This is a genomic window from Candidatus Methylomirabilota bacterium (assembly GCA_028870115.1).
GTDB lineage: Bacteria > Methylomirabilota > Methylomirabilia > Methylomirabilales > Methylomirabilaceae > Methylomirabilis.
Map to the genome: position 1 here is coordinate 1 of JAGWQH010000078.1, position 57024 is coordinate 57024.

Below are 57024 nucleotides of genomic sequence, written 5' to 3' on the forward strand. Positions count from 1 at the left end.
CAAACATCCCTCGGGCGGCGTTGGCGAACAGCTCCTCCAGGGTCTTACCCCACGCCAGGATCCCGACGTCTGCCGTCGTTTCGAACAGCTCGAACCCCGAATCGCTCATGTTCAGCGTTCAGCCGTCAGCAGTTAACGTGAAGTTGAAAGCTGGTGGCTGCCCATTCATTCGTATCGGAGCGCCTCAATCGGGTCGAGGAAGGCGGCCTTGCGGGCCGGGTAGTAGCCGAAACAAATCCCCACCAACGCCGAGAAAGCAAAGGCCATGAGGACCGCGACGACGCTGACTTGTGTAGACCACCCGGCCAGGGACGAGATCAGGATCGAGACCGAGAGACCTAGCGCAATCCCGACCAGGCCACCGATCAGCGACAGCGTGACCGCCTCAACGAGGAACTGCGTCAGGATGTCGCGCGCCTTGGCGCCGACCGCCTGACGCAACCCGATCTCCCGCGTTCGCTCCGTCACCGAGACCAGCATGATGTTCATGATGCCGATCCCCCCAACGACCAGGGAGACCGAGGCGATGGCGCCCAGCAGAATCGACATCACCATGGCCGACTGCTCCTGAGCGGCAAAGACTTCCGTGAGGTTCCGCACGGTGAAGTCGTTGTCCTGCTCCGGCTGCAGACGATGTCGCTGCCGGAGGAGGGCCACAACCTGTTCTTCCGCCTCTTTCATCATCGTCGGGCCGCGAGCCTGCACCAAGATCGCCCCCACGGACCGGGCATTGGCTTGGCTCACTCCAAGCACCTTCTTCTTAGCTGTAGAGATGGGAAGCATGATGATATCGTCCTGATCCTGGCCCGAGGCTGACTGACCCTTGGGAGCAAGGGTCCCGAGCACAGTAAACGGCACGTTCTTGATCCGGATGATCTGTCCGAGTGGGTCGGTCCCACCGAACAGATTCTCCGCTACTGTCTGGCCGACGAGCGCTACCTTCGTCGCGCCGTCCACGTCCTGCCAGGTGAACGGGCTCCCGGACTGCACGGTGAAGTCCCGGATCTGGAGGTATTCCGGCGTCGTCCCTTGTACGACGGTGGACCAGTTGCTGTTGCCGAAGACAACCTGAGCGGTGCCGCGGCTGCTCGGGGCGACGAACGCTACCGCCGGGCACTCGCCGGCAATCGCCTTGGCGTCATCTTCCGACAACGTCAGGACTGACCCGGCCCCGACGTGGATCCCGCCGCTGGTCATACTGCCCGATAATACGACAATAATGTTGCTGCCGATGCTTCGGATTTGCTCCTGGATTTGGGCGGTGGCCCCCGAACCCACGGCCACCATGGCGATCACGGCAGCCACCCCAATGATGATCCCGAGCATGGTGAGAGCCGATCGAAGTCGATTGACCCTGAGCGCCCTCAAGGCGATCCTGACATTGACCAGGAGATTCATAGACCGGCTACCCCGCTTCGTCTGCCGGATGTTGCCGCAACTCATCGAGCGCCGTTCTTGGCCGCTCAATCACCTCATCCCGCAGCAGCCGGCCGTCCTTAAAGTGGAGCACACGCCGGGCGTAAGTCGCGATGTCCGGCTCATGGGTGACCAGGATGATAGTGATTCCTGACTCCGTGTTGAGCCGTTGGAAGATTGCCATAACCTCGACACTGGTCCTCGAATCGAGATTGCCGGTGGGCTCATCAGCCAGGATGATCTGCGGCTCGTTGATAAGGGCCCGCGCAATCGCCACTCGCTGCTGCTGACCGCCCGAAAGCTGGCTCGGGTGATGTTCTTCCCGGCCTGCGAGGCCGACCGCCTGAAGGGCCTTAAGCGCCCTGGCTCGGCGGTCGCGGACCGCGGTGCCATTATACAGAAGGGGAAGTTCCACGTTCGCTACGGCGCTGGTCCTGGCCAGGAGATTGAAGGTCTGAAAGACGAAGCCGATCTTCTTATTTCGGATTTCGGCAAGCTCATCCCGATTGAGATCGCCCACGCTGACGCCGTCAAGCCGGTAGCTTCCGGATGTCGGCTTGTCCAAGCATCCCAGGACATTCATCAAGGTGGACTTTCCGGACCCGGAAGCACCCATGATCGCCACAAACTCGCCTCGTTCAATTCTGAAGGAGACCCCTCTCAGCGCCTGAACGATCACATCGCCCAGCCGGTAGTTCTTCATCAGGCTGTCGATCTCGATGAGAGCTGCCATGAGCCTATCTTAGAGCCTCGGCCCACGCTGGCCAAACGGCTGGGCCGGCCCGCCCGTGGTCTGGCCTTCCTTAGACACGATCCCGACGATCACTTCTTGTCCCATATTGAGATTACCTTCGGTGACCTCGTTGAAACTCCCATCGGTGATCCCCAGCTTCACCGTGACCGGTCGCGGCTTCCTATCCTCCCCCAGGACCCAGATGGTCTGGTCCCCTCCAGCTCTTCGGGTGCCGCGCACACCCGGCGTCCCCTGTGCAGTCCGGACGGATGCGTCTCCTCCTCGCTTTAGCTGGTCCTTCAAATCGGGAGGCCGAAACCGCAGGGCAGCATTGGGAATCTTGAGGACATTCTCCTGCCTATCCACCAGGATCTTGACATTTGCCGTCATCCCTGGGAAGAGTTTGAAATCAGGATTGGCAACCCCAATCACAGCATCATAGGTGATCACGTTCTGGACGTTCATAGGGGCCTGCCGGATCTGGACTACTTTTCCCTTGAAGATCTCACTCGGGAAGGCATCTACGGTGAAGGCGGCGGCCTGTCCCACTCGGACCCGCCCGATATCGGCCTCATCCACGTTCGTATCCACCTGCATCTTGGTCAGATCCTGTGCGATCAGAAAAAGGGTCGGAGCGGAGAGGCTCGCTGCGACCGTCTGTCCGACATCCACACTCCGTGAAACCACGGTTCCGTCCACCGGCGCCCGGATATAGGTATGATCGAGATCGATCTGCGCCTGCCTCAGGGCGGCCTCGCCCTGCTTCACCTGCGCTTCGGCTGAAGCGAGTTGGGCTACAGCGACTTCGTGCTGGGCCTGGGCGGCGCGAAGGGTATACCCCGCAGCCTGATCCTGGGCCTTCGCGGCCTCGAGGGCCGCGACGTTGGAATCAAAGGTTGCCTGCGCCGAATCGCGCTCCTCTGCCGAGATGCCGCCTTCTTTGAAGAGGTTGATCCGGCTCTTGAGCTTGATCTGGGCGTCCAGAACGGCGACCTTGGCCTTGGCCGCGTTCGCCTTCGCGGCTTCGAGTGAAGCCTTGGCATTGGCGATGTCAGCCTCGGTTTTCTGGAGCATCGCCCGGGCATTGAGGACGGCAGCCCGGACATTTTCCAGGTTGCCCTTAGCCTGGTTCACCTTGGCTTCAAAGATCTCCGGATCGATCCTGGCCACGAGTTGCCCTTTCTTAACCTTGGTATTAAAGTCGGCATAGAGTTCCTTGATGTTCCCAGAGACTTGACTGCCGACCTGAACGGTGACGACGGCGTTGGGGTTTCCGGTAGCCGAAATGGTGGCTTCGATGTCGCCCCGCTCCACCTTAGCCGTCCGGTACTCGACCCGGTTCTGCCCTCGCAGGTACGCCCAGCCACCCAAGGTAGAAAGTGCGATCAGGCCCATGATAACCAACAGCATCTTCGTTTTTGGCGTCTTCATGGGTCTCATAGTTCGAGGTGATTGTTTTCCAGGATTGTGCCTTTCTGCAGCTCGAGATTGGCCAAGTCCTGATTATAGGTCGTAATCGCCTGGATCTCGCTGGCCTGGGCTGCGGCCAGGTCGCGCTGGAACGAGAGGACGTTGAAGGTCGTCGTGACACCGGCTTCGAGCCGTTTCTGCTCGACCCGGAGCTGCTCCTCTGCCAGCACCCGCGCCGCCCGGGTGGCCTCTACGCGGCGGACATCGGCCTCGATCCGACGGACCGCTTCCCGGACCTGAGAGATAATCTGACGCTTGAGATTCAGCAGGCTCACCCTTGCTTGATCGTCGGTGAGCTTCGCCTGAATGAATGCCGATCTGGCAGAGCGGTTGCCTAACGGATACGTCAGAACCAGAGCTGCCGACCATTGAGTAAAGTCGCCCGAGGTCAACCGATCCAGATCGCCGCCGGCGCTGCCGTTCAGGCCGTTGAGGCCGACATTACCCTGCAATTGGAGGCTGGGCAATAGCTGGTTCCTGGCAACCCTGAGGTTCAGGTCGCTGTTCTGAATGGTCAACTTTTGCGCAGCATACTCAGGCCGCTTCTCCAGAGCCTCCTGAATACTCGCTTCGGCATTCACCGGCACCACCTCAAACGGTGGCTGGTTGGTCGGAAGAATGGTTCTGGCCCAGATGCGCTCGCCGTCGGGGAAGTTGATGATAAGCTTGAGCTGATCTTCGGCATCCTTGATGGCCTTCTCGGCCAGAATTACGTTCTGCACCTGGGCTGCAGCTTGGGCCTCCGCTTGTGTCACCTCGACCGGCGCCGCAACACCGGCCCGCACCCGGGCCTTGTTGAGATCCTCTAATTCCCTGGCCAGGCGCAGCGAGCGCTTCTGAACCTCAAGATTCTCGATGGCGAAGACCAGATTCCAGTAGGCGTTGTGCACATTGGTGATCACCTGATTGGCCTGCTGACGGAACTGCGTTACGGAAATCGCCTGATTATTCCTGGCGATCTTAATCGGCGCGGTATTCACATCGACGCCGAAGTTCTTGAGGAGATTCTGGGTGATGCTGAGCGTGAGGAACGACTTGTAGGAGGGGTTGATCCCGTTAGGCGGCTGAGCAAAAAAGGAGTTGGTGTTAAATCGGTTATTGGTCATGCCCAACGTGTAGCTGGCGCCAAACGGCAACTGCTGGGTCAGCGAACTGTTCACATCTCGGTTTTCGATGGCGTTGACCTTAGCCCCCGCCAGTTGTGTCGCTGTAGGTGAGATGGTCCGATTCGCATCGAGTGTAAGGGAGAAGGTCGGGTCAAAGATCGCCTTCGCGATAATGATGCCTTCCGCGGTGATCTTTGGGTTGTAGTCGGCAATGGCAATATCAAGGTTGTTCTTCAGAGCCAGCAGGACGGCCTCACGGAGGGAAAGGCGAAGTTCGTTTACCTCCGTCGGCTCGGTCTGGCCGAATTCCGCTTGAGGCATTGCCTGAACGACCAGGCGCCTCAAATCATCAGACAATTCTACGCGAATGGGCCTACGAGGGGGGAAAAGACTGTCCGCCGCCCCCGCCGTCACAGCAGGCGGAACAGCCAGACACATCACCGACATCGTCCACAAACAGATCTTGCGCTGTAGCGCCGTCATGCTACCTCCTTTTCCTCTGTACCCTGTCCTACGGCTTGCCCTCCGACGCCTTCGATTGAGAGGCGGCCGCTTCCTCCATCCGTCGCTCCTCGTCCCACCGTTTGACAAACGCCTCAAAGCGGGGGTGCTGATCGGGATTCAGGATCGAACGAATCCGCTGACGCGCCCGGTGTTTTATCTCTTCGAACTGCGGTTGAAGACGCCTGCGCAGAGCGAGAAACTCCTCGCGCGTCTCATCCAGCACCGCATTCAACGCGCCCATCTGTTCCGGTTGGAGTTGCACCGCCTCCGTCAGCTCTCTGACGTAGCGGTCCCGATTGAACTTCCCAGTCCACACAGCCTGGCGCGCCGGATCGACCCGGTGCAGGTAGGCCGATAAACTCAGGGCGCCGGCCGCTAACCCCAACAGAAAGACGATGAGAAAGGCGAGTCCAACCTTAGCGCGTGTCTCGATCATATGATTCATCCTGTACTTCGCCCTCACCCCTTCCCTCTCCCATCGGGAGGGGGAGCGAGGGTGACGGCCCTCGTACGTCATCCTGCCTCAACACGAACGCCAGCATCTGGTCCCGAGTGGGCTCCCCGACCACTCCCGGCAGGTTCACCTCCTCCAGGGAAAAGGCGTTCACGTCCGTTCCGCCCCGCACCTGAACCGGGAGCGACGAGCGCGACCCGCCTATGGGGAGCGTCACCCCGGCGAGCAGTAGAACCCCCACGGCCAGCGCCGGGATCAATCGCTTCGCCAATCCCAAGGCATGGAGCAGGCCCATGTCTGGCCGGCTGAGCTCCGTATCCGCCAATCGCGCTCGTAAGCGGGGGTAGAAGGTGGGACCGGGTCCGGTCTCTTCGCGCAAGGTCTGCAGCAAAGCTGAAGACAGCGCGACGACCTTCAGTGCTTCACTGCACCGGCGGCAACCCTTCAGGTGAAGCGCGAGGGCGCCATAGTCTGTGCAGGGAGCGCCTTCTCTTCCTTCCCGCTTTAGCAATTGCGTGACGTCCTGACAAGTCATCCGCCCCTCCCTCCACGATGCGCCGTCTCCTCTTCCTCACGGATCAAGCGCTGAAGCCCAGTCTGCATTGCCCGGCGTGCCCGCCATAGACGGACCTTCGCGGCCGCTCGAGAGCAGCCGATGGCGCTGGCAATCTCCGCGATCTCAAGCCCGTGAACTTCCCGCAATGTGATGACCAGTCGATCCTTCGGCGCAAGGCCGGCCAGTATCCGCTCCGCGAGATCCCTGGCCGCAACCTGGTCCAACCTCTGGTTTCCAAGAGACGGATACCCTTTCTCGACCAGGATGTGCATAAAATCGCGCTCGGGCTCCCCGAGGTCGGTAAAGGTGACCTCGGGATGTCGTCGGATTTTCCGGAGGTGATCGTAACAGGTGTTGACGGTGATCCGGCGAAGCCATGGCGCAAACGGGGCCCCCGGTCGAAACCGCCGGATAGCCAGGTAAGCTTTTAGAAAGACGTCCTGAGCCAGGTCTTCCACGTCCTGCTTGCGCCTGAGAAAGCTGCCGATGATGGCACACACATGCCGATCGTGCAACCTGAGCAGGGCCTCGAAGGCTTCCTGGTCGCCTTCCTGCGCCCGCCGGATGAGATGGGCTTCTCGTTCTGAAGCCTCTCGCCATTTCTCAGCAGGCTCCTGATCTTTCCTCCTGTCGTTCATAAGTACGTATGATGAGCCCGTCCGGTTACCTGCACACTCCTATCAACGGATGAGAAAGAGGGTCCGATGCGCGCCCTTCGCTACTCGAACAGATCGGCTGAAGCTGAACAAAAGGTCAGCAAGGAACAAGATTGGAGACAGCCGGAAGGAGGTCAGTAGCGCTGGGCGAGGCCCTCTCGTTCAATACGGTGTGGCCGATAGGTTGCATTGGTCTCACCACAGGACCTGGTGGTGGGAAAGAGTTTACCCGGGTTACACCGTAAAGAGCTGTCGAAGGCCGCCCGGACCATCCGCATCGCCTCGAGGTCCTCGGGACTGTACATGAGAGGGATGAAGTCGATCTTCTCCAGCCCGATCCCATGCTCCCCCGTAATGCTCCCGCCCACAGAAAGACAGAGCCTCATAATCTCCGCGCCGGCTGCAAGGGCCCGCTGCAACTCGCCCTCCCTGCGGGAGTCGAAGCAGATCAGGGGGTGGAGGTTCCCGTCACCTGCGTGGAAAACGTTCGCAATCACAAACGCGTTGCGCTCCGCGATCGTCTCGACCTCCCTGAGTACCTGGGGGAGTTTGGTTCGAGGGACCACGCCATCCTGCAAGTAAAATTCGTGGGTGATCCGGCCCACGGCCGCGACCGCCCCCTTCCGTCCTCTCCAGAGCAGGGCCCGCTCCTGCTCATCCCTGGCAATCCGAAGATCCAGGGCACCGTACCGGACACAAATCTGCTCAATCCGTTTGGCCTGGGCCTCGATCTCTGCGGCCGGCCCATCCAGCTCAATCAGCAGCACCGCGCCGGCGCCTTCAGGGTAGCCGATATGTAACCACTCCTCGAGCGCCCTGATGATGTGTCGATCCATCATCTCCATGGCCGAGGGGATAATGCCTGTGGCGATGATCTCCGACACCACCTTGCTGGCCTCGTCGATAGCGCGAAAGGAGGCCAGTAGCGTCTTTACGGCCTCAGGCTGGCGGAGGAGGCGAACGGCTACCTTCGTCACAATCCCCAAGGTCCCTTCAGAGCCGGTAAAGAGACCGGTGAGGTCATAGCCTGGCCAGTCCAGCGTCTTACCGCCAAGCTGGACAATCTCTCCCGATGCCAGGACCAGCTCGAGTCCGAGGACATGCATCGTCGTGGTCCCGTACTTCAGGCAGTGGGGGCCGCCGGCGTTCTCCGCTACGTTGCCGCCGATGCTGGAGGCGGCCTGGCTTGCCGGATCCGGAGCAAAATAGTGATCGCGATCCTGAACCGCCTGGGTCAGGGCAATATTCACCAAGCCCGGCTCTACCACGGCGCGCTGATTCGCAAGATCGATCTCCAGTATCCGATTCATGCGATTCAGCCCGATGATCACCCCGCCGGCAACAGCAATGGCGCCACCCGACAGCCCGGTCCCCGCCCCACGCGGCACGAAGGGAAGCTGCTCTCTGTCGCAGAGCCTCACCACCTCGACGACCTGCTCTGTGCTATCCGGAAGGACCACGACATCCGGCATGGCCTTCTCCAGATAGGTCATCCCATCGCACTCGTACACGGTCAACTCGCCCGAGTCGGCGATCACCCAGTCGCGGCCTACGATGGCCGCCAACTCTCGGATGATTCGCCGTTTATCCATGTCCTTCCAGCTCGTCACGCTAAATGCCTCCCACGAAACGACCGGGATTGAGGAGGCCTTGAGCGTCGAACTGTTGCTTTAATTTCTGCATCAGGAACAGCGCATTCCCAACCGGACCCCATACATCGACGCCGGCCTTGATCGCCGGCGGAGCCGAAAGGATTACCAGGCTTCCACCCCGGCGCGCGATCCAGTTTCGAAGATCTTCGACCCCCGTCGCGATGGAGATCGGATCCGGCTCCGCCGAACCCGGTGTGTCCATCCAATATAGCCGCACGATCCCGCAGCCAGCCTCAGAGATGGCGACCGGCTCAAGGCCGAGATTCCGGGCAAGCGTTTCAGCGTGGTGGATCATGCCAACAACTTGTGTCGGCAGGACACTTGCCTTCAACATCACCCAGGTCCGACCATTGCCGCTCGCTGACGGAAAATCGCAGATGGCTTTCCAGAGGCCGTCTTGCGCGCTTCCCTCCACGAGGAATCCTGCCACGGCCCCCTCCCCGTGGCAGAGCTTCCTGATAGCTGTGATCTGACTATCCACCGCCTCAGGCACACTCCCCACTGACAAAGCCACCGCGACGGTCCCCGCCGGAACAACACAGCCGGATTGTCCGCCGACGGACTGTGCTGCAACGGACGAGAGAAACTCGACCCTGGTGCAGACGATGGTGGAGTGGAGGATCTGAGCCAGTGCGCAGGCAGCCGCTTCGCCCGTCAGGAACAATGCAATCCATGTTCGCTCCACGGTCGGCAGTGGATAGAGCCTCAAGGTAGCCTCGAAAATAATGCCGAGCGTCCCCAGCGAGCCGACGTAGAGTTTGTTCATGTCGTACCCGCTGACGCTCTTGACCACCTTCGCGCCGCCCTTCGTGAGAGTGCCATCGGCATGGACGACGCGAATCCCGATGACCAGGTCGCGAGCGCTCCCATACCGGTGCCGCCACGGGCCGCTCGAATTGGTGGCCAGAATCCCCCCGATCGTTGCCCGCTCGTAGCCGGGTGGATCGAAGGGAAGAAACTGGCCGCTAGTGTGGAGAGACGCCTGAACCTCACGAAGCAGCATCCCGGCCTGAAAGGTCGCCGTGAGATCGCCCGGTTCGTGGTCGATGATCCGTTTGAGCCGCGTGAGCCCGACAACCAGATCGACCCTCGCCGGGATACCTCCGAAGCCGATCTTCGTTCCGCTCCCCCACGGTACAACCGAAAGCCGCTCGGACGACGCAAGCTTCATGATCTCGGAGAGTTCCTGCGCGTCCCCGGGAAAGATGACCGCCTCTGGAACCCGATCATCTACAGCGTATGGGGCGCAGGATTCCGCCGCCAAGACATGGTCTGCTCCGACGATCCCAGCCAGCCGCCCTTCCAATCGTTCAGAATTCATGGTCCACAAATCCCCCCACAACTCCCCTTTGCTAAAGGGGAGTTGTGGGGGGATTTCGGGGAATGCGTAGGAATTTCGTGAACTATCAACCCTTATAGGGCGCCTTCGTCACACATCAGGCGGAGTGCGGCCTCGAACGCCCGGATCGTCTTCTGGATATCCTCATCAGTGTGGGCTGCCGAGACCCACCCGTGGAAGAGGGGAAAATCGACACCGTGCAGGATCAGTGCGCACCGCAGCCGGTGATAGGCCTCTGTGTTCGGGTGATCCATGAGGAGGTGGTGGTCGAACTTGGAGTCGGATCGGTCGATGACAAGGCCATGACGATGAGGTCCAAGGAAGAGGTTGACAATTGAAGATTCACCGTAGACAGCGGCATCCACTCCGAGTATCGTGATAACCTCGATAAGCCCGTTGCGCAAGGTCTCTCCGGCACGATCGGCTCCGATCTGGACTTGACCGTCAGCCAGAATCGGGAGCGTCGCCAGGCCGGCCGCCGCTGAGAGCGGATTCGCGTTAAAGGTTCCGGCATGACCCACCCGCTCTTCCCGGTTCCAGGCTTGATCCTCCCTAAAAGCCAGCTGGTCCATCAGGGGCGCGCTGCCCACTACGGCCCCACCCGGCAACCCCCCGGCCAGGATCTTGGCCAACGTCGTCAGATCTGCGTAAATCCCATACCGCTGCTGCGCGCCACCAGGGGCCAAACGGAATCCGCTAATCACCTCGTCAAAGATAAGTACGATGCCTTGGGAACGAGTAAATTCTCTGAGTCGTTTCAGGAAGTCGTGGTCGGTCGGAATCGTGCCGCAACTGCCACCCGCCGGCTCCAGGATCACACCGGCGATATCGTTCCTGCCCGAGGCCAGGGCCATGAACGCGTCCCAGTCGTTCGGTGGGCAAATAAGGATCTCGTCAAGGACGCCTTGCGGTACGCCAGCGGAAACAGGCCGGCCAAAAGGCGGACGGACCGCGACCGCCGCATAGTCGTGCCATCCGTGAAAGTGGCCCTCGAACTTTATGATCTTGCCTCTGCCTGTCGCGGCTCGGGCGAGCCGGATTGCCAGAAGCGTCGCCTCAGTCCCCGAGCCGACGAAGCGGACTCGATCGGTCCAGGGGGTGAGCTTCAGCACCTGCTCGGCCCACCGAATCTCCAGTTCGTGGCAGGCGCCATAGTGAGTCCCGCGGTCAAGCTGCTCGGCGATGGCTTTTCGAACAGTCGGGTGCCCATGGCCAAGGATGAGCGCGCCGTGACCGACCCAGTAGTCAATTAACTCATGGCCATCGACGTCCCACTTTCTGGATCCTCGGGTCCGATCCACATAGATTGGGAAAGGATGGAGGTGCCGGATGTCGTGGGTCAGGCCGCCGGCAATACTCGCCTTGGCTTGACGGAACAGGCTCTCCGAACGAGGATGGGTTCGGCGAAACTGCTCGTAGATTGATGCCCCGCTCTTCTTCAATCCCTTACCCCCTTCATCACAACAGCAGCGGTTAGTGGCCATGGGTCAGTGGCCAGTAGGTAGGAACCAGCCGCTATCCACTGACTACCGGCCACTGCATGGCACGTTACCATGCCCTCCGTTCACTGTCAATGCAGCCCGAGGTGCCCCGATAGCTCGCGCTGGACTGCCTGTGATTTTACGGGCCGACGGCTGCCGCAAGTAAAGGTAGCCAATGTAACTTATTGTAAATACGGTAATTATCAACGCCTAAATGATTATTTTCTCAAGCTCAAAAATGACTTGACAGTCGTGATGGGGTGGGCTAAAAGAGACATCTCTTCAGCAACTTAATGCCGATAATTGCTCATGCGATATGGTTTTCCACAGCTACCCTTTCTTTCGAACCCGTCAAGCGTCGGGGATGAGCGTCCCCTTTGTAAGCCGGGACAGCCACTTACGCCTTATCCACACCTGTGGATAAATCTGTGGATAATGGGAACCGCGTCCAGCAAGGATTCTCTGGGAATCGCAAAGGGTTTTCCTAATACATTCAACACGTTAGATAAGGAGGCCTCCTGTGGATAACAACGGTCAAGGCGCGAAGGCGAATCCGACCAATTCTCCTACTAAGGCAGATGAGATCTGGAAAGAAGCCCTCGCAACCATCCAGGGTAAGGTCACACGCCAAAGCTTCGACAATTGGTTTCGCCCCTTGGCCCTGGAGTCACTGGAAGACTCATGCGTCACGGTTCGGCTCCCAAATCAATTCTTTAAGGAGTGGTTCGAAGATCACTATCTTGGCGTTCTTAAATCGGTATTCACGGATCTGATGTTTACCAGCGTTGAAGTAATCCTCCGCGTCGCCGAGCCGGTGGGGCAGAGCGAGCCCGATGTGAGGCCCGAGCCTGCTGCCAGGCGACCGGTCAAGCGATACCGGAACGAAGCCGCAATCCTTAATCCGAAGTACACATTCGAAAACTTCGTCGTTGGTAGCTCAAGCCAGTTCGCTCACGCCGGCTGTCTCGCCGTGGCAGAGCAACTTTCAAAAGCGTACAACCCACTCTTCATCTATGGAGGCGTCGGCTTGGGGAAGACCCATCTGCTCCACGCCATCGGCCACCTGGTCCTGAAGCGAAACGGCAGACTCAGGCTGTCCTATGTCTCATCCGAGAAGTTTACGAACGACCTGATTAATGCCATCCGTTTCGATTCCACTGGTGAGTTCCGTAACCGCTACCGCAGCCTGGACCTGCTGCTCATCGACGACATCCAGTTTATCGCCGGTAAAGAGCGAACCCAGGAGGAGTTCTTCCATACCTTCAATGAGTTGTACGACTCATCGAAACAGATTGTGATCTCCTCCGACAGCCTCCCGCGCGAAATCCCCACGCTGGAGGAGCGGCTACGCTCCAGGTTCGAGTGGGGTCTGATCGCCGACATCCAGCCGCCAGACCTCGAGACCAAGGCCGCCATCCTTCGGAAAAAAGCGCAGGCGGAGGGCGTGCGACTCCCTGATGATGTCTCACTCTTTATCGCCAAGAACGCGCAGTCAAATATTCGGGAACTGGAAGGTTCGTTGGTCCGCCTCATCGCCTACGCCTCAATGACGGGCCGCGACATCACCTTGGAACTGGCTCAGGAGACACTGAAGGAACTGAACGCCGAACGGGCCAAGGTCATCACACTTGCCGCCATTCAGCAGGCGGTGGCTGACTTCTATCGCGTCAAGATCGAGGACCTCAAATCCAAGGATAGAAACCAGGGTGTTGTCTTGCCGCGCCAGGTCGCTATGTACCTCGGTCGAACGCTGACCGCCTCCTCGCTGCCGGTTATCGGCGAGGCGTTCGGCGGAAAGGACCATACGACGGTGATCCACTCCTGCGAAAAGATCAAGCGGAGACTGACTGCTGATGAGGCGTTCCGACGGCAAATCGAATCCCTCTCCCAATCGATCACCGCCTAGCGCCCTTAGAGCAGCCACAGGAAACTGCCCCTGCCTTACCTCGACGGGCGCAGCAAGCAACGCCCCTACACACCCCGGACATGTACGTCGCACCTCGATGTAGGGGCGACCCGTCGGGTCGCCCCTACCGCATGACATCTTCCTCGTTGCTTAAACGGGATCGTTTGCGTATCATCCAGCCATGCTGACCCTTGTTACGGGCGGGACCGGCTTCGTCGGCACTGCTGTGGTCCGGTTGTTGCTTTCGGAAGGGTATGCCGTCCGAGCCTTGGTTCGGCGCGGAAGCGACATCCAAAACCTTAACGGCCTCGACGTTGAGCTGGCCTTTGGGGATCTCCTCAATAAGGAATCGCTACGACAAGCTTTTAAAGGGTGCCGGCGGCTCTACCATGTCGGGGCTCATTACTCGCTCTGGGAGCCCTCATCGGAGGTCTTTTACCGGGTCAACGTAGACGGCACCAAAAAGCTGTTGGAAGCCGCCATGGAGGAAGGGGTTGAGCGGGTCGTCTACACCAGCACCGTCGGTACGCTCGGCTACCGGGAAGATGGCAGCCCAGCCGACGAGGAGACACCAGCCAGCCTTGAGCAGATGACCGGCCACTACAAGCGGTCAAAGTTTCTGGCCGAAGAAGAGGTGCGAGGAGCCGCGCTTCGTGGACTGCCCGTAGTGATTGTTAACCCGAGCACGCCGATCGGACCCCGCGACATTAAACCTACTCCAACTGGTCAGATCATCGTCGATTTCTTAAACCATCGAATGCCGGCCTATATCGATACCGGTCTGAATTTCATCGACGTAGCAGATGTAGCCAGAGGCCACCTGCTCGCCGCCGAACGTGGCCGCGTCGGAGAGCGGTACATCCTCGGCCGGAGCAACCTGACGCTGCACGAGTTCTTTGCCATCCTGGGACAGATCGCAAAGCTCCCGCCACCAAGGCTCCGCGTGCCATACCGACTGATTCTACCGCTAGCCTATGGGAACCACTGGCTGTCCTCCCTTATCACCAAGAAGCCGCCGAGAATCCCGTTAGAGGGGGTGAAGATGGCCAAACGGCGGATGTTCTTCGACGCCTCCAAGGCCGTACGAGAGTTGGGGCTGCCGCAATCGCCGATCGAACAGGCGCTTGAGGCGGCGGTCCGCTGGTTCACCGATAATGGGTATGTGACGAGATAACCTACGAAGTATGATGTGCAGGGGCAGCCCTCGTGGCTGCTCGATGTGCGAAGATCAGAGCCTCTGCCACAGCCATTGCGGCGTCAGGCGAAGCGCGTACGCCGAGAGGAGCGTGAAATAGTTAGTGAGTAGCAGGCCACCGACAAATACCAGGAAGATCCCGCCGACAGCGCTCACAATCGGTATCAGCCGCTTGAACTGGTTTACGTAGTCGAGAAAGCGATTGAGAGCGAGGGCGCTCAAAAAGAACGGGATAGCGAGGCCGAGCGAGTAGGCGCCGAGCATCAGGATCCCGGTGTTGGCAGTCTTGGCCGTACTCGCGTACAGCAGGATGGAGCCCAGGATCGGGCCGACACACGGGGTCCAGCCGGCAGCAAAGGTCACCCCCACGATAAACGCACCCAGATATCCGGCCGGCCGATCCTGCAGTTCGAGTCGGAAGGTCCGCATGAGAAAAGGAAGCTTGAGCAAACCGGCAATGTACAGGCCGAACAGGATGACCAGCGCACCCCCGACCTTCCGGAGAATCTGCTGGTAGTCGAACAGGAGCTGGCCCAGCAGGCTGAAGGAAGCGCCTAACGACATGAAGACGACGGAAAAGCCGAGGATGAAGCAGATAGCGTTCAGGATGATCGCCCGGCGTGTTCTGACATTATCCACCGAACCTGACAGTTCGCCGAACGAGAGGCCGGTCACGAAGGAAAGGTAGGACGGAAAGATCGGAAGTACGCAGGGTGAGAGGAAAGAGAAGACGCCGGCCCCCAGGGCCATCCAGATGGTCAATGCTTCGCCAGTCCCCAACATCAACTGCCTCTCGTCTTAGCGCTTATCCGACTCCGAGAACGCTGCCTTCACCTGGTCGGCTACAACGACCAGAACGTAACCCTCCGGCCTGAGATAGATACGCGCAACCCGCAGGATGTCGTCTTTCCTGACGTTCTCGATCAGCGTCTGGTAGCGGTCCGCATAATCCAACCCTAGTTTATAATACTCCACCGCCGAAATCAATCCGGCGAGCTTGGCATTGGTATCGAGCCGAAGGGGAAAGCTTCCGGTGAGGTAGGCCTTCGCATCGACCAGTTCCTGATCGGTCACCCCTTGTTCCCGAATCCGCCGGAGCTCCCGCACCACCTCCTGTATCGCCGGGCCGGCGGTCTCATTCTTCGTCTGCAGCACCACCTGGAACGATCCCGGCTCCAGGCCGGGAGAGAATTGGGAGCTGACATCATAGGCCCAACCGTTCCGCTCGCGTATGCGCTCCACCAGACGAGAGGAAAATCCGCCCCCGCCCAGGATGTAGTTCATGACCGTCAACGCGTAGAAATCCGGGTTATCTCGCCGGATGCCTTGATGCCCAAGGATGATATTCGCTTGCGTCACACGCCGATCTACCTTTTTAACAACGATCTTCTCCTGAAGCGGCGCAGGCTCCATCGCTCGCTTCACGCTGCCCTTGCCCTTCGGCCACGATCCGAGTACTGTGCGGATCCGGCTGACGATCTCGCGTTGATCGACGTCGCCCACAATCGTGATAAAGGTTCGTTCCGGGGTGTAGTGATCGCGATAGAACCCCACAATCTCGTTCCTGGTGATCGCAGTGAGGGAGGTCTCGTTTCCCTCCAGCGGACGGCCGTACGGATGAGTTCCAAAGACCAGTTGGTTGAATACCTCTTCCGCGACCTCACCGGGGTCCTCCTGCCGCTTCCGTAGCGCCGCCTTCAGTTCTCGTACCTTCCTGGCGATCTCCCCTTGCTCAAAGATCGGGTGCAGCAGGACATCCGCCAGCAACTCCAGCCCTTTTGGTATGTCCTTCTTCAGCAGAGTCAGATCCACTTCACTAAAGTCCCGACCAGCGGATGACGAGAGGGAGGCGCCGATAAAATCCACCGACTCATCGATCTGAGCAGCCGTCCGAGTCGTCGTACCCCTTGTCAGCAGCAGGGCCGTCAGATCGGCCAGCCCCGCACGTTCCGCCGGCTCCCAAAGGGAGCCCGCCTGCACTGTCACCTTGATAGTTACAATCGGTAACGCCCGACTGCTCCTGACCAGCAGCGTGAGCCCGTTCTCCAGTATCTGCCGTTCGGCCAACGGGGCCGCAGCTACGACTACCGGCAGCAGCAGGAGCAGGCTGAGGCTGAACGATAAAGTCCATCCATATCGTCGCATCGTCCTACTTATCGCCTTTCGCCCATCGTACTGTCTTCATCGCACCTCAAGGCGCAGGTAAAAAGGTCCACCCCTACTTCTTCATTTTCTCCGGGATCAGCACCGCAACGGTCCGGTTATCCGGCGTCAGGTAGGTTTTTGCGACCCGTTGCAGATCCGCTGCTGTAACGGCACGGATACCGGGGAGGTAAGCCTCCCAGGTGCGCCAGTCAGCCACAATCTCATACTCAGCCAGTTGCCTGGCCAGATTGAACACCGAATCCTGTCCGAACAGAAAGCCGGCTTCAATCTGATTCTTCGCCTTCTGCAGTTCCCGGTCCGAGATAAGTTCGTTCTTCACCCGCTCGATCTCTGCCGTCAGAGCCTGTTCAACCTCTTCAGCCGTTTTGCCTGGCATCACACTGGCGTAAAGGGGAAAGAGGTTCGGGTCAATGCTCTCCCGTTCGTACCCCCCGCCGGCGAATAGGGCAAGCTGTTTCTCGTAGACCAGGCTCTTGTAAATTCTGCCGCTTTTGCCGCCAGACAGGATATAAGCCAGCACCTCAAGCGCAAAGTTATCGGGTTGTTTCAGATTCGGGACATGGTACCCCATAAATACAAACGGCAGTTCCGCTTCCTTCTTCAGGAGAACTCGCCGCTCCCCCCGTTGCTCCGGCTCTACGGCGCGGACGGCGGGTGGGTCAGCGGCACGCGGAATCGAACCGAAGTAATGTCGAATCTTTGGAAGCAGCTCTTCACCCTTGAAATCACCGACCACGATCAGCACGGCGTTATTCGGCACGTAGTACATGTTGTAGTAGCGTACCAGATCCCCCCGCCTCAGCCCCTCGATGTCGGTCATCCAGCCAATGACAGGCTGCCGGTACGGGTGCGATTCAAAAGCCACGGCCTCCATCGCCTCCCTCAAGGCAGACACGGGATCGTCGTCTGTCCGCAGACGACGCTCCTCCATGACCACTTTCTTCTCCGATTCCACCTCTTTCGGATCGAGCAGCAGGCCCCGCATCCGATCAGCCTCGAGCTTCAGGGCCAGTTCGACCCGATCCGAGGCGAACGTCTCGAAATAGCCGGTGTAATCCTCGCTGGTGAAGGCGTTGTCGCGGCCGCCATTCTTTTTGATGATTCTGGAAAACTGTCCAGGCCCCACCATCGAGGTCCCCTTAAACATCATATGCTCCAACAGATGGGACAGACCGGTAATTCCCGGTTGCTCGTTGCGCGCGCCAACCCGATACCAGATGTGGACGGTTACCACAGGCGCCTTGTGTTCTTCAAGCAGCAGGACTTTCAATCCGTTCTCAAGCGTCGACTCCGCCACTCTGGCCGTGACCTGCGCGTCCGCAAGGTTCTGGACCATAAGGACGCAGAGAACCATCCAGATCGCCACTGTACCCCGCCTTCGCAGGTACCGTATCCGCTGCCGCATCGCTGCTGTCATGACGCGCTAACGACTCGATCCTTCATATTTGACACGAACTGTCTGACCGACACTGATACCCATCTCTTGGGCGAAGCCTGCAGGAACCTCCAAGACAAGATCGGCCACACGACTGACAATGACAGGCGTCTCATGTGAGCGGGGCGGAGGAACATTGGCATCAATGGCCACGATCTTGCTCTCCCGGATCCAGAGCATATCGAGCGGGATCAGCATCCCCTTCATCCAGAATGTCCGGCGTTCTGCCGCGTCAAAGGGAAAGAGCATGCCTCCACCTTTTGGAAGCGATGATCGACCCCCGAGCCCCCTGGCCTGTTCCCGCGCGGTTCGCGCCACCTCAACGGCAATCGTCACCCGGCCGTCGATGACCACATCGCCCCTTTGCAGGGCCAAGACATCAGAGACCCGAAGCACGCAGAGCGTCAGGGGGAGGAGCAGCAAGAATCCTAACACCGCACGAGTTCGAGCCACCCTCATGCCTCAGGCAGCTCTCCCAGTCGAACCGTGACGGTAAGTGGCCGACCATTCCTGAGAAGTTCCATCTTGACTTGATCTCCAACCTTCCGCTCTCCATCCAGAAAGGCCGTCAGATCGTCTATCGATGCCACCTTTCGGCCATCGACCGCAACGATGATGTCCCCTCCTACGCCGACCAGCGTGTTGCCGACCCGCGCCTTTCTCGTACTTCCTCTGATACCTGCGCGGTCCACCGGGCCTTTGGGAGAGACTTGCATCACCACGATCCCTTCGCGAACCGGAAGCTTCAGGGCACCGGCTACCTCCGGTGTAATGTCCAGTCCGGCGATACCCAGCCAGGGATGACTGACCCGCCCCTTGGCGATTAACTGGGGAAGCAATCGCTTCGCCGTGTTCACCGGGATGGCAAAACCGATCCCGACCGACCCGCCGCTCGGTGTGTAGATAGCGCTGTTGATTCCGATCACCTCGCCCCGGGAGTTCAGCAGCGGGCCGCCTGAATTGCCGGGATTGATCGGTGCATCGGTCTGGATGATGCCTCGAATCTGGCGTCCGCTCTCGGAGCGGAGCGTTCGACCCATCGAGCTGACGACGCCGCGCGTGACCGTTCGATCCAAACCGAACGGATTACCGATGGCAATGGCCATCTGCCCCACCTGCAAGGCATCGCTGTTGCCCATCTTCAAAGGGAACAGTTTCTCCTTTGAAACAGAGATCTTTATCACTGCCAGATCGTTGCTGGGATCGCGGCCGATCAACTTTGCCGGCACCTTGCTTTTGTCAGGCAGCGTGACCTCCAGACTGTCGGCCTCTTCCACCACATGGTTATTGGTTAAGATATACCCCCGGTCGTCCACCACCAAACCCGATCCCGCCCCTTTCTGGGGTACCGGATTGAAGAACACATCGTACGCCAGGGCGGTGCTGGTGATATGTACAACACCTGGGCTGGCATGTTTATAGACTGATATGACGATCTGTTCCTCAGGGCTGAGACCAAGGCCTTCTGCTCGAGTTTTTTGTGCCTGGGCGTCGGTCCGGACCGTGAGACACCCAGCGGCCAGGAGCGCAGCCAACACTGCGAGCCGAACCCGAATGGAAAAGTGAGCAGGCAATTGTCTCGCTCCGTCGATTACGTCAGCAACTAGAAAGGAAAAGTATATCCTCCGTCCACTTCGGCCACTGTAGAACACCACCGTCGGCTTGTCAACGTCCGAGGCAGTAAATCAACTTTGTATGAGGATCAGAGTCTACAGCGCGGGGACTATAGCACTTCCCGTCTCGGACCTCTCACTCCTATTTCGAAATGTATTTCTCCGGCGACTGCTCGAAGGCCCGCTTGCAGCCCACGGCGCAGAAGTAGTATGTCACTCCTTGATAGACGGCTGTGGCCGCCGCCTGCTTCTCATCCACCATCATTTTGCATACGGGATCTTTGGCCATCGCTCCCCCTCTCATCTTGCATATTTTCGGTCAATTGCCGCCTTAATCTCTGGAATTTTCTTCCCTTGCTTGTACATGGCATACGCATCCAGCGTAATGTCTTGGCACATCCTTCACGTATCCGCATGCCGATCTGTGTAACAATCCAGGTTGTTCTGATGGCCGGCCATTCTACCGCAACCGCAATAGCACGGCATCTGCTCGATCAGTTCCGGCACTTCCTTGGCGATCCGATAGGTTTCTGCCAGCTTCCCGGTGAACAATGCCGGCGAGGGTGTAGCCGGCCGCGGACGTCTCGGGGCCGCCGAAGCCGCACTATCGCCTCCTGCTGCCCAACCGGCAACAGGCTTAACAAGGAGACCGAACAGGCCTCCGGCCAAGATCCTGAGAACCGATCGCCTGTCTGCGTGCATCGTACAGGTAGATCGGTCAGGCTGCTTCACTTCATCCTGTTTCATATGTCTTCACCCCCTTCCTTGCATATGAACCGCAATCCGCATTTCAGTTGACGGTAGCCATCGGACTACGAGGACGCTGTCACGGCCATAGGCCGGAATCGTCGCAATCGGAGAGCGTTGCTGACCACGGTGACCGAAGAAAGCGCCATGGCTGCGCCGGCTAGGACCGGACTCAGTAGTACCCCAAACAATGGGTACAGGACACCGGCGGCTACCGGGATCAGAACCACATTATAGGCAAACGCCCAAAACAGGTTCTGCTGGATGTTCCGCATCGTCAGTCGACTTAACTGCAGCGCTGTCACGACGCTTCGCAGGTCGCCCCCGATCAGCGTGATATCGGCCGCTTCCATCGCCACATCGGTCCCTGTCCCGATGGCGATCCCCACATCGGCCTGGGCCAGGGCGGGGGCGTCATTGATTCCATCGCCCACCATCGCCACCAGCTTCCCCTGCTCCTGAAGTCGTCGAACCTCCAGCGCCTTATGCTCCGGCAGGACCTCGGCCAAAACCCGATCGATCCCGACCTGTCTGGCAATCGCCTCGGCCGTCCGACGAGTATCGCCGCTGATCATCACTACCTCGATACCCAAGTGATGTAAGGCAGATACGGCCGACCGTGAATGCGGCTTCACGACGTCGGCCACTGCCACGAGGCCAAGAAGCCGACCATCAGCGGCAACAAACATCGCCGTCTTGCCCTCCCCAGAAAGCATCAGGGCCTGCGAACCCATCTCGCCAAGCTCGATTCCACGCTCCTGCATCAGGGCTGCGTTCCCGAGGAGGACCTCCTGCCCCTCCACGACGGTCCCGATCCCATATCCCGGGATCGCCTTGAACTCCTGCGGCTCGGCGAGGGCAAGACCCTTCGCCTTGGCATGATCAATGATCGCCTGTCCAAGCGGATGCTCGGAGCCTTGTTCTGCTGAGGCAGCCAGCCAAAGTAGGGGGTTGGGGGTTGGGAGTTGGGAGTTGGGTTCCAAACTCGGAACTTGGAAGTCCGAACTCGGAACTATGTCCGTAACCGATGGTTGGCCGACGGTAAGCGTGCCGGTTTTATCGAAGATGATCACGTTTACCTGATAGGCTCGTTCAAGGCTCTCGGCGTTCTTGATCAGGACACCGTGCTCCGCTCCCTTCCCGATTCCGACCATAATCGATGTAGGCGTTGCGAGGCCCAGGGCGCAGGGGCAGGCGATTACCAGCACCGCCACGAAGTTCGAGAGGGCCACGAGAAACGCCTGCTCTCCCCCAAACAGCAGCCAAACGACGAAGGTTGCAGCCGCGATAACCAGGACGATCGGCACAAAGACCCCGGCGATCTTATCGACCAGCCGCTGGATGGGCGCCTTCGATCCCTGGGCCTGCTCAACCAATCGGACGATCTGGGCGAGGACGGTCTCCCGTCCAACCCTGGTCGCCTCGAACTTGAAGCTACCCATCTTATTGACCGTGGCGCCGATCACCTGATCGCCCGGCCCCTTCTCGACAGGCAGGCTCTCCCCGGTCAGCATCGACTCATCAAGCGCCGACCGGCCTTCACGGATGATCCCGTCTACCGGCACCTTCTCCCCAGGCCTGACCAACACCAGATCGCCAACCCTGACCTCCTCCACCGGGATGTCTTGCGTAAGGTCGTCACGGATCACCCGAGCGGTCTTGGCCCGAAGTCCTATAAGCTTCTTGATCGCCTCGGAGGTCCGACCCTTCGCCTTGGCCTCCAGCCACCTCCCCATGATGATCAGGGTCATCAGGATGGCGGCAGTGTCGTAGTAGGTCATCGCCTCCATCCCCGCTGGCGCGATGGCCGCAGGGAAGAAGGTAAGCGCCGCGCTGTACAGGTAGGCCGCATTCGTCCCGATCGAGACCAAGGTGTTCATGTCGGCGGTTCGATGCGTCAGGCTCATCCAGAACCCTCGATGGAACTGCCAACCGACCCAGAACTGTACCGGCGTGGTGAGGGCGAAGAGCACGTAAGGGTTGGACAGCGGCGCCGGGGCCCATGCAAACCAATCCGGAAAGCTCCCAACTAAAACCGGGATACTCAGGGTCGCCCCGACCAGAAACCTGGTCCGAAGCAGGCGGATCTCTGTATCTCTCGACGATTTCTCCAGATCCGGCGTTGGAGCAGCGGCCATGTCCAGAACAGCATACCCGGCCGCTTCGATCGAACTGCGCAGATCAGCGAGTCCAGTAAGCGAAGCGAGGTAGGTCACGGTTGCCCGCTCCGTGGCAAAGTTGACGGAGGCGGAGACTACCCCTGGAACTGCCTGCAATGCTTGCTCAATATGCGCTACGCATGACGCGCAGGACATCCCCCGGATCGGCAGGATGACCTCTGCTACGGCCGCCTCGTAACCGAGTCCCTGAACCTCCTGAATAATCCGATCAATAGTCACCCGTTCGGGATCATACGAGATCGTCGCCTGTTGCGTCGCAAAGTTGACGCTGATTGCCTCAACGCCACTGAGTTTTGATAGGGTGCCTTCGATTCTGGCCACGCATGACGCGCACGTCATTCCTCTGATCGGGATCTCGACCACCCTCGTGTGCGCACTTCGTACCCCCGCTGTTGCGGAGGCAGACCCCGTACTGAAAATCCCCCCGTACCCCCCTTTAGTAAAGGGGGGGTGGGGGGATTTCGGGCTCTGCACCTCGCGCTGTTCAGTCACATACTGCTCCGGCGATTTGTCAAACGCCTCCTTACAGGCCGCCGCGCAGAAATAGTAGTCTACCCCTTGATAGCGGCTCGTACCTGCGGCCTCCTCGGGAAGCACGTCCATGCCACAAATCGGATCTCTTGCCATTGCTAATTTCTCGAACTTTGTCACTCGGTAGTGACCGGGTTACCCCGCCACTACAGATCCTCGATTAGCCCAGATACCAAACAGCATGGCCACGGGGCGGGGTGTCCCTGCCCACACCCGTTCCTCGAACCATCGGTAATTCGCTTCGCCCATCAAAACTTTCCTGTAGAGATCGATCACTACGCGACGCCGCTTGAGCACTTGGAACCACAGCCAGGGAGCCCGATGGGCCGCACGGCTCAGCCGACCGGCCGCCTCAAGCTCCGGTGCAATCTCCGTCGAGATGGCCGTCTGATACCAATGGAGATCACCGCCGTGGCTCCCAGCCCTGACAATGGCCCTGGCTGCCAGTTGTCCGCTCTGGATGGCGTAGTAGATCCCTTCGCCTAAAAAGGGGTCGACCAGACATGCCGCATCACCTGTGAGAAGTGCGCGTCCGCGATGAAGCGGCCCGGTCCCGTCATGATAGACCGGGATCAGCGCCCCGGTGGTCCGTACCGCTCTACGGTCGCTGAATCTGCTGGAGGTGAGAAAATCCGTGAGACACGGCAGGGCCCGTTTCGCCGCCCTGCGGTCAATCGACACGCCGACAGAGGCTACCCCACCTTTTGGAAAGGCCCAGCAGTACCCCCCTGGAACTCGACCTACATCGAGAATGACCCGGCCCTTCAACGCAGCCTCGCCCTCGCTGGTCAAGGGAAGCTCTGCATCAAGTCCCACGACGCTCGGCTGCGTGCGGTCAGGAAACAGATCCCGGGCTACAACACCGCTAGCCCCATCAGCTCCAACCAGGAAATCCGCCGTCGCCGTCCTCCCGTCGAAATCAACCTCGATATGATTCGCCGATGCTCTGACGGCTCGCACCGCCTGTCCATCCAGAAGTTCGGTTCCGGCGTCAACCGCACGATTGCACAAGGCCTGATCGAATTTATCGCGCCAGACCATAAAGGCCATCGGCTCCGAATCTGAAAAGGTCGCATCGACCGGATCGCGACCACGCCATGTAAAGGTAAGGTTAGTGATCGACTCCTCGATCAGCTTACCCAAATCGATAGGGAGCAGCCGTTCTACCCGTTGCGACAGACAGCCGCCGCACGCCTTATAGCGCGGCAATCTCCGCCGCTCTATCAGAAGTACCCTGACGCCGGCCTTCGCCAGCGTAAGTGCTGCCGTCGCCCCTGCAGGCCCGCCACCAACTACGATCGCGTCGTATCGCACCGAATCTCTCCCACGCACTACCGGCCGTAGCGCGAGAAGACCTCCAGAAGCTCTTCGATCTTCTTCTGGCGATCCTCCGCCCGCCCGGAGGCCATCGCCTCTGCGACACACGATTCGATGTAACGGCCGAGGAGGATCTTGCGAACCTGTTCCAACGCACCTTCGATGGCAGACAGTTGGAGCAGAATATCGACGCAGTACTTCCCCTCCTCCACCATCCGCTGCACACCCTGCACCTGGCCCTCGATCCGGCTCAGACGCGCCAGCGCCTTGTGCTTCATCTCCTCGTCGATCATCTCCCCCACCTCGATCCAGTCTAAGCGATAGCTACCCTACTCCGGTAGAGTATACGCCCACATGACGTTCCAAACAATATCAACCCGAGTCTCAAGTATCCCGCGCCTCGCTTGGCCTGTCCCTCAGCAGATTGATTGACATCCATATCCTGCACCCTTACAATCAATCTATGCCAAAGGTTCGGGTCGGCCAAATGGAGCTCTTTTACCAGGAAGACGGCCACTGTGAGCCGGTCGTCTGGATCCACGGACTCGGCATCGATCACCGAGTCTGGGCGCTGCAGATACCGGTGTTCAGCCAGCACTTCCGCTGCATAACCTTCGACAACCGCGACGCCGGCCAAAGCGACCGCTCATCGAGTTCCTACACTATCAAGACCATGGCCGATGATGTCATCCGCCTGATGGACGCGCTCGCTATCGATAAGGCCCACATCGTGGGCCTTTCCATGGGCGGGGCGATCGCCCAGGAGGTGGCGATCGCCTATCCTGCCAGGGTCAGACGATTAATCCTGGTCTCGACCTACACCTCAGCCGATCGGCGCGGCGCTGACGTACTGAACTCGTTCGCGATGATGCGGGCCCACTTCAGCCGGGAAGAGTACGCGCGGGCCACCAGTCCATGGATATTCACGTACCGGGACTATCTTATCCCCGGATTTATAGAGTCGACCATCACCCGATTCCTGGAGGACCCATACTTTCTCCCCGCCGACGTCTACGCCCGCCAGGTCGAGGCCGCACTCGGTCACTTCACCGAAGATCGCTTGAGCGAGATTACGGTACCAACCCTGATTGTGACTGGTAACGAAGATCTCATGACCCCTATGCGTTTCGCCAGGACGCTCCACCAGGGAATTCCCGGCGCCAAATTGGCCGTGATCCCGGGCGGCGGCCACGCCTTGGCCCTCACCCACGCTGACGAGTTTAACCACATCGCCCTGTCATTTCTCAAGGAACCCTGAACCTTACTCCCCCCTTTTTTAGCAGGCTGCTCAAGCCACAGGCAAGCGCCTACGGTGTAGCCTGGGCGCACAACTGTTCCCACACCGCCTGCACCTGACGCGCTGTCTCTTCAAGCGGACCTTCATTCTCAATGACATAATGAGCGTGGCACCGCTTCTCCTGCTGTGGCATCTGCGACCTGACGCGCTGCATCGCTTCATCTTGACTGAGGTCTCTTGACCTGACCAGACGGTCGAGCCGCACGGCTTCGCTCGCCTCAACAAGGATCACCGCGTCACAGCGAGCGTGCCAACCGCTCTCAATCAGCAGCGCAGCATCGACAAGGCAAACGACCGCTCCCAAGACCCCTGCTCGCTGGATACGCCGTTCACACTCCCGGATAATAGCCGGATGAAGTAGCGCCTCTAATTGTCTGCGGGCCTTGAGATCGGCGAACACTATGGCGCCCAATCGCCTTCGGTCTATGCGACCACCCGCTCCGACGACCTCGCGACCGAACGTCGAGACGACCGCCTCGAAGAGGGGCCGGTCCGGCTCCACCAACTCGTGAGCAACTCGATCGGCGTCGATGACCGTCGCGCCCAAGCCCTTGAACATCGCTGCGACCGTACTCTTGCCCGAACAAATGCCCCCTGTCAGGCCCACAACGACCATTCGCCGTGCGTCCTGCTCACTAGGCATGGGCCTCAGCCCAGTTCACTCCAACCCCGAGGTCAACCTTCAGGGGAATACAGAGAGCAGCCGCACGCTCCATCTCTTCAATAGCCACCTGCTTAGCGACTTCCAGCTCGGCTTCGGGTACCTCGAACAGCAGCTCATCGTGGATCTGAAGAATCATCCTGGTTCCCAACCGTTCCGACCTTAGGCGTCTGAAGATAGCGATCATCGCAACCTTGATCAGGTCTGCAGCCGATCCCTGAATCGGCGTATTCACTGCCAACCGCTCCCCAAGTTGCCGAACCGTCTGGTCGGAACTTCTCAGTTCCGGGATCGCTCGCCGGCGTCCCCAGAGCGTACTCACGAAGCCGAGTTCCCCGGCCTCGCGGATCGTCTGGTCGATAAATAACTTGACCCCGTGATAGATCTGAAAATAGCGATCGATGTACAGGGCGGCCTCCTCCTGTGGTATATCGAGTTCTGAGGCCAGGCCAAAGGGACTCATCCCATAGACGATGCCGAAGTTGATCACCTTGGCCCGTCGCCGCATCTCCGCCGTCACCTCCTCCGGCTGCACCCCGAAGATCTCGGCTGCAGTACTCCGGTGCACATCAGCCCCCGCCGTGAAAGCGGCAATTAACGCCTGGTCCTGGGAGAGGTGCGCCAAAATCCGCAGCTCGATCTGGGAATAGTCGGCCGACAGGAGCCGATGACCCTTCGAGACAATGAACGCCTGTCGAATCCGCCGCCCGACCTCGGTGCGAACCGGGATATTCTGGAGGTTCGGCTCACTGGAACTCAAGCGTCCGGTGGCAGTCACCGTCTGATTGAACGATGTATGAATTCGGCCGCCCGCGCGATCAGCAAGCCTGAGCAGCACATCAACATAGGTCGATTTGAGTTTCGCGAGACTCCGGTAATTCAGGACCTCTGCGGGCAATTCGTGCGTCATGGCCAATCGCTGAAGCACCTCCACATTGGTGGAATAGCCGGTCTTGGTCCGCTTCAGCGGCTGAAGCTTCAGTCGCTGAAATAACACATCCGCCAACTGCTTCGGCGAATTGATGTTAAAGTGCTCACCCGCCAGAGCGAAGATTCGCGATTCGATCTGGCTGAGTTGGCTCTCCAGTTCCTTGCCCAACTCGCCAAGCTGGTCGGCATCTACGCTGAACCCGACTTCCTCCATCGAGGCCAAGACCTCGATCAGCGGCATCTCGATCGTTTTAAACAACGACAGCAGCCCTGACTGCTCAAGTTTCGGCAGCAACGCCTCTTTGAGTTGCCATACAAGGTGCGCCTCTTCGGCTGCCCGCCTCATGGCCATCTCTCGTCCGTCATTTCCACCCTTAGCTTCCGACCCCTGCTCGCACTTCACGCCCAACAGCTCAAACACCAAAGTCGCGAGAGAGTGATCCGATCTGTTAGGGTTCAGGAGATAGGACGCTACCATGGCATCAAAGGACAGTCCTCTCAGCGCAACGCCCTTCTTCCCGATAGCGGTCATGATCCGTTTGAGGTCGTGGCCGATCTTCATCGGCTTCTCTCCAGCCAGGACAGGGCGCAGACGCTCAAGATACGAGTCGGTCATCGCTTCAGGAAAGCAACAGAGGGCGACATCGGGCTCTTTACAGAAGGCAAGGCCATAAAGCGTACCGTCACCTGAGCCGCTACCGTTACGCGCAACAGCGATAGCCACGCTGTCGGAATCCAGGAGTTCTTTGACGGTCTCTCCGATCTCGTCCTCGCGATCAATAACGACCATGCGGAGCGAGCCGCGCGAGGTCACGGGGGTAAATGCCCGCTGGAGCCCTGTGAAACCTAACTCCCGAAAGAGGGCCTGGAGAGCGGCGTTATCAGGCTCACGTAGCGCAACCTGTCCCAGATCCACACTCACCTGGAGATCCGTCCTGAGGCGGGCCAGATCCCGGCTGAGACGAGCTTGCTCGACCTGGCTTCTCAGAATCTCCCGAACCTTCACGGACTTGATCTCATGCAGGCGAGTGATCATCTCTTCGATGCTCCCGAACTGCTGGATAAGGCTCCTGGCGGTCTTCTCCCCGATCCCGCGCACGCCAGGGATGTTGTCGATCGGATCACCCATCAACCCCATCACCTCCACCACCTGACCGGGGGGCACGCCGAAGCGCTCCAGAACCTCCGGTTCGCCGTAGACCTTCTCCTTCATCGAATCATAGACCCGGATCTCAGGTCCAATGAGTTGGAGCATGTCTTTATCGCCCGTGACAATGGTCACGTGAAAGTCCTGCGCCTCGGCCTGCCTTGCCAGCGAGCCGATCAGATCGTCCGCCTCTTGCCCCTGTTGCATCAGGAGCGGGATGCGCATCGCCTCCACTATCCGATGGATGTACGGAAGCTGGCGGCTCAGATCGTCCGGCATCTGGCCGCGATTCGCCTTGTAGTCAGCGTATCGCGTATGTCGTTCGGTCGGTCCTGCGGAATCGAAGACCACAACCATGGCCTCCGGATGCTCGTCCCGGATGATCTTCAGAAGCATATTGGTGAAACCGTATATGGCTCCGGTTGGAACCCCCTCGCTGTTCGTAAGGGGTGGAAGCGCATGGTAGGCCCGAAAGAGGTAGGAACTCCCGTCGATAAGATAGAGCGATCTGGCCGTCATCGGTCAGTGTCCTCGGAAAATAGCGATCAACGGTCAGCGCTAAAAGCAGGTGTTCAGGCTGAAGGCTGAAGCATCCTCAAAACCTTCGGTCTATCTACCTTCAGCCTCTCTCGCATGCGGCAGGGCAGATCAGCCGAACAGGCTCTTGACCTTGTCAAAGAAGCTCTCGACTAACGGGCTTCCGTCGCCGTTTTCCAGAGCAGCGTACGCTTCGAGCAACTCGCGCTGCTTCGTGGTCAGCCGCTTAGGCACCTCGACCACAACCCTGACCACGAGGTCTCCTTGACCATGGCCACGCAAGCGCGGCACACCCTTGCCATGAACGCGAAACTCAGCGCCGGGTTGGGTCCCGGGGGGGATCTTGAGCTTCGTCATCCCGAAAAAGCTCGGGATCTCCAACTCGGCCCCCAAGGCCGCTTGAACAAACCTGACAGGAACCTCACAATACAAGTCGTCGCCGTGCCGTGAGAAGAGCGGATGCTCCTTCACGGTGATGACAACATACAGATCGCCCCGATCTCCCCAATGGGGACCGGCCTCGCCCTCGCCTGCCAGCTTCAAGCGTATCCCCGTTTCCACACCGGCAGGAATCTTCACCGTAAGAGACCGATCGGACCGCGACCGCCCCGTACCTCGACAGTCGCGGCATCGATGTTCAATAACACGCCCCTCGCCTCGACAGGCCGAACAGGTCTGGCTGATCGTGAGAAAGCCTTGCGAGTACCGAACCTGGCCGCTGCCGCGGCAGGAACCACAGGCGGTTGGAGATGTCCCGGGCTTCGCGCCACTCCCCTTGCAGGCGCCGCAGGGCTCCAGCCGGGGGATCGTAATCTCTTTCTCTACTCCGAGGATCGCTTCCTCAAGGCTGATCTCGAGGTTGTAGCGTAAATCTGCGCCCCGGGAAGCAGCCCGCCGGGCAGATCCTCCAAAGAACCCCTCGAAAAGATCCTCGAACACCGACCCAAATCCGGCCTCACCGAATCCCCCGAAGCCGGCCCTCTCTCCGGTAACTCCGAACCGGTCGTAGGCCGCCCGCTTCTCGGGATTGTTCAGGATCTCATACGCCTCGGTCGCCTCCTTGAACTGCTCTTCCGACGTCTTATCGCCAGGGTTCTTGTCCGGGTGATACTTATGAGCCAGCCGACGGTAGGCTCGTTTGATCTCATCGGGAGCGGCGTCCCGATCCACCCCAAGCACCTGGTAGTAGTCGCGCCTGTTCATGACTGAGACAGGCCGGATCCCGAACTCCGGGTTTCACATCGATCTTCTTCTGAACCTTGAACCTCGAACTCAGAACTCAGAACCTTCGCTTTCGATACCTTCACCATCGCCGGCCGCAGCAAACGTCCCTCCAGGAGGTACCCTTTTCGAACCTCCTCGACCGCAATATTGTCCCGACCATCAGTCGCCTCTATCTGAGCCACAGCCTGATGGAAGTTCGGATCGAACTCATGCCCCAACGCCTCGATGGACTTCACCCCTGCCTTTTCCAGGGTCGTCTGAAACAGTCGAAGAATGATGTCAACACCCTCCGCAACGCCCTGGACCTCTCCTCCAAAGCGGGCCGTAGCGACCGCATGCTCCAGACTATCCACAATAGGCAGCAGTTCCAGGATCAGCCCTTCGTTCGCGAACCTCACGAACTCGCTCCGCTCGCGGGATACTCGCTTCTTGTAGTTCTCAAACTCCGCGTGGAGACGAAGGAGGCGGTCATTGAGGGCGTCTATCTCAGCAGTCCGTCCCTTGAGGTCGGCCTGCAGCTTGTTGATCATCGACTCCAACTCGATCGTGGGGACAACAGGGCTCTCTTGGGCGTTATCGCTTGTCGATGCTTTGGTTTCTTCACTTTCTTGATTCATTATCCGATCGGCTCCCTTTCGTTCATCGGCTGACCCGACAGATCCGTCCGTCAGGCTCCATCGCGCATCATCGCTTCTGAAAGCAAGCTCTACACATCAGCCTCTGTCAGGAGCTTGCTGACGAGTCTGGCCGTACAATCGACGAGGGCCACCATGCGGTCGTAGGCAATCCGCTTCGGGCCCACGATTCCGAGTACACCAACGACATGATCTCCACTCTTATACGACGAAGCAATCAGACTGAGCTCGCGCATCTCTCTGATCTCACTCTCGCGGCCGATGATAACCCGTAACCCCTCATGGGCCAGACATCGATCGAGAATCTTCACCAGCTTTGACTTTTCCTCGAAGGCCGCGAAGATATTCTGCATCTTATTGATATCGGCGAACTCCGGCTGATGAGTGATATTGGCCGCCCCTCCGATGTAGACGTATCCCTCCTCACCCTCCAGCGTCTTGTTGCTGAGTTCCAGGGCGCGCTGCATCAGGCGGTTGAACTCATCGCGCTCCTCGGCCATCTGTGCAATGATCGTGTTCCTCACCTCGTGAAGGGTCACCCCGCCCAACACACTGTTCAGATAGTTAGAGATTCGATCCAACTCCGGCTGCTCGATCAACTCATCGATAGCGATGACCTTCTGCTGTACGAGCCCGGAATCGGCCATAAGAACCACCAGGGTCCGCTCCCGATTGAGGTGGACAAAGTTAATACGTCGCCACGTGTTCTGTGCAAACTTTGGCGCCAGAACCACCGAAGCATATCGTGAGAGATCGGAGAGGATTCGGCTGACCCCCTGCACCAATTCCTCGGCCTGACCCCGGCTGGGACGGATCCCTTGCTCGATTCGGCTTTCCTCGACCTTCGACAATTTAGGACGCTGCATAAGGCTGTCAACGTAGAAGCGGTACCCGGAATCGGTTGGGATCCTGCCGGCTGACGCATGCGGTTGAGAGAGATAGCCTACCTCCTCCAGATCCGCCATCACATTGCGGATGGTGGCAGGGCTGAGGTAGCCAAGGTGGCGCCTGGCGATACTTCGGGACCCTACAGGCTCTCCGGAGGTGATATAGTCATGGATAATTACCTTCAGGATCTGGCGCTCCCGTGAAGTTAGTTCATGCGCCGACATCGGTCCATCGACCCCCTTCCCTTACCCTTCTTTCAACACTTGGCACTCCCTGGAGAAACGTGCCACGGTTCTAAAAAATGCTAAGAAAAATAGCCGCTATTGTCAAGCGGATTTGCCGCCGTCTGCGCGCTATAGAACAGGCCGGAGAATCAGAGGAGTTGGACAATCAGTTCGTTGGCTACGAGAAGCCCCCGCTCTGTAATCTGTACCCGCCCCTCATTCAGGCGAAGGAACCCATCATCCAATAGGCGGGTGACCCGATCGGACGCAGAGAGATCTTCAACGCCAAGTGCATCCTTCAATACATCCACGTCCAGTCCGGTCCGGAGTCGAAGCCCCAACATCAAACGCTCGGCTCGTAACATCTCGGCGGATAGCTCTTCGCCGCAGGCTACGGCTATCCCACGCTCAGCAATGGCGGATACGTAGCGTGCAGGCAGCAACTCATTATAAAACCGGCGCCCGGTAAGGAATGAGTGAGCCCCCGCCCCAATGCCGACGTACTCCTGATGTTGCCAGTAGACCAGATTGTGGCGGCAACGGAAGCCTGGACGCGCAAAGTTTGAAATTTCGTAATGCTCGAAGCCGGCGTCATGCAGCCGGCCTACAGCCATTTGATACATGACTGTCTCTGTCTCTTCGTCGGGTAGCCCAATCTCGCCTTTGCGATGTTCCTGGTGGAGAAGCGTCCCCTCTTCCAGGATCAGCCCATAGGCAGAGAGATGTTCAGGGCCTGCACCGATGGCCCAGTCGAGGGTCGCCGACCAGTCGTCCGTACTCTGACCGGGCAGGCCGAACATCAGGTCCAGATTGATATTACTGAAGCCGGCCTCACGCATTAACCAAAAGGCCTGTTCAGTTTCGTAGGCAGCATGGGCGCGACCAAGCCGCTGGAGGAGTCGGTCCTGAACTGCTTGCACCCCCATACTCAGACGGGTTACCCCGCCTTCCCGAAGCGCGCGAAGCTTCGGAAGGCCTACCGTTCCCGGGTTGGCTTCAAGGCTGACCTCTGCGTCGGCCTCGAAGGTAAAGGCGGCCCGGCAGCGGTCGAGGATACCGATGAGTTGTGACGCCTGGAGTATTGAGGGTGTCCCGCCGCCGAAGAAGACAGAGCAGACCCGCCGATGTCGGATCGCGTCTGAGGAGGCGCGACGCGTAATCTCTTGCGCCAACGCCTCCAGATACTGCTCAACTTGAACAGAATCGAAGCGATAGCTGTTGAAGTCGCAGTAATGACAGCGTGACAGGCAAAAGGGAATATGGATGTACAGACCCAGCCCACTTCTCATCGGACCAACATCCCGATTCGCTCCCAGCGAGGTCTGAAGTGCTCGCTATCCCACGACCAGTAGATCATGAAGGCTTTCCCCCTGATCTTCTTCATATCAAGAAAACCCCAGAACCGGCTATCCATGCTGTAGTCCCGGTTATCACCCATCATGAAGAGATGACCCGGCGCAACAACGACGGGACCGAAACTGTCCCGAGGCGAGCCCGGATTCTCGATGGTGGCAGGATCCAGGTGAATCGCATACGGCTCAGTCAGCGGCTTGTCGTTGATATAGACCTGTTTTGCCCGAATCTCCACCTTCTCACCTGGCAGGGCGATCACTCGCTTAATGAAGTCCCTCTCCTCATCCTGGGGATACTTGAACACGATAATGTCACCGTGCTGCGGCTCGGTAAACCAGAACAGGAACTTATTGACCAGGATATGATCGCCGACTTGCAGCGTCTGGAGCATCGATCCGGAAGGGATTTTGAAGGCCTGGACCACAAAGGTTCTGACCACCAGCGCCAAGATAATGGCAATGATGACGGCCTCGGCATACTGGCGAAAAACCGACTTCTCCGGCTTTGCGCCTGGCCGCGAAGCCCGCTCCTGACCCTCTTTTATCGTCTCATCCATCATCTGTCGCGTCATGGGGTATTCACCTTCAGCACCGCCATGAAGGCTTCCTGTGGGATTTCGACTCTGCCTACCTGCTTCATCCTGCGCTTTCCCTCCTTCTGACGCTCGAGCAACTTTCGCTTGCGGGTGATGTCCCCGCCATAGCATTTGGCCGTCACATTTTTGCGCAGAGGGCGCACACTGTCCCGCGCGATGACCTTGCCCCCAAGCGCGGCCTGAATCACCACCTCGAAAAGCTGTCTGGGAATCAGCTCTCGCATCCGTTCCACCAGCATCCGGCCCCTCAGATACGCCTGCTCCTTCGGGATGATGCAGGACAGCGCATCAACCGGTTCATTGTTCACAAGGATATCCAGCTTTACCAGGTGACCCTCCCGATAATCGACAAATTCATAGTCCAGGGAGGCGTAGCCACGGGTTGCCGACTTCAGCCGGTCGTAGAAATCCATGACGATCTCGTTAAGCGGGAGGTCGTAGGTAATGACGACGCGACCGCCTTCCATGTACTCTACGCCGCGCTGAATCCCGCGCTTCTCCTGACACAGCGCGAAGATCGGGCCGACGTACTCACCCGGCGCCATGATGGAGGCCTTGATGTACGGCTCCTCGATTCGTTCGATGGCCTGCGGGGAAGGAAGATCGCTGGGGTTGTCCACGTCAACTACGGTTCCATCCCGCTTAGCCACTCGGTAGACCACGGTCGGAGCGGTGGTAATCAGCGTCAGGCCAAACTCGCGCTCCAGCCGCTCCTGGATGATCTCCATGTGGAGCAAGCCGAGGAAACCGCACCGGAAGCCGAAGCCCAGGGCAGCCGAGGTCTCCGGCTCGAAGCTAAAGGAAAAATCGTTCAGACGGAGCTTCTCCAGCGCCTCCTTCAACTCCAGGTACGCTTCGCTCTCGGTCGGGTACAGACCGGCAAACACCATGGGTCGGACCTCCTTGAAGCCAGGCAGGGGCATGGTCGTCGGTCTGTCTTCGGCAGTAATGGTATCCCCTACCCTGGTCTGACGCACGTCCCTGATCCCGGCAATGACATACCCGACCTCTCCGGCCGACAGGAGATCTGCGGGGCGCATCTGAGGGGTGAAGACGCCGAGCTGTAACACCTCGAACGTCGCACCGGTGGACATCAGGAGTATCCGCATCCCGGGACGCACCTGTCCCTCGTACAGCCGGACATACACGATTACGCCCTGGTACGGATCGAATGCAGAGTCAAAGATCAACGCTTTCAGGGGAGCGTCCGAGGATCCTGTGGGAGGCGGTATCCGCTTGATGACCGCCTCGATCACCTCTTCAGTTCCGATCCCCTGTTTAGCGCTGCACAGGATCGCCTCAGAGGCATCGATGGCCAGGGTCTCCTCTATCTGGGCCTTCACCCGTGCGATGTCGGCATTCGGCAGGTCGATCTTATTGATGACCGGGATGATGGCCAGGTCGTGCTCCATAGCGAGATGAACATTGGCGAGCGTCTGCGCCTCCACTCCCTGGACGGCATCGATCACGAGCAACGCGCCCTCGCACGCGGAGAGGCTCCGCGAGACCTCGTAGCTGAAATCCACATGGCCGGGGGTGTCGATCAGGTTCAGAATGTGCTCTTGCCCGCCTTGCCGCTTATAGTGGAGGCGAACCGCCTTTGCCTTAATGGTAATGCCCCGTTCCCGTTCAAGGTCCATGCGGTCCAGAACCTGGGCCTCCATCTCACGGGGCGCAAGCGCCCCGGTGGCCTCCAGAATCCGATCAGCCAGGGTCGACTTGCCATGATCGATGTGCGCAATAATGGAAAAGTTCCGGATCCGTTGCAGATTGATCGTCATGACATTACGGGTGGGGAGGGAGGCCAGTTATCACCAGTCTCGATCTCCGACAAAATCGACCATCAGGACGAGCGAGCGCTTGGCAGCCGAATCTGGAAAGATACTGAGTGATGCCTTGGCTTTCTGGAGGTAGGTGCGAACGAGCTCCATCGTAGCCGGAACGGCGCCGTACCGTTCTACTATCGCCTTCACTTCTGCCAGGTCGGACTCCCTGATAGTCTCCTGCGCGGCCAACTCTCTGATCCTGCCCTGATCGGCCTCCGAGCCTGCCCGCATCACATGGAGCACCGGAAAGGTCACCTTCCCCTCCTTGAAATCGTTCCCCACAGGCTTGCCCAGCCGGAACTCCTCGGCGACAAAGTCCAACGCGTCATCGACCAACTGAAACCCGATTCCCACATTCAAGCCGAACTCAGTTAATGCAGCCACTTCGTCCGCTCGCCTGCCGGCGATCAGGGCGCCGGTCCTGCAGGCGACTGAGATCAGGGCAGCGGTCTTTGATGTAATGATATCCAGATATTCGTCATACGTGAGGTCGAGGTTTCCGGCCATCTGGACCTCGCGCACCTGGCCCTCGATCATCCGAACTGTCGCGTCAGAAAAGGCCCGCATGACAGCCAGGTCGCCATCGATCACCAGCATCTGAAGCGATCTGGCATACAGGAAATCGCCCGCCAGCACGGAGATCTGAGAACCCCAGGTGCTGTTCGCCGACGGCAGTCCGCGACGCTTATCGGCACGATCGATGATATCATCATGGATCAGTGTGGCAGCGTGCATATACTCGGCCACCACCGCCAGATCGATATTACGGGAACCGTCTTCATAGCCGCAAAGCTTTGCCGAGAGCAGCAGCAGCGCAGGCCGGACCCGTTTTCCGCCGCTCTTGAGCACATACCGGATGATTTCGGAGATCAACTCCACATCGCCGCTGATGTCTTGGAGCAGTCGCTCTTCGACCAGGGCGAGTTCAAGAGTCACAGGGGAGAGAATCGTTTTGGCAATCATGCGCGCGCCTCTACCTTCATCAGACCTATCCTACGGACTGCAATGGTTAGAGTATAGGACATACCCCCCTCGCCTGTCCAAGGGGAAAATATCCGGGATCATTCGTAAGCGAGTCTCCGCGGCGGCCTTGGCGACGATGAAAAGCCGCCCATAAGGAGCGGCAAGACGCTGAAATCCGGATTCCTCGCCCCTCCTGATGATCGCAACGTGTCGTTCCGAGTAAAACACAAGACTGGGCGCGTTGAGGTCATAGGCTACCAAGAGGTCGGCGGGTCGAAGCTCTTGTCTGGCGACAAGCGCGAAGTCGCGGAGGGATTTCTGCAGACTCTCCTGGACGGCCGGGGCAACCCGATGCACGGCCAGTATAATACTCAGGACCATTGTGGCCGCCATCGCGGCCGCCGCCATATTCCCCTGCCCTCTTCGCCTGGCTGCTATCGCGAAAGTAACTCCAACCAGCAGGAGGACGGCCAGCACGTAAGGCGCCAGCCCGAAGTCAAATGGGGGGATATCCGGCGCCTCGCGGAGGCGGATGCGATCGGCAATCGATGGCAGCAAGACGAGGATCACGGCAAGCGAACAGGCCATCCCACCTACGATCCAGTCAGATGTCCTCGCCCATCTCCCCCCTTGCTGTCGTTCGTCGAGGACGGCTTCTCCCGCATTCCCTGCCAGCAGGGCAAGCGCAGGAACAGCGGGAAAGATGTAGGAGGGGAGTTTCGTGCGGGAGAACGAGAAAAAGAGCACGACAACGCCACACCAGACCCACAAAAAGAGCAATAACTCCTGTCGTTCGGTCAGCTCAGCGCGTAGGCGGCGTCGGATAGCCCAGAGCCGGCCAAAGGCATTGGGCAGCGTCCCGCTCCACGGGAAAAAGCCGAGGACGATTACCGGTAAGAAATATAGGGGACCTCCGACATGGCTCGACACCACGCCCAGGTAGCGGTTCAGGTGATGGTGCACAAAGAATCCTTGAACGAACGCCCATCCGTTCTCACGCAGCACTAAGATATACCAGGGTAGCGCGATCACAGCAAACAGGCCAATACCTGGGAGCAGGCGGAGCCTGGATAGGGTCGCACGGGCCTTTCTGCGAATGGCCAGAAACAGGCCGACAGTCAACCCGGGGAGCAGAAGGCCGATCGGGCCTTTCGTGAGAACGGCAAGCGCCATGGCAAGATACCCAACAAGGAGGAGACGCTCGCGCCTCTTATCTGAGGCCCGATAGACGTCGAAAAAACAGAAAAGCGCCCAGGTCATACAAAAGGTAAGCGTCATATCGGTGACCGCCGCTCGCGCCAAGGCAACGGTCCCGACGTTCGCGGCAAAGGCCAGAGCGGCAATACACGCGGCCCGTTGACCCAACAGTTGCCGTCCGAACAGGTAGATCGACAGCGTGAGACCGGTCGCGAAGGCGGCGGACCAGAAGCGAGCCGCATACTCGCCGACCCCGAACCCTTGGTAAGCCAGCGCAATCAGCCAGTAAAACAAGATCGGTTTATCGAAGCGGGGCTGGGAATTGAAGTGGGGTGTGATCCAGTCGCCTGAGATCAGCATCTCCCTCGCCGCCTCCGCGTAGGCCGGCTCATCTGCGTCAAACAGGGAGAGCGAATCCAAGCGATAAAAAAAGAGGAGAAATCCCACACCAAGCAGGAGGATCGTCACCGCGACTTCTCGAACCCATCGGGGGGCGCTGGTGACGGCAGGTACCGCCTTCTCAGGTACGCCCATGCACAGGAGAAAAAATCGAAAACCGACAGGTGATCCAACCTGCCAGAAGCCCGATAGCGGCCCCGGCCACAACATCAGAAGGAAAATGCCTGGCGAGATAGACCCTGGAGAGGGCGACCAGGACGGCCAGTCCGTAGAAGAGCAATGCATATCTGGGATAGGCGCGGGAGAGCACAAATGCCAGGGCAAAGGCGGTCACAGAATGACCTGACGGAAAGGAGATGAATCCGGCACCCTTGCCCAGACACGGAAATTCGACGAAAAATTGGCCCGACTTTTCAGCCAGGGGACGGGACCGACAAAACAGGTTTTTTAAGATCTGGACAGAAAGGCTCCCGACGATCACCGCAAGCAATCCGAGTCTACCCACGACAGCCTCCCGAGGCCTTCCGGCCTTCAGGCCGACAACCAAGAGGACGCCCGCAATAGCGGCGTCCGTCAGGCCGGATCCCATGAGTGTAATCGCGTTCGCCACCTTGAGTCCCCATTCGCTCTGCACCGACGGGATGAAGGTCGTTACCAACCCGTCGATATACAACACAAGGAAAGGCACTACAACAAATAACGCGGTGGCATAGCCTAACACCCTACTGTCGAACAATCGAGCGAGAGACTCGGAGGGTCTCGAGCGATCTTGCAACCTTGACTGCATCCTATCTATCCTTTCACAGCAAATCGCGCTTCTTAGCCTCGAATTCTTCCTTCCCAATCTCGCCCCGGGCATACCGTTTCTTCAGGATCTCCAGGGCCGACTCCTCCGGCCGCTGGACGGATCGAACCCCGGAGCCGGCCTGCCAGAGCCAGCGAACCGCCAGCACCAGCACCAGCAGGATGAGGAACCAGAAGGCCGTTATCATGACCATCCAGAGGATCCCCCATCCCAAGAACCAGGAGTCATGCGCCATCTCCTCCCACTGCATCATCATGACCATCGCTCCGCTTTCGCACACAGTTGCGAACGCATCTATCGTGAAGAGGACGACTCTACTCGCCGCTCCAATCCCCTCAGGCGAACAACCTCTCCCAGAGCGACAAGGCGATCCCCGACCTCAATCCTTTCACCTGTGGAGGGATTAAAGATCATACCACCCGCCGCCCGCTTGATCGCCACCACAATCACCCCTGGCTCCTGGTTCAGCCCGGAGTCGCGTAATGTGAGCCCCTCGCAGGGCGACCCCGGTGGCACCACAATCTCCGCTAGTTGCAGCTCCAGGCTTTGATAGTGCGTGGCCAGCTCGATGATATCCACTACGGCGGGGCGGAGGGCCGCCTGAGCCATGCGGTGTCCCCCCATTGCGTACGGCGAGATGACCTTGTCGGCCCCAGCGTGGGCAAGCGTCCTTTCGCTCCGCTCCGTCTCGGCCCTGGCCACCACAAAGATGGAGGGGTTGAGCTCCTTGGCTGTGAGGGTCACAAAGACATTATCCGCATCGACCGGCAGGGTGGCAAAGAGACCTTTGGCCTTCATCGCCCCGGCAGCCAGGAGGACCTTCTCATCGGTGGCATCCCCCTTGAGCAGAAGGTAGCCCGCCTCTTCCACCTTGCGGATCCGCTCTTCCTCCTGCTCAATGACCACAAACGGAACCGGCTTTGACGCCAACTCGCGGCAGATCACCTCCCCGATGCGACCACAGCCGCACACCAGATAGTGGTCTGTCAGGGCGCCGATTCGCTTCTCCATTCTCTTTCTCCCGAAGAACTGCTGGAACTCCCCCTCCACGATTTTTGCGGTCACGGTTCCTGCTGTGTAGAGAACTACTCCCAGGCCGGCGAACAGGAGCCCGATCGTGAAGATCATCCCGGCCGGGCTCAAGGGTCTCACCTCGCGAAACCCCACCGTTGAGATGGTGATGATCGTCATATAGAGGGCTTCGAGCCACGTATACCCCTCAAGGAAATGATACCCTACGGACCCTATGATCACCACCGCCGCAAGGAACAGCCCGGCGATCCCTAGCCTTGCCAAAGGCGATATCCCTCTGTCGCAAGATGTAAGATGATAGTTAGGGCTCGACCCTGGAGCCTAACACCTCCAGGAACTTGCGGATCCATTCAGGATGGCCTGGCCAGGCTGCCGCTGTGACGAGGTTGCCGTCTACATGCGCATTGGAGAAGGTGGCGTTCACGTCTTCCCACTTGGCGCCGGCTCGGATCAGCTCAGGCCGCACGGCAGGATAGGAGGTGCAGCGTTTGCCCTCCACGACCCCGGCCGCCGTCAACAGTTGCTGTCCATGACAAATGGAGGCGATAGGCTTGTTTTCCTTCGCAAAGTGGCGGACCAGATCAAGTACCTTCTCGTCCAGGCGAAGGTATTCCGGGGAGCGTCCGCCTGGAATCACCAGGGCGTCATAATTTTTGGGTCTGATCTTGGCGAAGGTGGCGTTGAGAGCGAAGTTGTGACCCCGCTTCTCGCTGTAGGTCTGGTCTCCCTCGAAGTCGTGGACGGCTGTCCGGACCGTTTCGCCGGCCTTCTTGCCGGGGCAGACCGTGTGAACCGTATGCCCCACCATGGTTAGCATCTGAAAGGGAACCATCGCCTCGTAGTCCTCGACAAAATCCCCCACAAGCATCAGAATCTTCTTTGCCGCCATCATGCACCTCCTTGTATACACGAGGACCTACGTCTCAGACAGTTTGTCATTCCTGGCTTAACCCGGAATCCATCCCCGCAAAAGCGGGACCCAGGGTTAGGCGGGATGATTCACATGAGCCCGTATCCTAACCCATGGTGTGATCTTCGCCAGCGTCTTTGCAAGCGCTTCTTTCGCTACTTCCGTATCATAGGCCGCCTGCGCCCGCAGCCAATAGCCGTTAGACAGGCCGAAGAACCGGCACAGGCGCAAATCGGTGTCCGCCGTGATAGCGCGCTTCCCTGCTACGATGTCACCGATCCGCTGGGCGGGTACACCGATTTCCTTGGCGAGGCGGTATTGCGTGAGACCCATCGGGATCAGGAACTCTTCACGCAGCAACTCCCCGGGCGTCACAGGCTTAAGCTTACGCATGGTATTTCTCCCTTAATGACAGTCCACGATCTCAACGTCCTCCGCGCCCGCAGCCGTCCAGCGGAAGCATACGCGGAACTGATCGTTTACGCGGATACTGTGTTGCCCGGCGCGGTTACCCTTAAGCGCTTCCAGTTGGTTGCCCGGCGGCACACGCAGGTCTGCCAACCGGCCCGCGATCTGCAACTGCCGCAGCTTGCGACGTGCCACCGACTCGATGTTTACGAACCGCGTGACCCGCCGGCCTTTCGACAGAGCCTCCGTGTCGGAGCACTTGAACGTCGTGATCACAGTCGTATAGTAACGTGTCGTGTGACTAACGTCAAGCGTGATTATTCGCACTAGGGCTGTAGGATGGCCTCGGCATCGATCGTCACCACCACGTCGTCGCCGACAATCACACCGCCGCGATCGAGCGCGCCGTTCCAGCTCACGCCAAACTCGTGACGGTTGATCCGTGCGGTGGCCAGAAACCCGGCACGAGTCTTTGGTCCCTTATCCACACCCTCCTCCCACCACGGCGTCTGCCACTGCCCGAGGTAGTGGACGTGAAGTTCGATGGGGCGCGTCACTCCGCGAAGCGTGAGGTCCCCGAGCACGACGGCCTCGGTGGCCCCGCAGAGGCGGACATGGCTTCCGCGAAAGGCGATCTCGGGAAAGCGCTCGACATCCAGGAAGTCAGGATCCTTGAGATGGGCATCGCGATCACGCTCACCGCTCCAGAGCCCCCGTGCATCGATGACCGCCTCGACGCGAGACAACGCGGGAAACTCCGGATCGAACTCGAGCGTGCCGTGCGCGTTCTTGAAGTGACCTCGGACGTTCGTGACCATCATGTGTCGTACGCAGAACTCGGCTGCGGTATGTCCAGGTTCGAACGTCCAGCGCTTCATCGAGCGTCCTCCTTTCCCAGATCTTCCCGTCTCTCAGGCCCTACGCCATACTCCGATACCCGCTGGATGGAACTGCAGTTCAGCGGTGGGCGGACACACGAGCGTACTCTCGTAGATGACTTGCTGCTGTAGTCCGATGACTTAAGGCCACGCGCCAGCGCCATCGTTCCAGTTAAACCGCTTGTTTGACCACTATTCTTCTGTGGGACAGCCTATGTGCATCAGGCCGCCACTTCAAGCAGCACCTCAGGATGTCGCTCGGCGATCTTCAACAGCGTCTGTGCCGCGCCGGATGGCTCGCGCCGACCCTGTTCCCACTGTTCCAGGGTGCGCTTCGAAACGCCAAGGGCTGCAGCAAATTGTGCTTGAGAGAGCCCGCTTTTTAGTCGCACGCGAACGACCCGTGACTGCGGCTCCACGTTCGTGCGTTTGCCTCCCCCCGCTTTGATCTCTCGAACGCCGTCGAGAACTTCCTGCCACACGTCACGCTGGGTCTCGAATGTCGCCAACGCCTTTTCAGTCAGCTTCTTACTCATTTCGGAATACCTCCAACAACTCCTTCAGAATATGCGCGGGGATATTGTCGCGCTTGGCCTTAGCGTAGAGTGTCAGCATCCAGAATTCATCCGGTGCATAACGAACGAAATAGATGACTCGTAGCCCGCCACTTTTGCCCATTCCCGGCCGCATCCACCGTAGTTTCCGAACCCCGCCCGAGCCGGAAACGATCGGTCCGGCCTCGGGGTTCTGCATCATGAACTGCTGAAGTTCAGCGTACTCATCGTCATCCAGGTAGGCGGGACGAGCCCGTTCGAATGCGGACGATTCGATGAATGTGAACATTAAGTATGACTATACGCCTTTGGCGTATAAGAAGCAAGATCGTCGCCGACAATAACCCCATTAAGGAAGTCAGGACCCTTGAGATGGACATCGCGATCACGCTCACCGCTCCAGAGACCCCACGCATCGATGATCGCCTCGACGCGCGAGACAACGCGGGCAACTTCGGATCGAACTCGAGCGTGCCGTGCACGTTCTTGAAGTGCCCCCGGACGTTCGTGACCATCATGTGTCTGACGCAGAACTCGGCTGCGGTATGTCCAGATTCGAACGTCCAGCGCTTCATCGAGCGCCTCCCTTTTTCAGATCTTACCGTCTGTGAGGCATAATGCCATGCGTCGATGCCCGGCGAACGTATCGTTCAGCGGTGGACGGCGCGCGCCAAGAAGTTTCGGCGTATTCCGATGCGTGTGCGCTGGCCGGCCGCTGCCATGAATGGTGCAGCTGCCTCCGCCATCAAGTCTCGCTCTCTACCAGGACCAGGTCCCGGTGCGGCATGACCGCTGCGAAAAGCTCCGACAGTTTCTGGATGGTCGGGACTGATCGACCCTGCTCATAACGGGCGTAGGCGTTGATGGAGGTGGCGCCAAGACGCTCCGCGACTTGGGCCAGACTCAAACCCGCGCGCTGTCTGACGCGGCGAAGAAGAAAGGCGCTGAGCGTGGGTTGATCCTCTGAAGTGACCTCAAAGTGTTCCCCGGTTCCGGGAAACACTTTGAGCGTAAATCCCGGGCGATTGACTAAGGACTCGACCGCATCGGCGATCATTTTCAGGGCTTCCTTTTTGGTCCGTCCCTGGCTAACGACATCAAGAATGGGTACTTCCACAGCCCAGTGCCTTCCAACTCGGAAGACGCGCCCCTCGAATCGCATCAGTAACCTCCATGGGCATCACGTAGGATGGCCTTCGCGGTATACTCATTGATCTCAACGTGCCGTGGGACAACGAGTTCCCGCTCACCTCGAGCCCACACATCGTGCCTGGCGCCGTGGCGAGCCCGCTGCCAACCGAGATCGCGGAGCTTCTTCTCAAGGTCACGACGCTTCATTTGGGTATCTTACACCAATCTGTGTAGATGTCAACTGCGCACGCGAGAACCAGACTGGACAGCCGAGCGGTTACGTTGACCGGCCGCGGCGAGCGAACGCGAGATAAGGCGGGAAACTCTGGATCGAACTCGAGCGTGCCGTGCACGTTCTTAAAGTGACCCCGGACGTCCGTGACCATCATGTGTCTGACGCAGAACTCGGCTGCAGTATGTCCAGGTTCGAACATCCAGCGCTTCATCGAGCGTCCTCCTTGTCCAGATCTTCCCGTCTCTCAGGCCCTACGCCATCCTTGGATACCCGCCGAACGGCGTTGCAGATTAGCGGTGGGCAGACGTACGGGCACGCTCGCGCGACATGCGCATCGCCGCACTTCTCGACGACCGGAAGATGATCGAGCGTATCCAGCGTCACCTCGATCTTTGCGAAGAGGACGTCCGCGTCCAGGGCGGCCGCTACACCGGTCTGTTTCCCACCCGGACTCCCACAGGCACACCCGCTGCCCGTACCGTCTGAAAGCGATTTCTTATCAATCGCACAAATTCGCGCACAGAGCCGGCGCCGGTGGCAGGACTAGCGGCCGACGGACTCGAACATCAGCCGGCTCGCCTCGGCGTTCAGCGTCCAGTCGCTATTGAAGGACAAGGTGCCGAAGACGGGGGCGCCGCCCTGGATGGCGGGGCAGGCCCCGGCCGACACAAGTTGAACGCGGCGCTGATGGGAATCTCCGGGAGGCCCGGGCTAACCTCTGTCCCGAACGCGCCGACGGCGAGATAGGTCATTCCCGTCGTGGCGCCGGTCCCCATGACGTCGGCAAGGTTGATGTGGATCATGATGCTGTCTGCTGCCACGTCCACCTTAGTGGCGACGTGTGCCATACCGCTCAGCGCGACCGCCTCTCCCACCCCGTCGGGCATGCAGGGATTGGGGGGATGACTGACTACCCCTCCTATAGTCAGCCACGCGATGCTCAGAATGGGATCGCCGGCTGTGGCCGCGCCGGGCGTGACAAGTAGGGCTGAGACCAGCAGGCAGGCACAGGCGGCGAGGGCCTTCGATCGATGGCTCATGGATGTCCTCCTCCTCGGCATAAATGGCCGTCGATAGCGATGATTGTGGTGGGGATGTGGGCTTGGCGTCAAAATGGATGGCTTTTCCAAGCCGTTCAAGAAAGACAAGGTCCTGCTCACCATTCACCAAGCCCTCGATCAGCGACGTTGAAGAAGCCTACCTATGGAGTATAGGGTTTCCAGATACAACCTCGTATCTGCTTTGGTCGGCATAAGGCGCCTCCGCAGGTCTCCTGAAAACAGAACGGCCCTTCGGGGCTTGAATTGCCCTGAAGGGCCACCATACCTAGAGCTCCATCCAGACGTGCGAGTCTGACTTTTCACAGCCATCTCCTCGCCGACTGCCAATGTCTTATGCCTTCATTTCACGGCGGAGGGGAGCCGTCGAAGTAGCCGAATGGTAATACCCCCTGAGGAGCAGCGTCAAGTGGAAAAACGAAAACGCTGCATTAGAGTCTGTCCTGTAAACCCACGTTCACCCTTCGACAAGCTCAGGGTGAACGTGGGTATTGAAAACATAGACGTGTTTCCGTTCGTGGTGAGCCCGTCGAACCACAACAAGAGGTTTGCAGGACAGGCTCATTGACTCGGGCTTGCACTTTTTGGTAGTCTGCGGACGGTGCTGCCTTTTCAATGGAACTGTGGTCGCGCCAAACCCTCCAGTGAATCGAAGGTGAACACTCTTCGCCGCGAATAGCTCGTTAGTTGACCTCAGGACGCCCTTTTCTGTAGACATCTTCGCGGTGACCGATCCGGAGCACGAGGAATCCTTTCTCCGTTCGGGCGTAGATGACGCGATAATCTCCTATGCGGAGTTTGTACAGTCCCGCGAATTCTCCGGAGAGGGCTTCCCCCTGGTGGCCCGCTGAGGCCAGCATCCGCTCGACTTTCAGCAGAACTCGCACCGCTGCGGCGTGACCGAGCTTCCGCAGATCCCGCGCGACAGAAGCCTTGTACTCAATTTTTGCGGCCAAGACGCTTCCGTAGCTCAGCCGAGGAGATGACAGGGTCGTCCTTGTCCCTCAATCGATCCAACGCCACCTGGTAGTCAGCGTACTCCGCCATGTAGGCTTCCAGCGCCTTCCGAATCAGGTAGGTCCTCGACCGCTCGGTAGCGCTCGCCAACTCGTCGAGCGCCTTCGCCGTGGCGTCAGGAAGTCGTAGTGAGATAGACACCGGCATCGCTTACCTCCTCATGTGTAATACATGCAAGACAAGTATACGGATGGCGGGCACAAAGATCAAGTCTCAAACAGAATGAAAATGCTGCGTTGACTTGCGCTGCAGGATTTGGCGGCAGACGACGAGCTCGTGATCGTCATACCCGAGCAATCACTCGCAGGGGAGATACAGCAGTGGGCTCCTTATATACAGTTAATGGCCCCCTCCTCATTCAGGACGACGATGGAGCGGCTGGACCGCTTCGCGGCATCTATTCCACTTTCACTCTCTGGGTCTTCCGGCGTGAGCCTGGCTTTGCCACGGAAACCGCCGCCCAAAGCCCTCTGTCAAACAAGGCCTGGACCGCGAGGAGCAGTTCATGCCCTGCCTGATTGACATGCTCACTCACTTCTGGGGGTATGCACTGCTTGACTCCCCGCTGAACTCCCTCCTGCGCCTCGTAGAGGGCGCACAACGGACAGCGATGCGGGCAGTTCTGCTTTTCCTTCTTAGCCATCTTTTTTCTCCTCCTTGGGGCTCCCGTCCTGCCCAAAGCGTACGACGAGATAACCTTCTTCAAGTCTCGCTCTTTTCACCGTGAGGTCGGCCAGCGCTCTGGGCAGCACGAGGTCTCTCCGAAAGTTTCCGATCGACACCACCAGTTCGTCGCCCCGCTTCAAGAGCGACACCTCCTCCTTCTGAAGAAATGGGAGCTTCAGCCGGAGGAAGTAGTGCGCCCCTTTCTTGCGGACCGTCTGGATCGGGCCAGGCATCCAGACGTTCAGCGGATCCCGTTCGGCAAAGAGGCTCAGGCCCATTCGCTCAAGCATCGGGAGGCCAACAACCTCGCGGTCGAAGAGCGGGACCTCCCAGATCGGAATCGGCGAAAAGCCCCGCTGGATCATCTCCCGATACCGCCCCTGGATATGGCTCCATTCGGCAAAGTAGCCATGCTGGAGCTGGCGCGGAAAGACCCGGTTGCTGATCACTGCGTCGGCGACGTAGCCGTACAGGTTCAAATAGGTCAGCGCCCGCTGCGCCTCTTTGATGACCATCTTCTCCGGGTTCAGGACCAGCCTGATGCTGGACCGTTTGGGGTCACACAGCATCTCTTTCATCCCGTCGATGCGATTAAACAGGGCCTCGATGGCGGCGTAGACGTTATCCTTGGGTAGGGGGACCGGCACGAAGGGCTGGACAATGGGGCCCATCGCGGTCACGATCCGACGCTCCCACGGAAAGAGCTTCTCCATGTACCAGCGGGCCACATCGGGAAAGCTCAACAGGCGCATCGTCTCTCCGGTCGGCGCGCAATCGACGATGAGACAATCGAAGCGTCCGGCCTCGCCCTGCAGCCGGATCTGCAGGAGGCTGCAGAGCTCCTCCAGCCCGGGAAAGACCGCCATCTCCTCGGCGATCACCTCGTCCACGCCGCGCGTCGCGAAGAGGACCGTGAGATAGTCCTTGACCTCGCCCCAGTGGGTCCGGATCTCCTCCAGGACATTGATCTCCTGACCCCAGAGATGATCGGTGATCGGTGTCGGCTCCGGCCCGAGAGGCTGATCAAAGGCATCGGCCAGGCTGTGAGCCGGATCGGTACTGATTACCAGGGTGCGGTGGCCTCGCTCGGCCGCCATTAACGCCGTGGCGGCTGAGACCGTCGTTTTACCTACCCCGCCCTTGCCGGTATACAGAATGATACGCATTACCGCCCTCGCGTCAGCTCCCGGATTCACTGCGATTATAACGACTGAAGGTCGCCTCGTAAATCCCCCGTACCCGCTCCGTGTGACGCTGGTAGTCGGCCAGCAACCGTTCCCCCGGACCTCCACCGTCACCCGTATTGTACCCAAGACGTCGCGCGAGCCGATCGAGTGCGCTTGGATCCCGTGGCAACGCGGAGATCTCACGATCGGCCACGACTCGAAGACGATTCTGCACCGTACGCAGGAATCTGTAGGAATCGCAGAGGTAAGCGACATCCAGGTCGGCCAGCAGGCCAGCGCCACGTGCGGCCTCCAAGGCCTTCAGTGTATTATTCACCCGAAGAGTGGAGAGCGTCGATCCATGCGCGAGCTGGAGGAACTGGGCGATGAATTCGATGTCAACGATTCCGCCGCTTCCCAACTTCACGTGGCGCTCACCGGTTTTCTCTTTAGTCAGCTCCAGTTCCATTCGGCGCCGCATCGCCGTGATATTCGTCGCCAGGCTCTCTACTGATGTTGGTCGATAGATCAGCTCGGATAATGAAGCCATAAACGGCTCCGCGATGTCGAGATCGCCCGCGATGGGACGTACCCGGAGATACGCCTGGCGCTCCCACAGCTCTGCTGTATGGGTGAAGTGAGCCTCAAATGCCGCGAAGGACTGCGCCACCCTACCCGCCGATCCGCCCGGTCGTAGCCGGATATCAACCCGGTAGGCCGTGCCTTCCTTGGTGATGGTTGTCAGAATCTTACAGATCCTGTCGGCCAGGCGCCCGAAATAGTCGGCATGACTCACGCTCTGAGATCCGCCTGTCGTCACGCCTTCTTGCGCGTAGGCAAAGGCAAGGTCAAGGTCTGACCCATACCCCATCTCCTCGGCCCCACATTTGCCCAGGCCCAGCACAACGAACCCGCCTGAGGAGGGCAGACCATACTGCGTCCTCAGGTCTTCCCGACCCAGCCAATAGGCCGTCTGGACGCAGGCCTCCGAGAGGCGCGTCAGGGCGCTGCTCATGTCGACAAGGTCGGCCTTGCCAACCAGGTCCAGGATACCGATTCGGAACTCCTCAGCCTGTTTGAACCGCCGCAACGCATCCAGCTTGGGGCTCCCAGGCGGGGCCGTGGCTACGGCGCTCACACATGCCTCAATCAGCTCGCCGGGCTGACCAAGTTCAGCCTGGTCGGGCAGGACCAGTAAATCCACAAGCTCGGGGTGCCGGATTAAGATCTGCGAAAGAAATTCGCTTGAGCCGAAGAGTCGCATCAGGTGGACCAGGGCGAGCGGCGCCTGCTTAAAGAGATCGTACAGACCAGCGCTGGAACCGACCCCCTCGATAAACCGCTCACACTGGAGGAGAGCCAGATCCGGATCCGGCGCCTGTGTCAAGCCCTCCATAAGCGTAGGGGCCAGGGTAGCGAGGATCCGTCGAGTGCCGGCCGTATTGTGTCTGAAGGGAGGACCGTCGCGCAACATAAGTAACGCACGGACAGCGCGATCAAGATCCGAGATGCCCGCCGCTGCCAACGGCTCACGCACCACCCGTTCATCTGCCCTCCCACACAGAAAGTCGGCGAGCGGGTGAGACGGAATCTCCTCCTCCCCTGGAGGCGGCTCCCTCAGCAGGTGGTCGTATGCCTGTCGGACCGCCCGGATGTGCCGCTGATAGTCTTCCTGTAAGGCCAGCGCCGGGTCAGGCGATCGATTGGGAGAGTAGCCGAGACGCCGAGCCAACTGGGCAAGGCCGTCCTGGTCCGTCGGCAATATATGGGTTTGCAAGTGATGGAGGATCTGGATGCGATGTTCGACCGTGCGGAGGAAGGTATAGGCCGCGGCCAGTGTCGCGTGTTCATCGGCGGTCACGTGCCCACGATCAGCCAACCGCTGCAGCGCGCGGAGCGTATTCGACTCGCGGATCCACGGGTCGCTCGCTCCATACAGGAGCTGGAACGTCTGAACGATAAATTCCACCTCGCGGATCCCTCCATACCCCAGCTTGACGTGGCGGAAGGTCTCCTGGTCCAGCCTGACCTTGGTATCGATACGGTCCTTCATCGCTCGGATCTCTCCGATAGCACTGTAGTCAAGTGACCGGCGATAGGTAAACGGCGCAACCAGCTTCAGAAATGCCTCTCCCAGCGCCGGATCACCGGCTACCGCTCTCGCCTTGATCAGGGCCATGCGCTCCCACGTCTGCCCCCATGATTCGTAATAGAGCTCATACCCCCTGAGCGAATAGACCAGCGGGCCTACCCGCCCCTCCGGTCGAAGCCGCATGTCGACTCTGAAGACGCGCCCCTCCGCAGTCAGCTCGCCGATCGCTTTGATTACACCCTCGCCCAGGCGGGCGAAGAACTCGTGATTGCTCACTCTGCCGATGAGGGCGCCAGACGGGCCGGCAAGCCCTGCCGTCTCCCCGTCCCCCTCGTAGATGAACAGCAGATCGATATCCGAACTGAAATTCAGCTCCTCGCCGCCGAGCTTCCCCATCCCCACAATCGCAAACCCGCACACCTTGTCGCCGGAGGGTCCCGCACATTGAGGTTCGCCGTGCCGATGCGCCAGTTCAGCGCGACAGACCTCATACGCCCGTTGCAGCGCGACATCAGCCATCAGAGAAAGTTGCTGCGTCACACCGGTCAAATTCAGGTTGCCGAGGAGATCCTGAAGCCCGATCCGTAAGGTCTCCCGCATCTTGAATCGACGCAGCGCCGACCACACCCGCTCCTGACTTCTCGCCCTGGAGAGCAACCCATCCAACTCTCCGACCAGTTCCTCTTTGGACCTCGCCCGCCTGAGCAGGCCGGGCTCCAGCAGCCAGTGCAGGTCCCGGGGGTAGCGGATCAGGACGTCGGAGAGATGCTGCGAGCTCCCAAAGAGGGTGAGTAGAAGATCAAGCGACTTGGGACTGTCTCGGAACAGTGAGAAGAGAAATCCCCGATCAATCACAACCTCGACATACCGTTCGAGATTATTCAGCGCCATGTCCGGATCGGCGAGATTGGCCAGACGATCCAGGAGCGCCGGCAGAATTGATTGGAGCAAGTTCAGATGCGAGGATCCGGCCAGGCGTTCCAGGTTTTGCCGGGCCTGTTCAGGATATCGACAGCCGGCAGCAGCCATCGCTTCAACGCTGGGTAGAGACGATGCATTCATCGGATGGCCCTCACGACTTGATCACCGGAAAAACAACGAGCGGAAACGGCGCCGCCGTTTCCGCTCGCATGCAATCGAAGGCCGCGGGAGCGTACGACAACACGCCTCCCACTTTACGGGTATTACGGACTACCTCACCACGTACCCACGTCCGGTCATACAAGCGGCGTAGGCTCTGTCGTAACCATCCTTATTTCGCGCGTATGCACCGCCCCCGCCAATGACGGCGCCGCCGACCCCTCCGGTTGCCGCGCCGATGGCCGCGCCTCTGCCGGCGCTTCCGGTTGCCGCTCCAATGACTGCGCCAGCGGCCGCGCCCCCGACCGCGCCGAGTATCGCACCAACCCCTGCGCCCTTGGCGGTCTCCGCACCTGACGGATCAAACCCGCTCTGCTGCTTCGCCCATTCCTTACACTCGTACTGATCGCGACTGACCTGCTCCGCGGTCTGTCCACGCTGCGGATAGGCGTAGTAATCGGGCTGCTGCGTTGTCGCACAGCCTGTGACCGCTACCCCGAACGCAATCAGAACTAACCAAATTCCCGCGCGCTTCATCCCTTCCCTCCTCTGGACTCGGTCTAGGGTTGCCATGCACTACACTGGAAACAATGAGATAGTAGCATGCAGCTCTTACGCATGCAACCTGCATTGGGTTCAGCCGGTTCCTGAGACCGGAAAAAAAGAACGGCCCCGGAAGTTCAGCCGGGGCCGTTTATAGAACAAAGAACCGCAACTACTTATTATCAGATGTCGAAGTAAAGAGCAAACTCCCAGGGGTGGGGGCGAAGACGGATCGGATCGACCTCGTTCTTCCGTTTGTAGTCGATCCAGGTATCGATCAGATCCGGGGTGAAGACATCGCCCTTCAGGAGAAACTCATGGTCGGCTTCCAGAGCGTCCAGGACCTCTCCAAGGCTGCCCGGCAACTGCCTGATCTCCCTCGCCTCCTCCGGCTCGAGCTCATACAGATCTTTGTCGATCGGCTGTCCAGGGTCGAGCTTCTTCTGGATGCCGTCAATACCGGCCATGAGCATCGCACTGAAGGCCAGATAGGCGTTGCAACTTGGATCGGGCGTTCGAAACTCGATTCGCTTTGCCCTCTCGCTCTTTGAATAGAGGGGGATTCTGGCGGCGGCCGATCGGTTGCGTTGGCTGTATACCAGGTTGATCGGCGCCTCATAGCCGGGAACCAAACGTCGATACGAATTGGTGGTCGGCGCGATAAACGCACACAGCGCCGGCGCATGATGCAGCAGTCCACCGATGTAGTAGCGGGCTGTCGCGGACAGATCACCATACCCTCCAAGCTCCCAGAAGGTATTCTTGCCGCCCTTCCAGAGACTCTGATGGACGTGCATGCCGGAGCCGTTGTCCTGGAAGATCGGCTTGGGCATAAAGGTGGCCGTCTTGCCGTGCTTGCGAGCCGTGTTCTTCACGCAGTACTTGTACCACAACACCCTGTCCGCCATCTTGGTGAGCGTGTCGAACTTCATGTCGATCTCGCACTGACCGGCCGTCGCAACCTCATGGTGGTGGACCTCAATCGGAACTCCAACAGACTCCAGCGACAACACCATCTCCGAGCGGAGGTCCTGGAGTTTGTCCATCGGCGGCACCGGAAAATAGCCCTGTTTGTAGCGAGGCTTGTAGGCCAGGTTCGGCTTTTCTTCTTTCCCGGCGTTCCAAAATCCCTCCTCCGAGTCAACGAAGTAATAGCCATGCTGGTAGCTCTGATCGAACCGAACATCGTCAAAAATAAAGAACTCCAGCTCAGGGCCGAAGTAGGAGGTATCTGCAAGTGCTGTTGACGTGAGGTACGCTTCGGCCTTTTGCGCAATATACCGCGGGTCTCGACTGTAGAGCTGTCTTGTCACCGGATCCATGATATTGCAGATCAAGACCAGGGTAGGAACGGCCGTGAAGGGATCCATGATCGCGGTCTCCGGATCGGGAATCAGGAGCATATCCGATTCATGGATCGCCTGGAAGCCTCGAATGGAGGATCCATCGAACCCGATCCCGTCCGTGAACAGCTCTTCCGTCAATTCTCGCCTGGAAATGGAAAAATGCTGCCATAAACCAGGCAGGTCGATGAATCTGAGGTCAACGATCTTCGCACCTCGCTCGTTTGCCAGCTTGATAACGTCCTTCCCTTTCACCTGCGGTGTCATAGGACTACCCTTCCTCCTTCTCGGGTCGAACAATCGTCGTTGAACAGTTCATAAAGCGGTGGAATTTCTTTTCACCGCGTACCCTCAAATCGCCGCCTCGCCCCTCTCGCCGGTCCGGATCCGAATAACCTCATCGATCGACACAATAAAGATCTTACCATCTCCGATTCGACCCGTCTTCGCCGAGGACAGGATCGTCTCCACAACCTTATCGCACTTGTCGTTCGGAACCACAACCTCGATCTTCACCTTGGGTAGAAAGTCTATGGTGTATTCACTACCCCTATACAGTTCAGTGTGCCCTTTCTGTCGGCCGAAACCCTTCACCTCGCTCACGGTGAGGCCCTGGATTCCCACCTCGGCCAGAGCGCTCTTGACCTCATCAAGCTTGAAGGGCTTGATGATCGCCTCGATCTTCTTCATCCGCCATCCTCCGTCTCTGAAGGCGTTTGCCTCCCAGCCGAGGGTCTCACACCCCCGCTCCCGACACCACTGCCAGCCTTTGCACTCGCCGCTTGAGAGAGCAAATCGTATGCCAAGGCTCATGGCACATCGAATTCTGCGCGATCGCTCTGTCGGTCTGCAAAACCAGCACCCTTGGGATCTTCCCGGTTATTTTTCCCGCTCGTTAAGCCACCGGCTCTGCTGAAGCCTTACGCATTCCTCTACCTATCCTGACCTCTAATTAGGCAGCTATAACCGCCCCTCTCGAAGATACTTCGCCGCATCCTCCGGCAAAACAGGATTGATGTAAAATCCGGTCCCCCACTCGAAGCCTGCCACCTTGACGAGGGTCGGCATAATCTCAATATGCCAGTGATAATGCTTTACCTCGGTCTCCTGGAGCGGCAAACTGTGAATCAGGTAATTGTAGGGGGGGTTCATGAGCACCTGATCCATTTTGGCGAGGACCTCCTTCAGTATTCTGGAGCAGCTCACCATGTCGTGCTTCTGCGTGTCCTGGAAAAACGGTTCATGTCTCCTGGGAAGGATCCAGGTTTCGAACGGAAAGCGCGATGCAAAGGGCGCGATCGCGACAAACTCATCATTCCGCGCGATGACCCTGAGATCCTGCTGTAGTTCCTGGCGGATCATGTCGCAGAAGATGCACCGATCCTTGTAATCGAAGTAGGCCTTGGCCCCATCCACCTCTTCTCTAGCCTGCTTCGGAACGATAGGGGTAGCAATGAGCTGAGAATGCGGATGTTCCAAGGAGGCGCCTGCTGCCTCACCGTAGTTCTTGAAGATCAGGATGTACTGGAATCGGTCGTCTTTCTTGAGATCGAGTATCCGGTCTCGGTAGGCCCACAGGACATCCTCTACCCGTTCCTCTGGCATGGCGGAGAGTACGTCATTGTGGTTGGGGGACTCGATGATCACCTCGTGAGCCCCTAACCCGTGCATCTTGTCGTAGATCCCTTCACCCGCCCGATCCAGGTCTCCCTCGATCTGGAGCGCAGGAAACTTGTTCGCTACAACACGAAGGCTCCATCCGTTACGATCCGGCAGGTTACCATTCTTCCGATAGGCTATAATCTCAGGAGGCGTTTTGTCCTCATTCCCTGGACAGAACGGGCAAAACCCCAATTGCCTCGGCGGCGGAACAGCGGGAAAGTCCAAGGGGCGCTTCCCCCGCTCTGTCGAAATAATGACCCATCGCGAAGTGATCAGATCCTTGCGGAGTTGCGGCATCCGGTTGTTTTCCTCCTAATATCCCGAGATCCCCTCGCTTAAAAACCTCATAACAGTAAATCACGAGTCAAGGAATGTCAATGGGTAGACGCTGAAAACGGGGTGTCACGCCTGCGCCATCCTGGAAACCCGATGCTCATCAGCGGCTGACCGCAACACGTGCTCGCAATGCGTTGCTCGTGTGATTCTGTTCATCCACCACAAAGACCTCGACAATTTTAATCCCCTCGCTCTCCCATTTAAGGCTTGTTTCAACCTGTCCGATGGCCTGGCCGTACTTATCAGTTTTCAGGTTCACGACCTTCGGCGCAAAGGCTGGTCTGTAGATCCATTCCCGAACCTCAGAAGGAAAGATGCGAACCTCCACAATGTCAGCGTCGGTGTCCTGAAAATCAAAGGTGACTCTCACCGCTTCCCCGACCCTCACCTTCACAGGTTCGATCCGGAGATTAGAGATGATCGGCACACCCGGTCCTGCTGCGGTCGGCTTTATTCGCCAGCTCGCACAGGCTGAAAGTGCGAAGGCCAGAACGCTCACCAGCATTACCCGCTTCACCATCCTCCACCCCGAAGGTCTGTCATTACTCTTCAGCATCCTCGGATTTCCTCTCCACCCCCTCAAGACTCACCCGGTAGGTTCCCCTCCCTCCTTCCACACCGACGCAATACGATCCGGTCCCAAGGCGTAATCGGTAACTATCCCGCTTGTCCGGTAGACTCTGCCATGTTCGCCGCAATGCGTCAAATCTTCGCTCATGGGCGCGCAGGGCAGCGTATGCCTCCGGCGCGGAGATCTGACAAAATCGGATAACCTGCCCTGGCGTGGCCTGGCCCAATCGAAAGATGTCTTCTTGTATGACAACCGCAATCTTTGTGTAGCCGCCCGTCGTCTGGCGGTCAGCCAATAAGATCATCGGCTGGCCGTCAGCCGCCACCTGCACCGCCCCCAGCGGAGTCGAGTCGGAGATGATATCCGCGCCCGATCGGTGGGCGATCGGCGCTCCCTGGAGCCTGGCGCCCATCCGATCCATCTGTTGTGTAAGACGGTACGATCCGCTCAAGAACGCGCGAATTCCTTCGGGGGTAAAGTGGTCCGCTTGCAACCCAAGGACCACACGCACCGTAAGGACATCACCTATCGGCTCCAACCATCCCGGTGGCAGTCGGCGTCCCCTGAGCGCCATGGGCTGTCGCCAGACCCGGCCGATCGGCAGACGATCGCCCTCACGCAAGGCCCGGCCTTGAAAACCGCCAAATGCGGCAGGGAGACAGGTGGAGCGGCTCCCGAGCATGATCGGCACATCGATCCCTCCGGCAACAGCCAGGTAGGCGCGCAGCCCTCGTCGGGCGCGCTGGAGTTCAAGGATCTGACCGCCCCGGATGTCGATGGCTGTCCCGCATTCAACCGGCTTCCCGTCGACGAGCGGTTGCATATCCGCCCCAACGACCGCTACGACCAAGTCGAGGAGTGCACGGAGCGTCGGCCCCGCCGCCGTCGCCTCTAACCCCGCAAATCCTTCCTCGTTATCAAGCAGGAGGTTGGCGGCCCGCAGCGCGGTCCGATCCATGGCGCCGGAAGTCGGCACGCTGTATTTCTGATACCCGATCCGTCCGAGGTCTTGAACGGTGGTCAGCAACCCTGGCCTGATAATCTCAAAGGTGTCCACACCGTTCGCTTTCGTACTCCTGCGGCTCAATTCGTACGAATCGGACCTTATCACCCGGTAGAAGTAGTGTCGGTACATCGGCGGACGGGTCGAAGAGACGCACCGGTGTCCGGCCTATGATTCGCCAGCCCCCCGGGCTCTCAACGG

58 protein-coding genes and 2 pseudogenes (1 of these 60 only partly in view) are annotated in these 57024 nt (G+C 59.1%); 3 read left to right on the forward strand and 57 right to left on the reverse strand.

What is annotated here, in order from left to right; genetic code table 11:
* From KGL31_08665 to KGL31_08715, 11 genes are all read right to left on the reverse strand, one after another.
* Positions 1-109, reverse strand: a 109-nt coding sequence (locus KGL31_08665) for an archease (protein ID MDE2321969.1), incomplete at its 3' end; no start/stop codon positions are given.
* 56 nt (positions 110-165) lie between these two features.
* Complete coding sequence (locus KGL31_08670; protein MDE2321970.1) at positions 166-1398, reverse strand: ABC transporter permease; 1233 nt, start codon at positions 1396-1398, stop codon at positions 166-168.
* A 7-nt stretch (positions 1399-1405) separates the two neighbouring features.
* Positions 1406-2149, reverse strand: a complete 744-nt coding sequence (locus KGL31_08675; protein MDE2321971.1) for an ABC transporter ATP-binding protein — start codon at positions 2147-2149, stop codon at positions 1406-1408.
* A gap of 9 nt (positions 2150-2158) precedes the next feature.
* The gene (locus KGL31_08680; protein MDE2321972.1) at positions 2159-3559 is read right to left on the reverse strand and encodes an efflux RND transporter periplasmic adaptor subunit; all 1401 of its coding nucleotides are present in this window, start codon (positions 3557-3559) and stop codon (positions 2159-2161) included.
* Between the two features lie 26 nt (positions 3560-3585).
* Positions 3586-5208, reverse strand: a complete 1623-nt coding sequence (locus KGL31_08685) for a TolC family protein (protein ID MDE2321973.1) — start codon at positions 5206-5208, stop codon at positions 3586-3588.
* Between the two features lie 28 nt (positions 5209-5236).
* Complete coding sequence (locus KGL31_08690; protein ID MDE2321974.1) at positions 5237-5665, reverse strand: hypothetical protein; 429 nt, start codon at positions 5663-5665, stop codon at positions 5237-5239.
* On the reverse strand, positions 5646-6218 hold the full coding sequence (locus KGL31_08695; protein ID MDE2321975.1) for a hypothetical protein: 573 nt from the start codon (positions 6216-6218) through the stop codon (positions 5646-5648). Before KGL31_08695 ends, KGL31_08690 begins: the two co-directional genes overlap by 20 nt.
* Positions 6215-6877, reverse strand: coding sequence for a sigma-70 family RNA polymerase sigma factor (locus tag KGL31_08700; GenBank protein MDE2321976.1), 663 nt, complete (start codon positions 6875-6877; stop codon positions 6215-6217). Before KGL31_08700 ends, KGL31_08695 begins: the two co-directional genes overlap by 4 nt.
* Before the next feature lie 152 nt (positions 6878-7029).
* On the reverse strand, positions 7030-8487 hold the full coding sequence (locus tag KGL31_08705; protein ID MDE2321977.1) for an FAD-binding protein: 1458 nt from the start codon (positions 8485-8487) through the stop codon (positions 7030-7032).
* Between the two features lie 19 nt (positions 8488-8506).
* The gene (locus KGL31_08710) at positions 8507-9868 is read right to left on the reverse strand and encodes an FAD-binding oxidoreductase (GenBank protein ID MDE2321978.1); all 1362 of its coding nucleotides are present in this window, start codon (positions 9866-9868) and stop codon (positions 8507-8509) included.
* A 92-nt stretch (positions 9869-9960) separates the two neighbouring features.
* Entirely contained in the window at positions 9961-11328 is a 1368-nt protein-coding gene (locus tag KGL31_08715) for an aspartate aminotransferase family protein (protein ID MDE2321979.1), read from the reverse strand.
* A 559-nt stretch (positions 11329-11887) separates the two neighbouring features.
* On the opposite strand from KGL31_08715, the gene dnaA reads away from it, so the two are divergent.
* Together dnaA and KGL31_08725 are read left to right on the forward strand one after the other, a co-directional pair.
* The gene (gene dnaA / locus KGL31_08720) at positions 11888-13273 is read left to right on the forward strand and encodes a chromosomal replication initiator protein DnaA (protein MDE2321980.1); all 1386 of its coding nucleotides are present in this window, start codon (positions 11888-11890) and stop codon (positions 13271-13273) included.
* Positions 13274-13454: 181 nt separating this feature from the next.
* Entirely contained in the window at positions 13455-14447 is a 993-nt protein-coding gene (locus KGL31_08725; GenBank protein MDE2321981.1) for an NAD-dependent epimerase/dehydratase family protein, read from the forward strand.
* Between the two features lie 54 nt (positions 14448-14501).
* Here KGL31_08725 and KGL31_08730 read toward each other — a convergent pair whose 3' ends face one another.
* The 10 genes from KGL31_08730 to KGL31_08775 all read right to left on the reverse strand — a co-directional run bounded on the left by KGL31_08730 (position 14502) and on the right by KGL31_08775 (position 24750).
* Complete coding sequence (locus KGL31_08730; protein ID MDE2321982.1) at positions 14502-15251, reverse strand: cytochrome c biogenesis protein CcdA; 750 nt, start codon at positions 15249-15251, stop codon at positions 14502-14504.
* Between the two features lie 15 nt (positions 15252-15266).
* Positions 15267-16613 carry an insulinase family protein gene (locus KGL31_08735; GenBank protein MDE2321983.1) on the reverse strand — a complete coding sequence of 449 codons (1347 nt, stop codon included), beginning with the start codon at positions 16611-16613 and terminating at the stop codon, positions 15267-15269.
* 73 nt (positions 16614-16686) lie between these two features.
* The gene (locus KGL31_08740) at positions 16687-17970 is read right to left on the reverse strand and encodes an insulinase family protein (protein ID MDE2321984.1); all 1284 of its coding nucleotides are present in this window, start codon (positions 17968-17970) and stop codon (positions 16687-16689) included.
* A gap of 87 nt (positions 17971-18057) precedes the next feature.
* On the reverse strand, positions 18058-18522 hold the full coding sequence (locus KGL31_08745; protein ID MDE2321985.1) for a DUF192 domain-containing protein: 465 nt from the start codon (positions 18520-18522) through the stop codon (positions 18058-18060).
* A 2-nt stretch (positions 18523-18524) separates the two neighbouring features.
* Positions 18525-19643: a trypsin-like peptidase domain-containing protein gene (locus KGL31_08750; GenBank protein MDE2321986.1), complete on the reverse strand. Its 1119-nt coding sequence runs from the start codon at positions 19641-19643 to the stop codon at positions 18525-18527.
* A gap of 181 nt (positions 19644-19824) precedes the next feature.
* Positions 19825-19971, reverse strand: coding sequence for a YHS domain-containing protein (locus tag KGL31_08755; protein ID MDE2321987.1), 147 nt, complete (start codon positions 19969-19971; stop codon positions 19825-19827).
* A gap of 113 nt (positions 19972-20084) precedes the next feature.
* Complete coding sequence (locus KGL31_08760; protein ID MDE2321988.1) at positions 20085-20429, reverse strand: hypothetical protein; 345 nt, start codon at positions 20427-20429, stop codon at positions 20085-20087.
* A 65-nt stretch (positions 20430-20494) separates the two neighbouring features.
* The gene (gene cadA / locus KGL31_08765) at positions 20495-23236 is read right to left on the reverse strand and encodes a cadmium-translocating P-type ATPase (protein ID MDE2321989.1); all 2742 of its coding nucleotides are present in this window, start codon (positions 23234-23236) and stop codon (positions 20495-20497) included.
* Between the two features lie 39 nt (positions 23237-23275).
* A complete protein-coding gene (locus KGL31_08770; protein ID MDE2321990.1) occupies positions 23276-24454 on the reverse strand; it encodes a geranylgeranyl reductase family protein in 1179 nt (392 codons plus the stop codon).
* A gap of 17 nt (positions 24455-24471) precedes the next feature.
* The gene (locus KGL31_08775; protein MDE2321991.1) at positions 24472-24750 is read right to left on the reverse strand and encodes a metal-sensitive transcriptional regulator; all 279 of its coding nucleotides are present in this window, start codon (positions 24748-24750) and stop codon (positions 24472-24474) included.
* A 170-nt stretch (positions 24751-24920) separates the two neighbouring features.
* On the opposite strand from KGL31_08775, the gene KGL31_08780 reads away from it, so the two are divergent.
* Positions 24921-25715, forward strand: a complete 795-nt coding sequence (locus KGL31_08780; protein MDE2321992.1) for an alpha/beta fold hydrolase — start codon at positions 24921-24923, stop codon at positions 25713-25715.
* Between the two features lie 49 nt (positions 25716-25764).
* On the opposite strand, the gene coaE is transcribed toward KGL31_08780, so the two are convergent.
* The 36 genes and pseudogenes from coaE to pxpB all read right to left on the reverse strand — a co-directional run.
* Positions 25765-26397 carry a dephospho-CoA kinase gene (coaE, locus tag KGL31_08785; GenBank protein MDE2321993.1) on the reverse strand — a complete coding sequence of 211 codons (633 nt, stop codon included), beginning with the start codon at positions 26395-26397 and terminating at the stop codon, positions 25765-25767.
* Positions 26390-29011, reverse strand: coding sequence for a DNA polymerase I (gene polA / locus KGL31_08790; GenBank protein ID MDE2321994.1), 2622 nt, complete (start codon positions 29009-29011; stop codon positions 26390-26392). The genes coaE and polA overlap by 8 nt, the downstream gene beginning before the upstream one ends.
* A 129-nt stretch (positions 29012-29140) precedes the next feature.
* The gene (dnaJ, locus tag KGL31_08795; GenBank protein MDE2321995.1) at positions 29141-30232 is read right to left on the reverse strand and encodes a molecular chaperone DnaJ; all 1092 of its coding nucleotides are present in this window, start codon (positions 30230-30232) and stop codon (positions 29141-29143) included.
* Positions 30229-30870, reverse strand: a complete 642-nt coding sequence (gene grpE / locus KGL31_08800; protein MDE2321996.1) for a nucleotide exchange factor GrpE — start codon at positions 30868-30870, stop codon at positions 30229-30231. The genes dnaJ and grpE overlap by 4 nt, the downstream gene beginning before the upstream one ends.
* An 89-nt stretch (positions 30871-30959) precedes the next feature.
* Entirely contained in the window at positions 30960-32000 is a 1041-nt protein-coding gene (hrcA, locus tag KGL31_08805; GenBank protein ID MDE2321997.1) for a heat-inducible transcription repressor HrcA, read from the reverse strand.
* Positions 32001-32149: 149 nt separating this feature from the next.
* Complete coding sequence (hemW, locus tag KGL31_08810) at positions 32150-33289, reverse strand: radical SAM family heme chaperone HemW (GenBank protein ID MDE2321998.1); 1140 nt, start codon at positions 33287-33289, stop codon at positions 32150-32152.
* Positions 33286-33924 (reverse strand): signal peptidase I, encoded by a 639-nt coding sequence (lepB, locus tag KGL31_08815; GenBank protein MDE2321999.1) that lies wholly within the window; start codon positions 33922-33924, stop codon positions 33286-33288. Before lepB ends, hemW begins: the two co-directional genes overlap by 4 nt.
* Positions 33921-35729 (reverse strand): translation elongation factor 4, encoded by a 1809-nt coding sequence (gene lepA / locus KGL31_08820; GenBank protein MDE2322000.1) that lies wholly within the window; start codon positions 35727-35729, stop codon positions 33921-33923. Before lepA ends, lepB begins: the two co-directional genes overlap by 4 nt.
* A 30-nt stretch (positions 35730-35759) precedes the next feature.
* Entirely contained in the window at positions 35760-36737 is a 978-nt protein-coding gene (locus KGL31_08825) for a polyprenyl synthetase family protein (GenBank protein MDE2322001.1), read from the reverse strand.
* Positions 36738-36767: 30 nt separating this feature from the next.
* On the reverse strand, positions 36768-38468 hold the full coding sequence (locus KGL31_08830) for a glycosyltransferase family 39 protein (GenBank protein MDE2322002.1): 1701 nt from the start codon (positions 38466-38468) through the stop codon (positions 36768-36770).
* A complete protein-coding gene (locus KGL31_08835) occupies positions 38455-39120 on the reverse strand; it encodes a phosphatase PAP2 family protein (GenBank protein ID MDE2322003.1) in 666 nt (221 codons plus the stop codon). Before KGL31_08835 ends, KGL31_08830 begins: the two co-directional genes overlap by 14 nt.
* A 13-nt stretch (positions 39121-39133) precedes the next feature.
* On the reverse strand, positions 39134-39394 hold the full coding sequence (locus KGL31_08840) for an SHOCT domain-containing protein (protein MDE2322004.1): 261 nt from the start codon (positions 39392-39394) through the stop codon (positions 39134-39136).
* Positions 39395-39432: 38 nt separating this feature from the next.
* Positions 39433-40434, reverse strand: a complete 1002-nt coding sequence (locus tag KGL31_08845) for a potassium channel protein (GenBank protein MDE2322005.1) — start codon at positions 40432-40434, stop codon at positions 39433-39435.
* Between the two features lie 37 nt (positions 40435-40471).
* The gene (locus tag KGL31_08850; GenBank protein MDE2322006.1) at positions 40472-41059 is read right to left on the reverse strand and encodes a DJ-1/PfpI family protein; all 588 of its coding nucleotides are present in this window, start codon (positions 41057-41059) and stop codon (positions 40472-40474) included.
* A 96-nt stretch (positions 41060-41155) separates the two neighbouring features.
* Positions 41156-41473 (reverse strand): HigA family addiction module antidote protein, encoded by a 318-nt coding sequence (locus KGL31_08855; protein MDE2322007.1) that lies wholly within the window; start codon positions 41471-41473, stop codon positions 41156-41158.
* A 12-nt stretch (positions 41474-41485) separates the two neighbouring features.
* Positions 41486-41764 (reverse strand): type II toxin-antitoxin system RelE/ParE family toxin, encoded by a 279-nt coding sequence (locus KGL31_08860; protein MDE2322008.1) that lies wholly within the window; start codon positions 41762-41764, stop codon positions 41486-41488.
* Between the two features lie 50 nt (positions 41765-41814).
* Positions 41815-42366 (reverse strand): YceI family protein, encoded by a 552-nt coding sequence (locus tag KGL31_08865; protein ID MDE2322009.1) that lies wholly within the window; start codon positions 42364-42366, stop codon positions 41815-41817.
* A 221-nt stretch (positions 42367-42587) separates the two neighbouring features.
* Positions 42588-42902, reverse strand: coding sequence for a helix-turn-helix domain-containing protein (locus KGL31_08870; protein ID MDE2322010.1), 315 nt, complete (start codon positions 42900-42902; stop codon positions 42588-42590).
* The gene (locus KGL31_08875; GenBank protein MDE2322011.1) at positions 42895-43209 is read right to left on the reverse strand and encodes a type II toxin-antitoxin system RelE/ParE family toxin; all 315 of its coding nucleotides are present in this window, start codon (positions 43207-43209) and stop codon (positions 42895-42897) included. The genes KGL31_08870 and KGL31_08875 overlap by 8 nt, the downstream gene beginning before the upstream one ends.
* A gap of 62 nt (positions 43210-43271) precedes the next feature.
* Positions 43272-43495, reverse strand: a pseudogene (locus tag KGL31_08880) (YceI family protein).
* A gap of 170 nt (positions 43496-43665) precedes the next feature.
* Positions 43666-44082 (reverse strand): helix-turn-helix domain-containing protein, encoded by a 417-nt coding sequence (locus KGL31_08885; GenBank protein MDE2322012.1) that lies wholly within the window; start codon positions 44080-44082, stop codon positions 43666-43668.
* The gene (locus tag KGL31_08890) at positions 44082-44258 is read right to left on the reverse strand and encodes a type II toxin-antitoxin system HicA family toxin (GenBank protein ID MDE2322013.1); all 177 of its coding nucleotides are present in this window, start codon (positions 44256-44258) and stop codon (positions 44082-44084) included. Before KGL31_08890 ends, KGL31_08885 begins: the two co-directional genes overlap by 1 nt.
* A gap of 89 nt (positions 44259-44347) precedes the next feature.
* Positions 44348-44497 (reverse strand): annotated as a pseudogene (locus KGL31_08895) (YceI family protein).
* A 376-nt stretch (positions 44498-44873) separates the two neighbouring features.
* On the reverse strand, positions 44874-45449 hold the full coding sequence (locus tag KGL31_08900; GenBank protein MDE2322014.1) for a hypothetical protein: 576 nt from the start codon (positions 45447-45449) through the stop codon (positions 44874-44876).
* 578 nt (positions 45450-46027) lie between these two features.
* Positions 46028-46300: a type II toxin-antitoxin system RelE/ParE family toxin gene (locus KGL31_08905; GenBank protein ID MDE2322015.1), complete on the reverse strand. Its 273-nt coding sequence runs from the start codon at positions 46298-46300 to the stop codon at positions 46028-46030.
* Entirely contained in the window at positions 46284-46508 is a 225-nt protein-coding gene (locus KGL31_08910; protein MDE2322016.1) for a ribbon-helix-helix protein, CopG family, read from the reverse strand. The genes KGL31_08905 and KGL31_08910 overlap by 17 nt, the downstream gene beginning before the upstream one ends.
* Positions 46509-46758: 250 nt before the next feature.
* Positions 46759-47004, reverse strand: a complete 246-nt coding sequence (locus tag KGL31_08915) for a hypothetical protein (protein MDE2322017.1) — start codon at positions 47002-47004, stop codon at positions 46759-46761.
* Entirely contained in the window at positions 46997-48193 is a 1197-nt protein-coding gene (locus KGL31_08920; protein ID MDE2322018.1) for an ArsA family ATPase, read from the reverse strand. Before KGL31_08920 ends, KGL31_08915 begins: the two co-directional genes overlap by 8 nt.
* A 13-nt stretch (positions 48194-48206) precedes the next feature.
* The gene (gene glnE / locus KGL31_08925) at positions 48207-51347 is read right to left on the reverse strand and encodes a bifunctional [glutamate--ammonia ligase]-adenylyl-L-tyrosine phosphorylase/[glutamate--ammonia-ligase] adenylyltransferase (protein MDE2322019.1); all 3141 of its coding nucleotides are present in this window, start codon (positions 51345-51347) and stop codon (positions 48207-48209) included.
* A 129-nt stretch (positions 51348-51476) separates the two neighbouring features.
* Positions 51477-51902 (reverse strand): hypothetical protein, encoded by a 426-nt coding sequence (locus tag KGL31_08930; protein MDE2322020.1) that lies wholly within the window; start codon positions 51900-51902, stop codon positions 51477-51479.
* A 188-nt stretch (positions 51903-52090) separates the two neighbouring features.
* A complete protein-coding gene (glnA, locus tag KGL31_08935; protein MDE2322021.1) occupies positions 52091-53518 on the reverse strand; it encodes a type I glutamate--ammonia ligase in 1428 nt (475 codons plus the stop codon).
* Between the two features lie 84 nt (positions 53519-53602).
* Positions 53603-53941 (reverse strand): P-II family nitrogen regulator, encoded by a 339-nt coding sequence (locus KGL31_08940; GenBank protein ID MDE2322022.1) that lies wholly within the window; start codon positions 53939-53941, stop codon positions 53603-53605.
* Positions 53942-54211: 270 nt separating this feature from the next.
* Positions 54212-55210, reverse strand: coding sequence for a galactose-1-phosphate uridylyltransferase (gene galT / locus KGL31_08945; GenBank protein ID MDE2322023.1), 999 nt, complete (start codon positions 55208-55210; stop codon positions 54212-54214).
* A gap of 139 nt (positions 55211-55349) precedes the next feature.
* Entirely contained in the window at positions 55350-55805 is a 456-nt protein-coding gene (locus KGL31_08950; GenBank protein MDE2322024.1) for a hypothetical protein, read from the reverse strand.
* A complete protein-coding gene (locus KGL31_08955; GenBank protein ID MDE2322025.1) occupies positions 55792-56955 on the reverse strand; it encodes a biotin-dependent carboxyltransferase family protein in 1164 nt (387 codons plus the stop codon). The genes KGL31_08950 and KGL31_08955 overlap by 14 nt, the downstream gene beginning before the upstream one ends.
* Positions 56864-57024: the final stretch of a 5-oxoprolinase subunit PxpB gene (gene pxpB, locus KGL31_08960; protein MDE2322026.1), read on the reverse strand. The gene runs 619 nt beyond the window's last position; the window shows 161 of its 780 coding nt (coding positions 620-780); its start codon lies beyond the right edge, outside the window — the gene reads right to left on this strand; the stop codon is at positions 56864-56866. Before pxpB ends, KGL31_08955 begins: the two co-directional genes overlap by 92 nt.

What these genes read in the sequence shown, in the direction of transcription:
- hrcA (MDE2321997.1), bottom strand. Translation starts at nt 32,000, where the DNA reads ATGTCGGCGCATGAACTAACTTCACGGGAGCGCCAGATCCTGAAGGTA.
- KGL31_08775 (MDE2321991.1), bottom strand. Translation starts at nt 24,750, where the DNA reads ATGATCGACGAGGAGATGAAGCACAAGGCGCTGGCGCGTCTGAGCCGG.
- grpE (MDE2321996.1), bottom strand. Translation starts at nt 30,870, where the DNA reads ATGAATCAAGAAAGTGAAGAAACCAAAGCATCGACAAGCGATAACGCC.
- KGL31_08675 (MDE2321971.1), bottom strand. Translation starts at nt 2,149, where the DNA reads ATGGCAGCTCTCATCGAGATCGACAGCCTGATGAAGAACTACCGGCTG.
- KGL31_08730 (MDE2321982.1), bottom strand. Translation starts at nt 15,251, where the DNA reads ATGTTGGGGACTGGCGAAGCATTGACCATCTGGATGGCCCTGGGGGCC.
- KGL31_08825 (MDE2322001.1), bottom strand. Translation starts at nt 36,737, where the DNA reads ATGATTGCCAAAACGATTCTCTCCCCTGTGACTCTTGAACTCGCCCTG.
- KGL31_08725 (MDE2321981.1), top strand. Translation starts at nt 13,455, where the DNA reads ATGCTGACCCTTGTTACGGGCGGGACCGGCTTCGTCGGCACTGCTGTG.
- dnaJ (MDE2321995.1), bottom strand. Translation starts at nt 30,232, where the DNA reads ATGAACAGGCGCGACTACTACCAGGTGCTTGGGGTGGATCGGGACGCC.
- KGL31_08670 (MDE2321970.1), bottom strand. Translation starts at nt 1,398, where the DNA reads ATGAATCTCCTGGTCAATGTCAGGATCGCCTTGAGGGCGCTCAGGGTC.
- KGL31_08740 (MDE2321984.1), bottom strand. Translation starts at nt 17,970, where the DNA reads ATGGTCCAGAACCTTGCGGACGCGCAGGTCACGGCCAGAGTGGCGGAG.
- KGL31_08735 (MDE2321983.1), bottom strand. Translation starts at nt 16,613, where the DNA reads ATGCGACGATATGGATGGACTTTATCGTTCAGCCTCAGCCTGCTCCTG.
- KGL31_08835 (MDE2322003.1), bottom strand. Translation starts at nt 39,120, where the DNA reads ATGCAGTCAAGGTTGCAAGATCGCTCGAGACCCTCCGAGTCTCTCGCT.
- KGL31_08875 (MDE2322011.1), bottom strand. Translation starts at nt 43,209, where the DNA reads ATGTTCACATTCATCGAATCGTCCGCATTCGAACGGGCTCGTCCCGCC.
- KGL31_08870 (MDE2322010.1), bottom strand. Translation starts at nt 42,902, where the DNA reads ATGAGTAAGAAGCTGACTGAAAAGGCGTTGGCGACATTCGAGACCCAG.
- glnE (MDE2322019.1), bottom strand. Translation starts at nt 51,347, where the DNA reads ATGAATGCATCGTCTCTACCCAGCGTTGAAGCGATGGCTGCTGCCGGC.
- KGL31_08955 (MDE2322025.1), bottom strand. Translation starts at nt 56,955, where the DNA reads ATGTACCGACACTACTTCTACCGGGTGATAAGGTCCGATTCGTACGAA.
- KGL31_08930 (MDE2322020.1), bottom strand. Translation starts at nt 51,902, where the DNA reads ATGAAGCGCGCGGGAATTTGGTTAGTTCTGATTGCGTTCGGGGTAGCG.
- KGL31_08685 (MDE2321973.1), bottom strand. Translation starts at nt 5,208, where the DNA reads ATGACGGCGCTACAGCGCAAGATCTGTTTGTGGACGATGTCGGTGATG.
- KGL31_08680 (MDE2321972.1), bottom strand. Translation starts at nt 3,559, where the DNA reads ATGCTGTTGGTTATCATGGGCCTGATCGCACTTTCTACCTTGGGTGGC.
- polA (MDE2321994.1), bottom strand. Translation starts at nt 29,011, where the DNA reads ATGACGGCCAGATCGCTCTATCTTATCGACGGGAGTTCCTACCTCTTT.
- KGL31_08780 (MDE2321992.1), top strand. Translation starts at nt 24,921, where the DNA reads ATGCCAAAGGTTCGGGTCGGCCAAATGGAGCTCTTTTACCAGGAAGAC.
- KGL31_08710 (MDE2321978.1), bottom strand. Translation starts at nt 9,868, where the DNA reads ATGAATTCTGAACGATTGGAAGGGCGGCTGGCTGGGATCGTCGGAGCA.
- KGL31_08910 (MDE2322016.1), bottom strand. Translation starts at nt 46,508, where the DNA reads ATGCCGGTGTCTATCTCACTACGACTTCCTGACGCCACGGCGAAGGCG.
- KGL31_08885 (MDE2322012.1), bottom strand. Translation starts at nt 44,082, where the DNA reads ATGCGATTCGAGGGGCGCGTCTTCCGAGTTGGAAGGCACTGGGCTGTG.
- KGL31_08865 (MDE2322009.1), bottom strand. Translation starts at nt 42,366, where the DNA reads ATGAAGCGCTGGACGTTCGAACCTGGACATACCGCAGCCGAGTTCTGC.
- hemW (MDE2321998.1), bottom strand. Translation starts at nt 33,289, where the DNA reads ATGAGAAGTGGGCTGGGTCTGTACATCCATATTCCCTTTTGCCTGTCA.
- KGL31_08900 (MDE2322014.1), bottom strand. Translation starts at nt 45,449, where the DNA reads ATGGTGAGCAGGACCTTGTCTTTCTTGAACGGCTTGGAAAAGCCATCC.
- KGL31_08915 (MDE2322017.1), bottom strand. Translation starts at nt 47,004, where the DNA reads ATGGCTAAGAAGGAAAAGCAGAACTGCCCGCATCGCTGTCCGTTGTGC.
- KGL31_08700 (MDE2321976.1), bottom strand. Translation starts at nt 6,877, where the DNA reads ATGAACGACAGGAGGAAAGATCAGGAGCCTGCTGAGAAATGGCGAGAG.
- KGL31_08850 (MDE2322006.1), bottom strand. Translation starts at nt 41,059, where the DNA reads ATGGCGGCAAAGAAGATTCTGATGCTTGTGGGGGATTTTGTCGAGGAC.
- cadA (MDE2321989.1), bottom strand. Translation starts at nt 23,236, where the DNA reads ATGGCAAGAGATCCGATTTGTGGCATGGACGTGCTTCCCGAGGAGGCC.
- KGL31_08840 (MDE2322004.1), bottom strand. Translation starts at nt 39,394, where the DNA reads ATGATGATGCAGTGGGAGGAGATGGCGCATGACTCCTGGTTCTTGGGA.
- KGL31_08940 (MDE2322022.1), bottom strand. Translation starts at nt 53,941, where the DNA reads ATGAAGAAGATCGAGGCGATCATCAAGCCCTTCAAGCTTGATGAGGTC.
- KGL31_08950 (MDE2322024.1), bottom strand. Translation starts at nt 55,805, where the DNA reads ATGCTGAAGAGTAATGACAGACCTTCGGGGTGGAGGATGGTGAAGCGG.
- lepA (MDE2322000.1), bottom strand. Translation starts at nt 35,729, where the DNA reads ATGACGATCAATCTGCAACGGATCCGGAACTTTTCCATTATTGCGCAC.
- KGL31_08855 (MDE2322007.1), bottom strand. Translation starts at nt 41,473, where the DNA reads ATGCGTAAGCTTAAGCCTGTGACGCCCGGGGAGTTGCTGCGTGAAGAG.
- KGL31_08760 (MDE2321988.1), bottom strand. Translation starts at nt 20,429, where the DNA reads ATGAAACAGGATGAAGTGAAGCAGCCTGACCGATCTACCTGTACGATG.
- KGL31_08830 (MDE2322002.1), bottom strand. Translation starts at nt 38,468, where the DNA reads ATGGGCGTACCTGAGAAGGCGGTACCTGCCGTCACCAGCGCCCCCCGA.
- lepB (MDE2321999.1), bottom strand. Translation starts at nt 33,924, where the DNA reads ATGACGCGACAGATGATGGATGAGACGATAAAAGAGGGTCAGGAGCGG.
- KGL31_08890 (MDE2322013.1), bottom strand. Translation starts at nt 44,258, where the DNA reads ATGAAGCGTCGTGACCTTGAGAAGAAGCTCCGCGATCTCGGTTGGCAG.
- glnA (MDE2322021.1), bottom strand. Translation starts at nt 53,518, where the DNA reads ATGACACCGCAGGTGAAAGGGAAGGACGTTATCAAGCTGGCAAACGAG.
- KGL31_08690 (MDE2321974.1), bottom strand. Translation starts at nt 5,665, where the DNA reads ATGATCGAGACACGCGCTAAGGTTGGACTCGCCTTTCTCATCGTCTTT.
- KGL31_08695 (MDE2321975.1), bottom strand. Translation starts at nt 6,218, where the DNA reads ATGACTTGTCAGGACGTCACGCAATTGCTAAAGCGGGAAGGAAGAGAA.
- KGL31_08920 (MDE2322018.1), bottom strand. Translation starts at nt 48,193, where the DNA reads ATGCGTATCATTCTGTATACCGGCAAGGGCGGGGTAGGTAAAACGACG.
- coaE (MDE2321993.1), bottom strand. Translation starts at nt 26,397, where the DNA reads ATGCCTAGTGAGCAGGACGCACGGCGAATGGTCGTTGTGGGCCTGACA.
- KGL31_08755 (MDE2321987.1), bottom strand. Translation starts at nt 19,971, where the DNA reads ATGGCCAAAGATCCCGTATGCAAAATGATGGTGGATGAGAAGCAGGCG.
- galT (MDE2322023.1), bottom strand. Translation starts at nt 55,210, where the DNA reads ATGCCGCAACTCCGCAAGGATCTGATCACTTCGCGATGGGTCATTATT.
- KGL31_08705 (MDE2321977.1), bottom strand. Translation starts at nt 8,487, where the DNA reads ATGGATAAACGGCGAATCATCCGAGAGTTGGCGGCCATCGTAGGCCGC.